Origin of the sequence: Pauljensenia sp. 20925_1_34 (genome assembly GCF_041432775.1) — a bacterium.
In the GTDB taxonomy this organism is placed as follows: domain Bacteria; phylum Actinomycetota; class Actinomycetes; order Actinomycetales; family Actinomycetaceae; genus Pauljensenia.
Map to the genome: position 1 here is coordinate 57,672 of NZ_JAPWAG010000007.1, position 54,596 is coordinate 112,267.

Genomic DNA, 54,596 nt, shown 5'->3' on the forward strand with positions numbered 1-54,596 from the left:
TTCGAGCTGGAGACCCTGGACGGCAAGAAGACCGTCACGATTAACGCCGGTACCCAGCCCAACGACGACATCGTCCTGGAGGGCCTGGGCGTGGGGCACCTGCAGCGCTCGGGCCGCGGCTCCATGCACGTGCACGTCGACGTGGAGATCCCCAAGAAGCTGGACGAGACGTCGCGCGAGTTGCTCGAGCAGCTGGCAAAGGCGCGTGGCGAGGTCCGCGTGGAGCCCCACCGTCAGCAGCCGACGTTCTTCGACAAGCTGCGCGACACCTTCATGGGCTGACACGCAATGACCCGGCCCGTTTTTCTCGGTGAAGACCTGCGCCCCGATCCCGCCTCGGTGGGAGTGGGGGACCGCGCGACCCTGGCTGGTGCGGAGGGACGTCACGCCGCCTCCGTGCGCCGCATCGGCGCGGGCGAGTGGGTGGACGTCGTCGACGGGGTGGGCCTGCGCCTGACCTGCGAGGTTGCCGGTGCCGACAAGTCATCGCTGTCCCTCGTCGTGCGTGAGGTACTCCAGGAGGAGCGCCCCGTGCCCGAGATCGTCCTCGTCCAGGCCTTGGCCAAGGGCGGGCGCGACGAGGCCGCCGTCGAGATCTGCACGGAGATCGGCATCGATCGGGTGATCCCGTGGGCCTCCCAGCGCGCGATCGTGCAATGGAAGGGACCCAAGGCCGACAAGGGCCGTGCCAAGTGGGAGGGTGTCGCACGCGCCGCCGCCAAGCAGTCCCGCCGCGCTTTCGTCCCCACCGTTGAGGGCGTGATGGACAGCCGCGAGCTGACCTCGTGGGTCGCGTCCCTGACGGACGAGGCCGGGGTTGCCTTCGTCTGTCACGAGGAGGCCAGCGAATCGCTGGGGGCGGCGTTGGCGAGCCTCCAGGAAGCAGGCGCGGACGCCTCCCTGCCCCCGCGCGTCGCACTGATCGTCGGGCCCGAGGGCGGTATCGGCCCGGAGGAGACGGGCGCACTGGTGGACGCCGGCGCCAGAATGATCGGGCTGGGAGACAACGTCCTGCGTTCCTCCACGGCCGGCGCGGTCGCTCTGACGCTGATCCGCGCCGCCGCGGGAGCCTACTAAGCAGTGACGGTGCCCGCGATCCGCGCGCTCAGTGTGTGGGTCGCGCCAGGTTCCAGCGCCACCACGTCCGTGCCCGAATTGAAGGCGTCGGGCGGGCACGTCATGGGCTCGACGGCCACGCCCACACGGTCAATGTCGTCGGCCGAGTAGACCTGAAGCCACCTCACGTCCGAGGATAGGGACACTCCCACGCCGCTAGCGGGGGAGCGCAGCGTCACGGTCCACGTACCGACGGGGAGCTCCGTGAAACAGTGATCGATACTGGTCGAGCCGATCAGGCGGGGAGAACGAAAATCCAGCCCGAGGTCGCCCGCGGGGTGGGCGGTGGCCGGGCTCATGTGCTCGTCGGCTTCGTACGCGAGACCAGCGGGACTCGTCAGTTCCATCTCATCGGCGCGCGCTCCGCCCGCCGTGAGGTAGGGGTGGAAACCCATCCCGAAGGGGGCGGTACCTGAGCCGATATTCGTGGCCGACAACTCCACGTCCAGCCCGGTGCCGGCGTCCAGGCTGTAGCGTGCGGTGGCCACAAGCGTCCACGGATAGGAATAGCGCGCTGGGATAAGAGTGCGCAGGAGGACCCAGGAGGCGTCGGCCTCGACAATGTCCCACTCCTGGAAGGCCACGAAACCGTGCAGGGCCGTGCCAAACGCGGGTTCGTCGACCGGCAGGTGATAGGACGTGCCACCCCACGAATAGGCGCCGCCGGCGACTCGATTCGGCCAGGGGATCAGGACCTTCCCGAGGTATCCCGGGGGTAACTCGTCCACGCGGTGCGGGACGACCAGGTCGTGTCCTCGATGCGTGAGGCCAGCCAGACCCGCGCCGACCGTGACGATGCGTGCCTCGTAGTCCCCGGCCGAGACAGTCACCTCGCGCCCCGATGCACCAAGCGTGACCATGAATGCTCCTTCGCGTTCACTGAACATGAAACACGCTCATTTTAAACGGAGTCGAGTAGTTTGCGTCATGGCTTGAGCGTATCCTTATAGAGAATGACTCTCGATAGAAAGGAAGTCTAGGCAGATGGCCCACGAGATCACCGATGAGCTGATTGATCGCCTCCACGAATACTCCGACACCGCCCGCACGGTTGCGCGCAACGCGGTTGCCCACGCCGGCGTCGAGCCGGTCGCCTTCGACCGCGCGAAGGTCGTCGCCACTCCCACCGTTGTCTCCCACAAGATCGACGACTGGAAGGTCACTTCCCAGAAGAAGTCCGGCCGCTGCTGGCTCTTCTCCTCCCTGAACCTGCTGCGCTCGACAACGCGCACGCACCTGGGCGTCAAGGACTTCGAGTTCTCCCAGAACTACGTGCTCTTCTGGGACAAATTCGAGCGCGCCAACTTCTTCCTCTCCGACGTCATCGCAACGGCCGCCACCGAAGAGCTGGATGGACGACTCCTCCAGTTCCTCCTCGGCGACCTCCTGTCCGATGGCGGCCAGTGGGACATGGCCGTCTCCCTCTACCTCAAGCACGGCCTGGTCCCCAAGACCGCGATGCCCGAAACCGAGTCCTCCGGCCACACCGCCCCCATGAACGACCGCCTCAAGGTCGTCCTGCGCCGCACGGCCCTGGAGCTGCGCGCGCTGGTCGCCGACGGTGCCTCCGAGGAACAGATCAACGAGGTCAAGGAAGCGGCCCTGGCTGACGTGTGGCGCATCCTCGTCATCTGCCTGGGCGAGCCCCCGGCCTCCTTCGAGTGGGAGTGGCGCGACGATAAGGGAGAGTTCCACCGCGACGGCGTCCTCACCCCGCGCGAGTTCTACGACCGCTACGTGGACGTGGACCTGACGCAGTACGTGTGCCTCGTGGACGACCCGCGCGCAGAGCACCCCAAGGGCCACACGCTGACCGTGGATCACATGGGCAACGTCGTGGGCGGGCGCCCGATCCTCTACGTCAACGCCCCCGTCGAGCAGATCCGCTCCATCACCACCTCGATCCTGGCCTCGGGCCGCGCCGTCTGGTTCGGTGCCGACTGCGGCCAGCAGTCCGACCGCGCCTCCGGCTTGTTCGTCGATGGCCTCTATGACTTCGACTCCCTGTTCGGCGTGGACTTCTCCACCTCGAAGGAGCAGCGCGTCAACACCTGCGAGTCCGCAATGAACCACGCGATGCTCTTCACGGGCGTGGACATCGACGAGGCCGGTGCGGGCCGCCGCTTCCGCGTGGAGAACTCCTGGGGCGAGGACCGCGGCGACAAGGGCTTCTTCACGATGGACGCTGCATGGTTCGACGCCAACGTGTTTGAGGTGGCCGTCCACGTGGACGACCTGCCCGCCGAGCTACGCGCCGCCGTCACCGAGGAGCCCCTCCACCTGCCCGCGTGGGATCCGATGGGGGCGCTCGCCTGAGTGTTCATGGCCTGGGACGAGGCCGGGGCGTGGATGCGTGATCGCGTGACCTACCCCGGCCTCGTCCGTTGGTTTCTCAGGAAAAAGGCCCGATCAGGGGAGTGCCCGCGACGTGGACGCGCGCTGTCACATTTGGCCATCCCGTGAACGTTGCGCGCGCAGACGGCCCGCACCTGCCAAGATAGGCCCTATGACGAACCACACGAAGCCGACGTTGTTGATCTCCAACGTCCTTCCGGCGCGCCCGGGGGACGAGGCATACAACAACATCTGCATGCGCCTGTGGGATCGTCTTCTCCAGGCCGCGCTGCCCACCTGGAACGTTATCCGCGAATACGCGCAGGAAGACGGGGCCGAGGGGGCCGCGCTGCGCGCCCAGGGGGCCGACGCCATCGTCATCATGGGCGGCGAGGACGTTCACCCCGCCCACTACGGAGCCTCCCAGGGATACAACCACGAGGGACGCCACTGGTACCGCGCCGATCTGGGCCAGCTTGCCCTCGTCGACTACGCTGCCCGCACCGGTACGCCGCTGCTGGGCATCTGTCGCGGCATGCAGATCATCAACACTGCGTTTGGCGGTACCCTCGAGCAGGACATCGCAGACGGCACACACACCAATCGCGCGATTCTGTCCGACCACCGATTCGTGCGCCACAGCGTGCGCGTCGAGGCCGGTTCCCATCTCGAGCGAGCCCTGGCCCCCGTCCTCGTCGACTCCGAGATCACCATTTCCTCGGCCCACCACCAGCGCGTCGCCCGTCTCGGCGACACCCTGCGCGTGAGCGCCTACGCGCCCGACGGCACCGTCGAGGCCATCGAATCTCCCGACGCCCCCATCGTCGGCGTCCAGTGGCACCCCGAGGACCCCGCCGACGACATCGCCCAGCTGCAATCCCTGCTGGCTCACCTGGACGCGCGCCGTGCGCCGCGACTCGAGAGGGCATCGACTACCCTGGTCGCATGACCCTCGCACCGGGAACCACCTTCGACGATCCTCGTTTTCGCGACGACGAGCGCACACCCTCCCAGCGCATGGCGGACGGCGACTTCTACGTGGCCGATGATGTGCTTGCCGCCCACACCAAGCGTGCCGTGCGGCTCCTGTCCCTGTACGAGCAGGCGCACCCGACCGACCCCGACATCGCGCGTTACCTGCTCGCCCAGGTCATCGGATCGGTGGGCGAGGGCGTCGATATTCGCCCGCCCCTGCGCGTCGACTACGGTCACAACATCACTATCGGCGACGGCTCCTGGGTCAACTTTGGGCTCACCGCCCTCGACGTCGCCCCCATCGTCATCGGCCAGGACGTCCTCATCGGTCCCAACTGCTCGCTCTATACCGCAATCCACCCGACCGAGCCCGGGCCTCGTCGAGCCAAGTGGGAATCATCCGCGCCCATCACCCTCGAAGATAACGTGTGGCTGGGCGGCTCCGTCGTCGTCTGCCCGGGCGTCACCATCGGTGAAAACTCGATCATTGGAGCCGGTGCCGTCGTCACCCGCTCCGTGCCCGCCAACTCCATCGCCGTGGGCAACCCCGCCCGCGTCATCCGGGCGCTGGACCCAACGCTCCCACGCCCGATTCAAGCCGCTGGCGTCGGAGTCATCCGATAGGAGAGCGTGTCTCGGCGCGTCGAGACACGCCATAGGGAGCACACATGACGATACTGCCGATCTGCATCACGGGCGAGCCGGTACTGCACCGCTTGGCCGACCCCGTCGAATCCTTCGATTCGGCCCTGGCCGACCTGGTCGCCGACATGACCGAGACGATGCACGCGGCGCCCGGCGTCGGACTCGCCGCCCCGCAGGTCGGTGTCGGCCTGCAAGTCTTCGTCTGGTCGTATCGCGGCGGAGGAACCTTCGACCGGCGTTACGCGCACGAGCTCCAGCTCGATCGCGGGCCCGAACGAGGCTTTAACGACGCGCTGAGCGGCGTCGTCATCAACCCGACGCTCGACCTCGTGTGGGACGACGCAGGAGCTGGCGCGATCCTGGAGGCGCAGCCGGATATGGTCTGCGAATCCGAAGGCTGCCTGTCCGTCCCCGGCGTCCAATACCCGCTGCGCCGCGCGCTCGGGGCGGTCCTGCGCGGCTACGACGTCGCCGGATCTGCCATCACCGTCGCGGCGCGCGGATGGCTTGCGCGGATCTTCCAGCACGAATACGACCACCTGCGCGGGACGCTGTACGTCGACCGCCTTGACGCCCCCTATGATGAGGCGGCGCGCGCTCACGTCGCCGAGCGCGGCTGGGGCGCCCCCGGATACACGTGGACCCCGGGGGAGTGAGCCTCGCTCACCCCTCCCGGGGCCACATTCCACGCTCTGTCAGTGGACCTCGAAGCCCAGCGAGCGGAAGTAGTTGCGCACGTCCTCGGTAGCTTCGGGCGTCGGTGCCTTCGCGTCCTCGAGATGGTACTCCAGTCCCAGGGAGTGCCACTTGTCCTTGCCCAGCTGGTGGAAGGGCAGGACCTCGATACGGTCGATGACGTCCTTCCAGCGGGTGACGATCTCACCGACCTTGCGGATGTTCTCGGGGTCGTCCGTCAGGCCCGGAACCAGGACAAAACGAATCCAGATGCGTGTGTCCCCGCCTCGAGCCGCGATGCGGTCGCCGAACGCAATTGTGGGTGCCAGCTCACGGCCGGTCGCCTTCTTGTAGGTCTCGGGATCGCCGCTCTTGACATCGAGGAGCACCAGGTCGATCGCGTCGAGCATCTCGTCGTCGCAGTTCGCACCCAGGTAGCCGGAGGTATCGATGCAGGTGTGCACGCCCATCTCCTTGGCACCCAGCAGGATGCGCTTGGCGAAGTGGGGCTGCATGAGTACCTCGCCGCCGGACAGCGTGATGCCGCCCTTCGTCGTGCGGAAAATCCGGCGGTAGCGGGCGATGCGGGAGAGCAGCTCCGTGTCGGACACCGGAGCGCCGTCCTTCATGAGGAACGTGTCGGGGTTGTGGCAGTACAGGCAGCGCAGCGGGCAGCCGTTGAGGAAGACCGTCATGCGCGTGCCGGGGCCGTCGACGGCGGTCACCAGCTCCCAGGAGTGAATGGAACCGAGCGTGCCCTCTCGCATGCGTCGCAAGCGTTCGGAACGCTCCAGGTCCGTGATCTCCTCAAGGCCCTCGACGCCCGCGCCGACGGTACGGGATTGGGGAGCCTGGAAGTCCTGCTCGCGGAACGTGGGAATGGCGAGGGGCTGCGTCATGATTCCTTCTTCGAAGTAGTACGGGCGCGGCGATGGCGCGAACGAGGTCGGGGCCTCAGTGATTGCGGGCGGAACCGGCGGGCATAGTAGTGGGGCGCCGGGCGTGCGCCCAACGCCCCACTACCGTCGACCGATCAGGCCGAGTGGTGGAAGGTGCGGGACAGGACGTCCAGCTGCTGCTCACGGGTGAGCTTGACGAAGTTGACGGCGTAGCCGGAAACGCGAACGGTCAGGTTCGGGTACTTCTCGGGGTGCTCCATGGCGTCCTTCAGCGTGGACTCCTCGAGCACGTTGATGTTCGCGTGGTACAGGCCATCCTTGTCGCCGCGCTCCTCGCGGGCGGCCTTCATGTCAGCGAGACGCTCTTCGTAGGTCTTGGTTGCCATAACATTTCTCCTTAATCGTGAGACGCCGGCGGTGCCGGCTTGGGCGGGCCGGTTTGCGGCCGCACCCACGGGGGTGGGTGGCGGGGATCAACAAGGGATACGAGTTGATCCCCGCCAATGGTGGATCAGTAGCCCTTGGTGCCGTCGTAGGCGCAGGAATCGTCGGGGACGAAGCCGGCGTCGAGGATGCCGACCAGGTTCTGGATCTGCTCTTCCTTGGAGCGGCCGAGGCCCTGGGGGGTGATCGTGTTCGTCAGCGAGATGCCGTCGAGCGCGTCGTTGTAGTCCAGCTTGCCGACCGACAGCATGGAGGCGACCATGCCGTGCGTGTCGATACCGTTCTCGGGGTTCGCGCCGGGGGCGAAGGGGGTGCCCTTCTCGTGGCCCGACGGGAAGGAGCCGGTGGCCTTGCCGTAGACGACGTTCGAGGTGATCGTCAGGACGGACTGGGTCGGGATCGCGTCGCGGTACATGGGGATCGCGCGGATCTTGTCCATGACGGTGTGAACGACGGTCGCGGCGATGTCGTCGGCGCGGTCATCGTCGTTGCCGTAGGTCGGGAAGTCGCCCTCGGTGCGGTAGTCGACGACCAGGCCGGTCTCGTCGCGGATCGGGTAGACCTTCGCGTACTTGATGGCGGCCAGCGAGTCGGCAACGATGGACAGACCGGCGATGCCGCAGCCCATGGTGCGGATGATCTCGGCGTCGTGCAGAGCCATCTCAATGGCCTCGTAAGCGTAGCGATCGTGGCAGTAGTGGATGATGTTGAGGGCCTCAACGTAGGTGCCAACCACCCAGTCGAGCATCTCCTCGTAGCGCTTCCACACGTCGTCGAAGTCGAGGGGGCCGTCGCCCTGGACGGGTTCGTAGCCTTCCATGACCTGCTTGCCGCTCATTTCGTCGCGGCCGCCGTTGATGGCGTAGAGCAGGGCCTTGGCGGCGTTCACGCGGGCGCCGAAGAACTGCATCTGCTTGCCGACGCGCATGGGGGACACGCAGCACGCGATGGCGGCGTCGTCGCCCCAGTGGGCGCGGATCTGCGGATCGGACTCGTACTGAATCGACGAGGTGTCGATCGAGATGCGGGCGCAGAACTCCTTGTAGCCGCGGGGCAGGTTCTCGTCCCAGAAGATGGTGATGTTCGGCTCGGGGGCCGGGCCGAGGTTCACCAGGGTCTGGAGCAGACGGAACGAGGTCTTGGTGACCAGCGTGCGGCCGTCGTCGCCGAAGCCGGCGTCGGACCAGGTGGCCCAGTAGGGGTCGCCCGAGAAGATCTGGTCGTAGGCGATGGTGCGCAGGAAGCGGGTGATGCGCAGCTTGATGACCAGGGCGTCGATGATCTCCTGCGCGCCGGACTCGTCCAGCGTGCCGTTGGCCAGATCGCGCTCGAAGTAGACATCGAAGAAGCCGGAGAGGCGGCCGATCGACATGGCGGCGCCGTCCTGAGACTTCACGGAGGCCAGGTAGCCGAAGTAGGTCCACTGCACGGCCTCGTGCGCGTTGGTGGCCGGGCCGGAGATGTCGTAGCCGTAGGAGGCGGCCAGGTTCTTCAGCTTCTTGAGGGCCTTGATCTGCTCGGAGTGCTCCTCGCGGTAGCGCGCCCAGTGCTCGGAGAAGGGCTGGTCGGCGTAGCGATCCTTGTCCTTCTGCTTCTCGGCGATGAGGTGATCAACACCGTAGAGGGCCACGCGGCGGTAGTCACCGATGATGCGGCCACGGCCGTAGGCATCCGGCAGGCCGGTGATGATGTGGGAGGAACGAGCGGCGCGAATACGCGGCGTGTAGATGTCGAAGACCGCGTCGTTGTGGGTCTTGCGGTACTGGGTGAAGATCTTCTTCACCTCGGGGTTGTATTCCTTGCCAGCCTCGTGGATGGCCGTCTCGACCATGCGCCAGCCGCCGTTGGGCATCATTGCACGCTTGAGCGGGGCATCGGTCTGCAGGCCGACGATCACGTCGTCGTCCTCGCAGATGTAACCGGGCTTGAAGGCGTCGATGTCGGCCGGGGTGTCAGTGTCAACGTCGAGGATGCGCACCTTGCGCTCTTCGGAGAGGTACTTTTCCTCGAGGGTGTTCCAGACCCGCATGGTCTTTTCAGTGGGGCCAGCCAGGAACGAGGCGTCGCCCTCATACGGGGTGTAGTTCAGCTGGATGAAGTCGCGGACGTCGATCTCATCGCACCAGTTACCCTTGACAAAACCTTCCCAGGCTTTCTGGTCTGCTGTCGTCATTCTTCCTCTTCTCGGATTATTTCCGTGATCCCTGTGGGGGACGGTCGTTGGGAGCCAAGCTCCGTTCGTGCACCGGATTCCGGCGCTTGGGTCCATTGTCCTACGACCGGCGGGGGCCGGACAACCTGTTTCGCCGATCGATCTATGTTCTGTGTCTCAGGGCCAGGGTCCAAAGTCTCGATTGCTTCAATTATAGGACGAAGGTCCCCATAAGGGAAGGGTGGGCTTTGACCACTTACACTGGTATCAGTGCCCCCGTACGAAGGAGAAATATCCCATGTCTGCACCCCGTCCGGTCCTCGGAGTTGGCGTTCTTGGAGCTGGAACCGTCGGTAGCCAGGTCATTCGTATCCTGCAGTCGAGTCGCGAGGATTTCGCCGCACGCTCCGGCGCGGAAATGGAGGTCCGTCGAGTTCTCGTCCGCAATGTGGATGCTCCGCGTGACTCGCCGATCGATCGGGAGCTGCTCACGACCGATCCCGCCGAGGCTATCGATGGGATGGACTTGGTTGTCGAGCTGATCGGTGGCATCGAGCCGGCGCGCACGTTCGTGTTGCGCGCCCTCAACCAGGGCGTTTCGGTCGTGACGGGCAATAAGGCTCTGCTCGCCGCGCACGGTCCGGAGCTGTACGAGGCCGCCGCCTCCAACGACGCTGACCTCTACTATGAGGCTGCCGTCGCCGGCGCCGTGCCCGTCGTGTACGGCCTGCGCGAATCGCTGGCGGGGGACCGCGTCACCACTGTCATGGGTATTGTCAACGGCACGACGAACTTCATTCTCGACGCGATGAGCTCCAAGGGCCTGAGCTACGAGGACGCCCTCAAGCAGGCGCAGGACCTCGGTTTCGCCGAGGCCGATCCGACGGCCGACGTCGAAGGCCTCGACGCCGCCGCGAAGTGTTCCATTCTGGCCTCGCTCGCGTTCCACACCCGCGTGGGAATCGATGACGTGGCCGTCGAGGGCATCTCGAACATCACCAAGGAAGACATGGAAGAGGCCGCTCGCGTCGGCCACACCATCAAGCTCCTGGCCATTGCCGAGCGCCGCATCGGAGAGGACGGCCGCGAGGGCGTCGCGATGCGCGTCCACCCCGCCCAGGTGCCCTCGGATCACCCCCTCGCTTCCGTCGACGGCGCCTTCAACGCCATCCTCGTCGAGGGTGAGAACGCCGGACGCCTCATGTTCTACGGTCAGGGTGCGGGCGGAGCCCCCACGGCCTCGGCCGTCCTGTCCGACCTCGTTGCGGCCGCGCACCACCGTGCCTTCGGTGGTCATGCCCCGCGCGAGTCCGTCTACGCCCACCTGCCGATCCTCGACCCGGGCTCGACGCTGACGCGCTACCAGATCCGCCTCCAGGTGGAGGACCGCCTGGGCGTCCTGTCCGACGTCGCCGGCATCTTTGCTCGCCATGGCGTCTCGATTCAGTCGGTGCACCAGCGCAACGACGAGGTTCCGGGCGCCTGCGTCATCGTCGTGACCAGCCACCAGGCCCGCGAGGCCGACCTGCGTGCCGTCGCACGCGCGCTGGCCGTGTCCGACGCGGTGCGTGAGGTGACCTCCACGATCCGCGTTGAGGGTGAGTGACGTGCGCGTGCATGATGACTTCGTGGCGGTGAAGGTTCCCGCAACAAGCGCGAACCTCGGCCCCGGCTTTGACTGCATGGGTCTGGCACTGGACCTGTGGGATGAGGTCTCGATTCACGCGACGACGGGGCCGACCTCGGTCGTCGTCGAGGGCGAGGGCGCGGGCAACGTGGAGCTCGGCGAGGATAACCTCGTTGTGCGTGCCCTGCGCCTGGCCCTGGATAGCGCCGGCGCCCCCCAGGTGGGTGTGCGCATGCGCTGCTTGAACCGCATTCCCCATTCACGAGGCCTGGGTTCGTCTGCGAGCGCGATCGTCGCGGGCGTGACGCTCGCCCGCGCGCTCATCGGCGACCCCGACGTCCTGGGTCGCCAAGAGATCCTGGAGATGGGCTCCGAGATGGAGGGCCACCCCGACAACGTTGCGCCCGCCGTCTTCGGTGGCGCCACGGTCGCCTGGATGAACGAGGAAACAAGCGAGGTGGGCGCGTTGCGCCTGAGTCCTCCGGAGGCCATCGCCCCGGTGGTCTTCGTACCCGACTTTGAGCTGCGCACGGCCACCGCCCGTGCAGCCCTACCCGACACGGTGGCGCACGTGGATGCCCGCTTCAACGTCGCCCGAGCGTGCGCGCTCACCGCGATCCTCTCGGGCCACGCCAGCGGGGGAGCGGACCTGCACACCCAGCTCATGGAGGCCACCTGTGACCGGCTTCACCAGGAGCCCAGGCGAGCCGCCATGAAGCCCTCCCTGGCCCTCGTGGACTGGCTGCGCGGCGCCGGATACGCTGCCGTGGTCTCGGGAGCTGGCCCCACCGTCATGTCCCTCGAGCCCGTGGGCGCCGATATTCGCCGCGACGCCGCCGCCTCGGGCTGGCGGGTCCTGCCCCTGGGGGTAGCCGCCTCGGGCGTGACGATCACCCGCGGATCCCTGTCCAAGGTGGAGTTCTAACTAGCCTCTCATCTGTGAGTTTCTGCGCAAGCACCGCCAGTCATGCTGTTTAATCGACAGCTGGCTGGCGGTCTTGCTATATTTTTTCCAGGTCCGAGTCGACTGTTCGAATCCGGCCATTGCGGTGCGCCCGTTATGCGCATCTCCCTCTTCAAGCTTTGTCGTGTGCTTGAGCAATTCACCTCGCCCGCCAAGGGCGCATTCCAGTAAGGATCACTTCGTGAGCAACGAAACCCCCGCCGAGATGACGACCGCGTCGCTGTCGGCGATGAAGCTGCCCGAGCTCAAGGCTCTGGCCGCATCCCGCGGTCTCAAGGGCATTTCTCAGCTTCGCAAGCCCCAGCTGATCGAGCTGCTGAGCAAGGATGCCAGCGCTGCGACCACGCAGGAAGCCGCTCCCCGCGAGGAGGCTCCTGCCTCGTCCACGGAAACCCCTGCCGCGCCCGAGGCCGCGCCTGCTGCCGAAGCCCCTGCTGCTGACGCCCCCGCCGCTGAGGCGCCGCGCCGTTCGCGCCGCCGCCGCGCGGTCAGCCAGGGCGCCGTCGAGCCCGCGCACGTGACGCTCGACCTGCCCCTGCCCGCCGCCGAGCGCACCGAGCCCGCCCCCGAACCCGAGGTCGGCGTCGTCGAGACCGTCCTGAACATCGAACTTCCCGACGGCGACGACACCGAGGGACGTCGCGGCCGCCGCGAACGCGGACGCCGCTCGCGTCGCGAACGCGAGAACCGCGGAGAAAACCGCGATGGTCGCGAGAACCGCGACAACCGCGAGAACCGCGCCGAGGCCCGCGAGGGACGCCCCGCGCGCGGCGCCGAGGATAACCTGGCTCCGATCGCCGGCATCCTCGATATTCAGGAAAACCACGCCTTCGTGCGCACCTCGGGCTACCTGCCCGGCCCCAACGACGTCTACGTGACGCTCGGCAACGTCCGCCGCTGGGGCCTGCGCGCCGGTGACGCGGTCGCCGGTGCCGTGCGCCTGCCCCGCGAGGGCGAGCGTCAGCGCCAGAAGTACAACGCCCTCGTGCGCGTCGACTCCGTGAACGGCATGACGATTGAGCAGGCGCAGGCGCGCCGCGAATTCGGCAAGCTGACCCCCGTCTACCCCTCCGAGCAGCTGCGCATGGAGACCTCCCCGAAGGCCTACACGCCGCGCGTCATCGACCTGGTCGCCCCCGTGGGCAAGGGCCAGCGTGGCCTCATCGTCTCGCCTCCCAAGGCCGGTAAGACCATGGTCATCCAGCAGATGGCCAAGGCCATCGAGCTGAACAACCCCGAGGTGCACCTCATGGTCGTCCTGGTGGACGAGCGCCCCGAAGAGGTCACCGACATGCGTTCGATCGTTAAGGGCGAGGTCATCGCCTCCACCTTCGACCGTCCCGCATCGGACCACACGACGGTCGCCGAGCTCGCGATCGAGCGCGCCAAGCGCCTCGTCGAGCTGGGCCAGGACGTCGTCGTCCTCCTCGACTCGCTGACCCGCCTGTCGCGTGCCTACAACCTGGCCGCGCCCGCCTCGGGCCGCATCCTGTCGGGCGGCGTCGACGCCTCTGCGCTGTACCCGCCCAAGAAGTTCTTCGGCGCCGCCCGCAACATCTCCGAGGGCGGCTCTCTGACGATCATCGCTTCCGCGCTGGTGGAGACGGGCTCGAAGATGGACGAGGTCATCTTCGAGGAGTTCAAGGGCACCGGCAACATGGAGCTGCGTCTGTCGCGTCAGCTCGCCGAGCGCCGCATCTTCCCCGCGATCGACCTCAACGCGTCGGGCACCCGTCGCGAGGAGCTGCTCTTCAAGCCCGAGGAGCTGCGCATTATGTGGAGGCTGCGCCGCGTCCTGGGGACCCTCGATCAGCAGCAGGGCCTCGAGCTGGTCCTCGACAAGCTCAAGGAAACCCAGTCCAACGCTGAGTTCCTCATGCTTATCCAGAAGACGACGCCCTCCGAGTGATCGGCGGGTGAGAACGGGGCGAGTGGCGAGAGTCGCTCGCCCCGCTTTCTTTTCGGTGCGCGCCTACATACCGGACAACTGATGAGGGCCTGTGTCAGACTTGGGGCATGGTGAATGCGACACCGAATATGGTCAATGCGCAGGCGACACAGGAAGCCTCGCGCCGGTCCTGGAGTACCGTGCGCGGATGTGCGCGCCTCGTTCTTGGTCTCCTTCTCGTACTGCCGGCCCCCCTTCAGCTGGGAATCGCCTTCTATGATGGGGCCCTTCATGGGGTCGGGGATGGGCTGAGCTGGCCGAATTGGACCGGCTGGGTCATGGCGCTGTGCGGAATCGGTGTGCTGTGGCGCGGCGCCGGTCTACGGCGCTCGGGGCGTCAGAAAATGGCGGAGATCACCGAGAAATGGGCGGCCTTGGAGGGCCAGCGGGCAGAGGTTGAGCGCGTGTTTTCCACGCTCGTCGGTGCCGGGCACTACGAGATTGGACTGACGGCACGTCACAAGTGTGCCCGAGCCGAACGCGACAGGGTTGGTGCACGGATCGCCGAGCATAGGTCGCCGGGTTTCTTCGCGTCGCTGAGCGAGGCGTCGGGAGGAGCGGAGGATAAGATCCTTGCGCAGATGGAACGCCTGGCGGACGCGGATGCGGCGATCATGGCTGCCCGCGACTTTTTCGCCTGTGTGCCCGGCTGGCGCGACGTGTGGAAGACCGAGATCGGCCCGATCATCGAAGACCTGGACATACTCGACGACGTCGCAGACACCCTCGAAAGTGTCAACACGGAGCCGGGTATTCTGGCGGAGATTGAGGCCTTCAGGGAGCAGGTGGGAGACCGCAAGGACGCGGTGAGAGACCTCGGGACACGCCTTGAGGGCGGGCAGATCGCTCCCGATCAGGCCCTTGAAGAACTCGACCGTATGACCAACGAGGCGCGAGCGCGCACCGCCGAGCTCATCGAAGCGACTCTCGCAACCGATGCCTCGTCGCGCGGACGGCAACGCTACACGCGATGGAAGGACGCGGGCATCAGGCTCACCGCGGCGAATGGGGCGTACGACAGCGAATACTGGAACGAGGCAGCGGACACTGACATCGAATACAACCCGCAAGCCACGATCCGACTGATCGCAAACTCGGCAGGGGTCCACCTGCACGGGCAACCAGCGCCGACGACTGGAATCCTGACGACCGCCCGCTGGCGCGTCTATCTGCTGCCGATGTATCTCGATCGATACCTGAGAGACGATGTGGACGCTGCAGTCGATGGCTGTTCGTTGACCTGAGTGGCGTAGGGGTCGGGCGCGTCGCCCGTCAGTCTTCTTGTCACTATCCGTGGACAATACCGAGCAACCGCTCGTCATTCGTGCCAGAGTGAAGCCATGACATCTATGACACTCAACGGGGCTGATAAGGAAAGAGAGCATCCGCCCGCATCGCTGCGCGTCCTACGCTTCGTGGTGGGTCTCCTCCTGTTCCTCGTGGCGCCCGCGTGGTGTGGCATTGCCTACTGGGCGAATACCCACGCGGTGCAGAAGCACAGTGACTCGGTCACGCCCGTCGTGGAGATCTACGACGAAACGGGGACCATTCGTGACATCGGCGGTCGTCCCCTGAGCGCCGTCCTCGAGGATGTTCGATTCTCGCGCGCAGTTCACCTCGTGGTCCTGTCGTCCAATAGCCTCAGCGGCGGCGGCATGGATCAGGCGGTGGTCACCTACGCGCGCGCCAATCATCCGGAGTGGCTGAGCGCGGGCGGCTCAACGTGGGCGGACGGCTATGTGATCCTGGTTGTGTCGCCCGCCGATCACATGGTAGGTACCTACGTCGGCGAGGATGTCGCTCTTACCCGGTCTGCACAGAAGGACGTCCAGGATGCGGCGAAGGATGACTTCCGCAATGGGCGCTGGAGCGAGGGCATCGTCGCCGCGGTGAACAAGGCTGCGGCGCTGATCCCGGGCGAGAACACTCAGCGTCAGGGGAATATCGTTCCGTGGCCTCCCCTTTACGCGTGGACTGCGACGGTCGCCGGAATCGTCGTCTGGTTGATCGGTGGGAAAGCCCGCCGTCGGCCAGGTGAGGTCGCGAGGCCGCTCGCCGAACAGTGGAATGACATGGAGAAGCGTCACATCGGGGTCGAGAGTTCCTTTGCCGCACTCCTCGCCGAAGGGAACTACGAGCGTGGCCTGAGCGCACGCTATCAAGCTGCGCGGGCGGAGCGCGAGAAGGTGCGTGCCCACATCACCTCGCCTCGCGGGAAACAAGCACGGATGCGCTCGCTCACCCAGTCCTTGCAGGACCTGTCGGATGCGGACACGGCGATGGAGGCGGCGTGCGAGTTCTTCTCGCTCTCCCCGAACTGGCACATTGTGTGGGATAACGAGGTGGGGCCGGTCTTCGAGGACCTGGACATCGTGGATCTTGTCGCGCGCACGGCTGCTGACCGAACGGACTATCAGCACGTCATTACCTTGTATGCCACGCTCGTCGCCTGGACAAACGAGCAGCGAGTGGCCGTGAAGAACCTGCACGCCAGCCTCGAGCGTACAGAGGTGACTCCCGCCGAGGCCTTGGAGTGCCTTGACTCGATTGCGAACGAGGCCAGGCTCCGTCTGACGGTGTTTGTCGAAAACGCGCTGGCAGCCGACACCTCGTGGATGGGGCGCAGGCGCTACTCGCGTTGGCAGGCGGGCAAGGGGGAAAAGCTCAAGGACTACGATCTGCGCTACCTCGGCACGTACACTGTCGATGGCTGGGCGTACTCCTACAATCCCGCCGTCACGATTCGACTGACAGCACACTGCGCGGGGATCGACCTGAGCGGAAGCGGGGCCATCCCATCGGGGCGTTTCACGGCCTTCAATGCACCGGTCTACGTGCCGCCCGCGTACTTCAATAGGTACATCGTCTTCGACGGAACCTCAAGATATGCCTTCTCACGCGAGACCTACCTGACGTCGCCCGCGAACCTAGGTCCCGCAAGTGATTATCGCCACCGCTCCGGTGTTTCTTCCTCCCATTCACGCGGCAGTTCGAGTTCGGGGGGCTTCCGTGGGTCGGGCTCGTCTTCGTCATTCTGATCGGGGGGAAGGTCGGCTCATAGCCGATCTCACGCTCGTGCGGCCACTTCCATCGTTGAAGAGGCTGGGAGCGTGTGCCATAATGTCGTGTCGGCTTACCGGTTCACCGGCATGCCCCAGGCGCGTACGCGTGCTGGAGGGCGAGCCCCCGTCAGACGCGGGGGACGCTGCATGTCCGGACCCGGGGCACCAAACGATCCAGGAGAATTCCATGCGTAAGGGCATTCACCCCGAATACGTGGACACCGTCGTGACCTGCACGTGCGGCAACACGTTCCACACCCGTTCCACGATCACCTCCGGCGAGATGCGCGTGGACGTGTGCTCGGCCTGCCACCCGTTCTACACGGGCAAGCAGAAGATCCTCGACACCGGCGGCCGCGTCGCCAAGTTCGAGGCTCGCTACGGCAAGCGCGTGCGCCCCTCCAAGTGAGGGTGAGCGGATAGCTCGACGGCGGTGTCGTCGGCCTGACGGCTGGCGACGCCGCCGCTTTTTACAAATGTCACTGAAATGAGGATGTGGTGAATCGTGGCTGCGACCGATGAGCTTGGGGCGCTTGGCCCGCTGCTGGAGGAGTACGCGCAGGTGGAGGCCCAGATGTCGGACCCTCAGACCCTGACGAACCAGCAGCTGATGCGCCGCGTCGGGCGCCGCTACGCCGAGCTCGGCCGCGTCAAGGCTGCCGCCGATCGACTCAGCGCGGCGTCGGGGGACCTGGAGGCTGCCCGCGAGCTGGCCGCCGAGGACCGCTCCTTCGCCGAGGAGATCCCCGCACTTGAAGAAGAAGAGGCCGCGGCGCACGCGGCGCTCGTGAAGATTCTCGCCCCGCGCGACCCCGAGGACGCCATGGACGTCATCCTCGAAATCAAGGCTGGCGAGGGCGGCGAGGAATCCGCCCTGTTCGCCTCCGACCTGGCCCGCATGTACGGGCGCTACGCCGAGGCACACGGCTGGAGCGTCACCGAGATGAGCGCGACGCACACGGAGCTCGGCGGCTTCAAGGACATCACGCTCGCGATCCGCGCGAAGGGCACTCCCGCCCCCGACGAGGGCGTGTGGGCGCACCTGAAGTACGAGGGCGGTGTGCACCGCGTGCAGCGCGTGCCCGTCACTGAGTCCCAGGGCCGCATCCACACGAGCGCGGCCGGCGTCTTCGTCATGCCTGAGATCGAGGACGACGAGGAGATCGTCATCGACCCGAACGATCTGCGCATCGACGTCTACCGTTCGAGTGGCCCGGGCGGCCAGTCGGTGAACACGACGGACTCCGCCGTGCGCATCACGCATATTCCGTCCGGCATCGTTGTCTCGATGCAGAACGAAAAGTCGCAGCTGCAGAACAAGGAGGCCGCGCTGCGCGTGCTGGCCTCACGTCTGGCGGCCGAAGCCCGAGCGAAGAGGGAGGCCGAGGCCTCGGCCCAGCGCCTCTCGCAGGTGCGCACCGTCGACCGCTCCGAGCGCATCCGCACCTACAACTTCCCGGAGAACCGCATCGCGGATCACCGCACGGGCTTCAAGGCACACAACCTGGACGCGGTCCTGTCGGGCGCGCTCGACGCCGTCATCGCTTCGTTGCAGGAAGCCGATGAGGCCGAGCGCCTGGCCGCCGCCGCGCAGTCATGATGGGAGGGGCTATGGGAACCTGGTCTGTGACGGAGGCGCGCTCTTGGGCTCGTGAGCGCCTGGCGAACGCTGGCATCGACTCAGTTGATGCGGATGTGCGTGAGCTGCTCGAGTGGGCGTGCGACGTCACATCACAGTTGGACCTGCCAGCTGCCCTTGACCCCGAACAGGCCGATAAGCTGCGCGCCGGCGTGAGCGAGCGTGCCCTGCGCATCCCCCTCCAGCACGTCACCGGCCGGATGTATTTCCGGTCTCTCACCCTCCGGTCGGTCCCCGGCGTCTTCGTCGTGCGCCCCGAAACGGAGGTTCTTGCCGGGCTCGCCATCGACGAGGCCGCGGCGGCTGTGGCTGCCAGGGGCGAGGCCCGCGTCGTCGACCTGTGCACCGGCTCGGGAGCCATCGCCCTCGCAGTCGCCACCGAGTCCGCCCGCACCGAGGTCTGGGCCGTGGAAAAGGAACCCGATCCTTTCGCGCTTGCCTGCCTCAACCGCGACCGCGTCGGCGCCTGCGGCGTCCACCTCGTGCGCGGCGACGCCACGCACCCCGCGACGCTGGGCTTCCTCGATGGCCTCATCGACGTTGTCGTCACCAACCCTCCCTACGTCCCCACCGACGAGATGCCCACCCAGCCCGAGGCCAGCGCCGACCCCCATTCCGCCCTCTACGGCGGCAGCGCGGATGGCCTAGACATTCCCTGCCAGATCATCCGCCGGTCCCTGACCCTTCTGCGCCCGGGAGGGACGCTGCTCATGGAACATTCGCCCAGCCAGGACGAGGCCCTGCGCACCTACGCGGCCTCGCTCGGCATGGTGGAGGTGTCAACGAGTACCGATCTGGCTGGACGTATGCGCTTCCTGCGCGCCTGCGCGCCCCGATGACGCCCCGCCTGCAATCCGTGACACAATGAGGCGTGATGAGTACTGAGACGATTCTGAGCGCGATGCCGAGCTTGAGTGCCTCCGATCTGGCGCGCGCCGGCAGCTACGTGCGCGACGGCCGCATCCTCGTCGTTCCCACCGATACCGTCTACGGCATCGGATGCGCCGCCGACAACCCCGAGGCCGTCGCCGCAGTCTTGGCCGCCAAGGGACGCGGGCGCCAGATGCCCCCTCCCGTCCTCGTTGCCTCAGCCGACGCGATCGACTCCCTGTGCGTCGATGTCCCCGACTACGCGCGGCGCCTCGCCCGCGCCTTCTGGCCCGGCGGACTCACGTTGATCCTGAAAGCCCGCCCCGACCTCGGCTGGGACCTGGGCGAAACGGGCGGAACGGTCGGCGTCCGCATGCCCGCCCAGGAAGCCCTCCTCGCGCTGCTCACCGACGTCGGCCCGATGGCCGTCACCTCCGCAAACCTGACCGGCCAGCCCCCCGCAACCTCCGTCGACCAGGCCCTGGGCTACTTCGGAACCCGCGTGGGCGCCTATCTCGACGCCGGACCCACGAAGGGATCCACGGCCTCGTCCATTGTTGACTGCGCGCACGGCACCCCGCGCGTCATCCGCCTGGGCACCATCAGCCTCGACGACCTGAGCCAGGCGGCCGGCGTGTCCATCGACGCCCCGCAGGGAGGCAATGCGTGAAGGTCTACCTGCTGCTCGCAGCCATCGCCATGGCGCTGACGATCCTGCTCACACCCGCCGTGCGCTGGGCCTGCCTGCGTTTTGGCATCGTGCCCGCCCTGCGCGGCCGCGACCTCCAAAAGACTCCGATCCCGCGCCTGGGCGGCATTGCCATGACGATCTCCTTGATCGTGACGATGCTCGTCGCCTCGCGCATCCCCTACATGGCGCCACTGTTCGCCGGCACTATTCCATGGGCCGTCATGGCCGGCGCGGGCGGCATGTGCATCCTCGGCATTATCGACGACATCATCGAATTAGACTGGATGGCCAAACTCGGCGGGCAAGTCCTCATCGCCGGCGGCATGGCCTTCGGCGGCGTGCAGCTCGCGTCCTTCCCGATTTTCGGGATCACGCTAGGGTCCTCGCGCCTGTCCCTGTTCATCTCGGTGCTCTTCATCGTCGGCATCATGAACGCCGTCAACTTCATCGACGGACTCGACGGCCTGGCCTCCGGCATGATCGCGATCGGCGCCGGCTCCTTCTTCATTTACTCCTACATCATCACGCGCCTCATGGGCGCCGTCTCCTACGCGACCACCGCGAGTCTCATCGTCATCGCGCTCCTGGGCGTGTGCGCGGGGTTCCTGTGGTTCAACTTCCACCCCTCGTCCATCATGATGGGCGGGGGAGCGGAAACCATGGGCCTCGTCCTGGGAGCCGCCGGCATCATCGTCACCGGGAAGATCGACCCGTCGCTGCTTGAACGCCAGCAGATGATCGTCTCCGCCCTGCCGCTCATCCTGCCCCTCGCCGTCATCTTCATGCCGGTCGCCGACCTGGTCGTGACCTCCGTGCGCCGCATGCGTCGGGGCAAGAGCCCCTTCGTTGCCGACCGCTCCCACTTCCACGATCGTCTTCTCGTCGCTGGGCACTCTCACCGTGGGGTCGTCGCGATCCTGTGGATGTGGACCGCCATCGTCTGCGTCCCCGCAGTGGGGCTCCTCGTCTTCGAGTGGTGGAGCGTCGCCCTCGTCGCAGTCATCGCTGCGGCTATCGGGGTGGCCGTCACGACCCGAGAATTTCCCAAGGAAGAGACCGCCCCGGAGGAGGTTTCCGCATGAGCTACCTGCTCGCCGTCCTCATGATCGTCATTATCTGTGCCGCGCAGTGGTTTTTCACCTCCCGCGCGCTGCGCTCACCCTCCCATTTCATTGGATGGGTCAGTGGCGGGTACGCGGCGAAAATCGGATTTCTCGCCCTCGGTCTGTACGTCCCACGCGCGCTTGGGATCGACGTGCGCATCGCCGCAATCGCGACAATCATCGCGGTTATCGTGTCCTCCAGCGTCGAGATGGTCGTCATGATGCGCAAGCGGACCATGAACGTCGACGCGCCGGGAGACACTGAGTAACCCTTGCGCGCGCCTGAGACTCCCATCTCTGTGTAGAATGGGTAAAGTTGCTATGACAGCAGAGACAAACCAATGGAGTTGAGATGAAGGAGGCACATTCAGTGTCCGATCACGCGCCTGCTCGCCGCACCGCGCCTAAGCCGCGCTGGTATTGGGTGAGCCTCGCGATCCTCCTCATCGTCATTGCCCTGACCGCCTACCCGGCGTTCACGCAGCACCCTCACCAGCCGGCTCTTGAGGACTTCTTCCCGACCGTGATCTTCGGTGAGGGAACATTCTTTGAATTCAACCGCCTGACGCTTGCCCGCGTCATTATGGGTCTGCTCGTGTGCGTGGTTCTCGTCCTCGTCGCGCGCAATTCCAAGCTGGTTCCGACCCGCGGACAGATGGCCGTCGAGGCCATCGCCGGCTACATCCGCGACAACGTCGCCCTCGACATGCTGGGTCCGAAGACGGGCCGCAAGTTCTCCGGCTTCATCGCTTTCCTCTTCTTCGGTGTCCTGTCCATGAACATCGCGGGCATCATCCCGGGCATCAACATCGCCGCCTCGTCGGTGGTCGCCGTTCCGATGTTCTTCGCTCTCATCACGTACGTCACCTTCATCGGTGCGGGCATCGGCAAGCAGGGAGTGGGCGGCTTCTTCGCATCCCAGCTCTTCCCGCCTGGGCTGCCCGTTCCGATGTACCTCCTGATCACGCCGATCGAGTTCCTGTCGAACTTCATTGTTCGCCCCGTCACGCTGACGCTGCGACTCCTGTGCAACATGATCTCCGGACATCTGCTGCTCGGCATGACCTACTTCGGGACGGCAATTCTGCTCCACGAACTCTCCGTCCTGTCTGCCGCCTCCGCGCTGACCGGTGCCGCCATGTTCGTGATGACCGGCTTCGAGGTCTTCGTGGCCTTCCTGCAGGCATACATCTTCACGATCCTGTCGACCGTGTACATCAAGCTTTCCGTCGAACATCACTGACCCCCAACGCCACCCGGCGTTACTAACAGAAGGAAACCACTATGGGAACCGCAGCATTCGCCTACATCGGCTACGGCCTCGCCACCCTGGGCCCCGGCCTCGGTATCGGCCTCATGGTCGGCAAGAACCAGGAAGCGACCGCCCGTCAGCCCGAGGTTGCTGGCCGTCTCTTCACCAACATGATTATCGGCGCCGGCATGGTTGAGGCCCTCGGCCTCATCGGCTTCGTTATGCCGCTCATCGTTAAGTGATCGCCATGCACCAGATTGTCGCCGCTGCGGACCAGGAGGTCGGCGGCCTCGCCGTCATCCTGCCGCCGCTGTATGAGATTTTCTGGTCGGCTCTGGTTCTGCTTATCGTCCTGCTCCTCGTCGGACGCTACGCTCTTCCTCGCATCTACAAGACGATGGACGAGCGAGCCGCCGCGATTGAGGAGGGCCTCGGCGCTGCCGAGCAAGCGAAGGCCGACCAGGCCGCCGCTGCACGTGAGCGCGAAGAGATCATCCGCCAGGCACACGCCGAGGCGCACACGATTCGTGAGCGCGCCAACGACGAGGCGAAGGCTATCGTGGCCGCCGCCCGCCAGGAGGCCACCGGCGAAGCGAACCGCATCCTGGAAGGTGCGCAGCGTCAGATACTCGCCGAGAAGCAGGCTGCGGAAATCTCCCTGCGTTCCGAGGTTGGCCTGCTTGCCTCCGAGCTGGCTGAGAAGATCATCGGTGAGCAGCTCACCGACACGGCTCTGACCTCCCGCGTCGTCGACCGTTTCCTCGATGAGCTCGAGGCCGACAGCGCGCTGGTCGAGGAGAAGCGATGACACAGATGCGCACGATCGAGTCAGTCCCCTTCGCGACCGACCTGGCCGCGGCCCTTGCCGCGCCGGGCACCGACGCCATGCGGGTCGCCGAGGACTTCTTCGGCCTCGCCGACCTGTTTAAGGAGGATACTCGTCTCGCTCGCGCGCTGACTGACCCGGCGCGCTCCGTCGAGGATAAGCAGGGACTCGTTTCGAGTGCCTTCGGTGCGCACGTTACGCCGGCGACGCGCAGCGTCGTCAACCTCGTCGTTGCCGATCACTGGCGTCGCCCCACTGACGTCGATGACGCACTCGAAGTGCTGGGCATCCTCAGCGTCTTGAATGCCGCAGGTGCGAAGGGGGCGCTCGACCAGGTCCGTGAGGAACTGTTCCAGGTCCGTTACTTCCTGGACCATAACCGAGAGGTGCGCGTGCGCCTCTCCGACATCTCCACAGGCGACTCGCATGAGCGAGGTGACCTGGCCACGTCCCTGTTCAGCAAGCACGTGAGCGTGTGGACCATGCGTCTGGTGCGTCGCGCCGTCGGACGGTCGAACCACGGACGACTCCTGCACAACATCCGCAGGTACGCCCAGTGGGCAGCCACCATGCAGGATCGCCTCTTCGTCACGGTCGCTACGGCCTCGCCGATGACCGAGGCTCAGGTTGACCGTCTGCGAGCCATTCTCGAAAAGCGCTACGGCGTCACCGTTGACCTGGCAATCTCGGTGGATCCCACGCTTATCGGAGGCTTCCGCCTGCGCGCGGGCCTGACCGCCATTGACGCGTCGCTGGCCACCAGGATCAGCGCCGCCCGGGACGCCATCGCTAGCTAGCGCCCCTCGTCCATCATTTACTTCACTTTTTCTTAGTTAGGAATCCTCATGGCTGACCTCAGCATCTCCCCGGAGGAAATCCGCGGAGCATTGGACTCCTTCATGGAGTCCTACCGTCCGGCGGACGTGGCCACCGAAGAGGTGGGTCACGTCATCGAAACGGCCGATGGTATTGCCCACGTCGAGGGCCTGCCTGGCACCATGGCAAACGAGCTGCTGCGTTTCGAGGACGGGACGCTGGGCCTGGCCATGAACCTCGACCGGCGTGAAATCGGTGCCGTCGTCCTCGGCGACTTTGGCGGCATCGAAGAAGGACAGCTCGTGCACCGCACGGGCGAGGTCCTCTCCGTCCCGGTTGGCGATGGCTACCTGGGCCGTACGGTTGACCCGCTCGGCCGCCCGATTGACGGCCTCGGCGATATCACGGACCTGGATGGGCGCCGCGCGCTCGAGCTCCAGGCCCCCGGCGTTATGATGCGTAAGAGCGTCCACGAGCCTCTGGCAACCGGCCTGAAGGCCATCGACTCGATGATTCCCGTTGGCCGCGGCCAGCGTCAGCTCATCATTGGCGACCGCAAGACCGGTAAGACCGCCATCGCCCTGGACACGATCCTGAACCAGCGAGAGAACTGGAAGAGCGGCGACCCCAACAAGCAGGTGCGCTGCATCTACGTCGCCATCGGCCAGAAGGGCTCGACGATTGCCTCCGTGCGCTCGACCCTCGAGGACGCCGGCGCCATGGAATACACGACCATCGTCGCCTCCCCGGCCTCGGACCCCGCCGGCTACAAGTACATGGCCCCCTACACGGGTTCGGCCATCGGCCAGCACTGGATGTACCAGGGCAAGCACGTCCTCATCGTGTTCGATGACCTGTCCAAGCAGGCCGAGGCCTACCGTGCTGTCTCGCTGCTGCTGCGCCGCCCGCCGGGCCGTGAAGCCTACCCCGGCGACGTCTTCTACTTGCACTCCCGCCTGCTGGAGCGCTGCGCGAAGCTCTCGGACGAGCTCGGCGGCGGCTCGATGACCGGCCTGCCGATCATCGAGACCAAGGCGAACGACGTGTCGGCGTACATCCCGACGAACGTCATTTCGATCACCGACGGCCAGATCTTCCTGCAGTCCGACCTGTTCAACTCGAACCAGCGTCCCGCCGTCGACGTGGGCATCTCGGTGTCGCGTGTTGGTGGTGCTGCTCAGCCCAAGGCCATGAAGAAGGTCGCCGGTACGCTCAAGCTGACGCTCGCGCAGTACCGCTCGATGGCTGCCTTCGCGATGTTCGCCTCCGACCTGGATGCCGCGACCCGCCGTCAGCTGACCCGCGGCGAGCGCCTCATGGAGCTCCTCAAGCAGCCCCAGTCCACGCCCTACGCGATGGAAGACCAGGTTGCCTCGATCTGGATGGGCACCAAGGGCTACCTCGATGACATAGAGGTCGAGGACGTCCTGCGCTTCGAGCGCGGCCTGCTTGACCACCTCCACGCGAACTCGACCGTGCTCGACACGATCGCGGCGACCGGCGACCTTTCCTCCGAGACGGAGGAAGCACTGAAGAACGCCGTCGAGGAGTTCCACCACCAGTGGATCAGCGCCGGACGTGGCGCCGCCGGACTTGAGGACGGCGAGGTCGTGGCTGAGCGCACCCGCGAGGAGATCTCGCGCGGTCGCACGAGCGAGAAGGCCTAACCGATGGGCGGACAGCAGAGGATCTACAAGCAGCGCATCGCCTCGACGACGACGCTCGCGAAGGTCTTCCGCGCCATGGAGATGATCGCTGCGTCTCGCATTGGCGCGGCGCGGCGCGCTGCCACCGAGGCAGGGCCTTACGAAAAGGCCCTGACCCAGGCGGTCGCGGCGGTCGCGGTCCACACGGACCTCGACCACCCGCTGACCGAGGAACGCGAAGACACCAAGCGCGTCGCCATCCTGGTCGTGGCATCGGATCGCGGCATGGCCGGAGCCTACTCGGCGACCATCCTGCGCGAATCGGAAAAGCTGATTGCCGACCTTAAGGCGGACGGGTACGAGCCCGTGCTCTACACCTTCGGGCGCAGGGCCGCAGGCTACTTCCGCTTCCGTGGAGTCGCGGTCGAACGCGAGTGGGAGGGCGAGTCGGATTCGCCGACCCCCGAGACCGCTCGGGAAATCGCCCGCGTCCTGCTCGAACGTTTTATGGACCCGGACCCGACGACCGGCGTTGGACAGCTTCACCTCGTCTACACGCGCTTCAAGACCGTCATGAGCCAGGTGCCCGAGGTGCGTCAGATGCTTCCGCTGACGGTCGTGGACGCCCCCGAGTCCGACGAGGAGCGCACCACCGAACGCGGCTTTGCGGACGACCCGGCCTCGGCTCTGCCCGAGTACGAGTTCATCCCCTCGCCCGAGGCCGTTTTGGACACGCTGCTGCCCCTCTACGTCGAGGCACGCATCCATAACGTCCTGCTGCAGTCGGCGGCGTCCGAGCTCGCATCGCGCCAACGCGCCATGCACACGGCGACGGACAACGCTCAGGAACTCATTACGAAGTACACGCGTCTGGCGAACTCGGCCCGCCAGGCGGAAATCACCCAGGAAATTACCGAAATCGTGGGCGGGGCCGACGCTCTGAGCGCGAGCTGAGCCCTTCGAGACACGGAGTAAAACAATGACTGATACACCTGCAATCGCCGAGGGGCGCGTCGCCCGCGTCGTCGGCCCTGTCGTCGATGTCGAGTTTCCCCCGGACCGCATCCCGCCCCTGTACAACGCGTTGACCGTTGACGTGAACCTGGCTGGCCAGGGCGAGGGCGAGTCGTCCTTCACGATGACCCTCGAGGTCGCCCAGCACCTGGGTGACAACCTCGTGCGTACCATCGCCCTCAAGCCCACCGACGGCCTCGTTCGTGGCGCCCCCGTCACCGACACCGGCGCCCCGATCACCGTCCCCGTCGGCGACGTCACCAAGGGCCACGTCTTCAACGTGACCGGCGACGTCCTCAACCTGCCCGAAGGCGAGACCCTTGAGGTCACCGAACGCTGGCCCATCCACCGTCAGCCCCCGGCCTTCGACCAGCTCGAGGCCCGCACCAAGATGTTCGAAACCGGCATCAAGGTCATCGACCTGCTCACCCCCTACGTCCAGGGCGGCAAGATCGGCCTGTTCGGCGGCGCGGGCGTCGGCAAGACCGTCCTCATCCAGGAGATGATCCAGCGCGTGGCTCAGGACCACGGCGGCGTGTCCGTGTTCGCCGGCGTCGGCGAGCGTACCCGTGAGGGTAACGACCTGATCGGCGAAATGGAAGAGGCGGGTGTTTTCGACAAGACTGCCCTCGTCTTCGGCCAGATGGACGAGCCACCGGGCACGCGTCTGCGCATCGCCCTGACCGGCCTGACCATGGCGGAGTACTTCCGCGATGTTCAGCACCAGGACGTGCTGCTCTTCATCGACAACATCTTCCGCTTCACCCAGGCGGGCTCTGAGGTTTCTACGCTGCTGGGCCGCATGCCCTCGGCCGTGGGCTACCAGCCCAACCTGGCTGACGAGATGGGCCAGCTCCAGGAGCGCATCACCTCGGCCGGCGGCCACTCGATTACCTCCCTGCAGGCGATTTACGTTCCCGCCGACGACTACACCGACCCCGCCCCGGCGACGACCTTCGCTCACCTTGACGCGACGACCGAGCTCTCCCGTGAGATCGCGGCCAAGGGTATTTACCCCGCCGTGGATCCGCTGGCCTCGACCTCTCGTATCCTCGACCCGGCCCTGGTTGGCCGCGAGCACTACGATGTCGCCACGCACGTCAAGGCCATCCTGCAGAAGAACAAGGAGCTGCAGGACATCATCGCCATCCTCGGCGTCGACGAGCTGAGCGAAGACGATAAGGTCACCGTCGCACGCGCCCGCCGCATCGAGCAGTTCCTCTCGCAGAACATGTACATGGCCGAGAAGTTTACGGGCGTGCCCGGCTCGACCGTGCCGCTGTCGGAGACCATCGAGGCGTTCAAGCGCATCGCCGAGGGCCACTACGACGATGTTCCCGAGCAGGCCTTCTACAACTGCGGTGGCATCGACGACCTGGAGCGCAACGCTCACGAGCTGGCCAAGGAAGCCTGATGGCATCGGGCAAGTCCTTGCAGATCGAGGTCGTCTCTCACGAGGCGCGCCTGTGGCACGGCGCTGCGCTCGCCGTCCAGATCCCCAGTGTCGACGGCAGCCTGGGCATTCTTCCCGGGCGCCAGCCGCTGCTCGCCCAGCTGGGCGACGGGATTGTGACGGTGACGTGCGCCGACGAGACCGTGTCCTTCGACGTCAGTGGGGGATTTGCCTCAGTTGACTCCGATTTCGTTACGGTTGTTGCCGACCGCGCTACAGTGGCAGCACAGTAGGTAGACGCAGCGAGGAGGACCTCATGAGCCTGATGATGAACGTTCTGATCTGGGTACTGGTTCTCCTCGCGTGCGTCGCGTTGATCCTGTGGGCGTACATGAATGTGCGCGCCCGCAGGATCGCTGCGCGTTTAGGGGCCTTCCGCTGCTGGTCGCGCCCCGATCATCACGCCGGCTGGACGGCTGGCATTGGTGTGTACGGCGTCGAGGAGCTGTCCTGGTATCGGCTCGTTGGCATGTCTCTCAAACCCGTCTATTCGGTGCCTCGGCGCGGGATGGAGGTGTCTGCCCCGATCTCGCGTTCCGACGACGGTTCCATGGTCGAGGTGCGCCTGGCCTACGGTGAGCATCGTTACGAGGTTGCTGTGGAACGCCTGACGTACAACGGGTTGGTGTCGTGGGTGGAGTCGGGTCCTCCTCGCCGCCCGTGAGCGGGATTGGTAAGCTCACGGGGTGCGTATTGTTATTGCTACCTGCACAGTCGATTACTCCGGTCGCCTGAGCGCTCACCTGGACCCCGCTAAGCGCGTCATCATGCTCAAGGGTGACGGCTCTGTTCTCATTCACTCCGAGGGCGGTTCCTACAAGCCGCTGAACTGGATGACTGCGCCCTGTTCGGTCTCCTTCGGCGAGCCTGACGAGGACGAGGAGGGCGTGGAGGCCGTGTGGACCGTCCAGGCCGACAAGACTGACGACAAGCTGATCATCCGCATCCACGACGTGATCGCGGACGTCACGGAAGACCTGGGCGTTGACCCCGGCCTCGTGAAGGACGGCGTGGAGGCTCACTTGCAGGAGCTGTTGGCCGAGCAGGTTCCCCAGATCCTCGGGCAGGGCTGGGAGCTGGTGCGCCGCGAGTACCCCACGCCGGTGGGACCCGTGGACCTGATGGTGCGCGATGCCGAGGGCAACCACGTGGCGATCGAAGTCAAGAGACGCGGCGGAATCGACGGCGTCGAGCAGCTGACTCGTTACCTCTCTCTGTTGGGCCGCGACGCGCTCCTGGGCGACGTGACCGGTATTTTCGCGGCCCAGGAGATCACGAAGCAGGCGCGCACCCTCGCGGAGGATCGCGGGATTCGCTGCGTCGTGCTGGACTACGACGCGATGCGCGGGGTGGATGACCCCGAGTCTCGACTGTTCTGATGGACGCATCGCTGAGGGTGAGCCTGGGGAGAATTATCGCCCAAGGACTCGTACCTGCGACCGCAGCGCGCTCACCACTGGATGCCGTGATGAATCTGGCTGCACTGCAAGGTCAGCAGGCGAGCGCGATCCCGTGGGCGATTGGCGTACGCTGCACGGGAGTGTCGCGTGCTCGCGTCGAGGAGTCGTTCGCGCGAGGTGAGCTGGTTCGTTCCTGGCCGATGCGCGGTACCGTTCACGTCACGAGCGCCCGTGACCACCATTGGCTGCGCCGCTTGCTGCGTCACCGGCGTGCGGCCTGGGAACGCCAGGCGCTTTCTCTGGGCCTCACCGATGCTCTCGTCGAACGTGCGGCGCAGGTTGCGTGTGACCTGCTGGAGACCTCGCCCCTGGGAGTGAGCCGCGTCGAGCTTGTCGAGGCGTGGGGCAGGAATGGGATCGACACGGTGACGGCTTCTTCCTCGCAGGAAGGGCTACGGCGTCGCCACCTCATCATGCGCCTCCATCTGGATGGTGTGCTGACCGCGGGGCCCGTGCGCGCGGGCGAACACCTGATTGTCGACGCGCGCTCACTTCCGGCCGCTCCCGGGGTCGCGAAGGGAGAGCCTGGGCATGAAGAAGCCCTCGCGGTCCTCGCAGCGCGTTACGCCTGGGGGCACGGTCCTATCGACGCGGCCGACCTGGCTCGATGGACCGGGCTGACTCTCACCGAAGCGCGTCGAGCGTTGGCCGGAGCGCGCGTGGCGGGGGAGAGCGTAGGCCTTCCTCTTGCAGAATGTGGAGGCGGTCTGGCTCGCGCAGATCTCGCAGATCTTGTGGAAGACTACCGCGTCGAGGCGGAGGCGATGCACGCTCTTCCTTCATTTGATGAGTTACATGTCGGCTACAAGGACCGATCCTGCCTGACGGACGAGGCCGGGGAGGCGTTGATCTGTCCGGCGAAGAACGGCATGTTCCGTCCGATCGTCGTCGAGGGTGGTCGAGTGGTGGCCGTGAGAGCACCGGGGCGCGAGATTGTGATGGTGAAGGGATACGAGTCGCGGCAACGACCTGCTGCGCGTGCATTTGACGACTGGGAGAAATGGTTGTCTGAGACACAGCAGTGAAGTGTCAGATGTGCCACAATGAAAGTCATGACTGATTCTGTGTTGCGCGGTCGCCTTGTTCTGGAAGACTCCATCATCGAGGATGGAATTATCGAGATCGACGGCTCGACCATTACCCGAGTGTGCCCTGTCTCCGACTACGACGGTGAGGCGCCCGAGGCCAGCGATTCGACCTACCTGCCCGGCCTCGTCGATGTCCACTGCCACGGTGGCGGCGGCGAGTCCTTCCCCAACGCCGAGACCGCCGAGGAAGCCCTCGTTGCGGTCCTCGAGCATCGCCGTCACGGCACGACCTCCCTGGTCGCATCCTGCGTGACCGCCTCCGCCGAGGTGCTGCGCGCCCGCGCCAAGACTCTCGCCGAGCTGGCCGTCGCGGGTGAGATCGCGGGCATCCACTTCGAGGGGCCCTTCGTCTCCCACGAGCGCTGCGGTGCCCAGGACCCCACCTACATCGTCGATCCCGACGCCGACCTGACCCGTACCCTCCTGGAGGACTGCCAGGGATACGCGCTGTCGATGACGCTGGCCCCCGAGAAGCCGGGCGCTTACGGCCCCGGTTCCGTGGCCGAGGCTCTCATCGATGGGGGAGCGCTGCCCTCGTGGGGGCACACGGACTCCAATTCGACGAAGGCACGCGAGGCGCTGTCCTACTCGCGCGAACGTTTTGCCGAGGTGGAGACGAAGCGCGGCCCCCGTGCCACGATTACGCACCTCTTTAACGGCATGCGTCCCCTGCATCACCGAGACACTGGCCCGATCGCCGAATTCCTCTCCGATGCGGCGCGCGGCGGAGCGGTGGCCGAGCTCATCTGCGACTCCATCCACGTCGATCCCACGCTCGTACGTGATGTCTACGAGATGGTGGGCCGTGACCACGTCGTCTTTATTACCGACGCGATGGCGGCGGCCGGCATGGCCGACGGCGCGTACACGCTGGGTCCGCAGGACGTCATCGTCAAGGATGGCGTCGCCCGCCTGGCGCAGGGCAACGCGATTGCAGGCGGCACCGCGCACCTCCTGGACTGCGTCCGCGTGGCCGTGACGAAGGGCGGTATCCCGCTCGTGGACGCGGTCTACATGGCGTCGGTGCAGGGAGCAACCATCCTGGGCGACGACACGGTTGGTTCACTCGCACCCGGTAAGAAAGCCGACATCGTTGAGGTTGATGCCCAGCTGAACGTGCGCCGCGTGTTGCGCCGTGGCACTGTGGTTGCGTGAGAGGTAAACGTAGCAAGAAGCGACCGTGGGGCGAGGCGCGTCCCCTCCAGATGGACCGCCTCGCCTCCGTGCCGCGCACGGAGCGTGGGCCCGATGGTGGGGACTACCAGGTTCGCCGCCTTCCCAGTGCAGCCAAGGAATACACGTGCCCGGCATGCCTGCGGCCCATTCCGAGGGGCACAGCACATGTTGTTGCGTGGCCCGAGGAGGCGCCTTTCGGCCTGCCCCAGGGCGTGGACGCGCGGCGCCACTGGCACTCCGAGTGCTGGCGGCGGGGGCTTCGACCCCTGTGACATCGCATGTGATGTATCACTGCCTTGTCGGCAAATGAGCCTGTCTGGCGGGTTTGCACGTAAAGTGGAGCATGAAGAATGCCCGCAGTTGGGCGTTGGATCTGAGGAGCAACCGTGGAACTCTTGAAGCGATACGTTGCGGCATCGTCGATGGGCGTTGTCGCACTCGTATGCGTCCTTGTTGGGCTGCTCGGCGTGACCGTGCTGCGGCCGCCGACGCAGCAGGCCTCGACGGTGGAATCCGCGACGGACCTGATCATGACGCGTGACAACGTGCTATCGATCGTCAAGGATGACGTCACGGTGACCGCTACGTCGAAGTCGGGTGCCCCGGTCACACTGGTGATCGGCACGTCGCAGGACGCGAAGGGCTGGATTGGCAACGCTGCCTACACCGAGGTGATCGGCGTCGAGGCCGACCGCACCAAGCTGAAGGCGGAATCGCACGCCGCCAATGGAACGGGAATGGTCAATCCCGGCGCGACCTCGCAGGCTGATAACCAGTCTGGCGCGCAGGCAAACGCGCAGAACGCCGTACAGTCGGGCGCGCAGCCCATCGATGATCCGACATCCGCGCAGCTGACGGATCAGCTGGCAAAGTCCCCGATGTGGTTCAAGCAGGAGAGCGGCACGGGCAGCGTGTCTCTCGACCTTGAGAACGTCCCGAGCGGCCGTTCCGCTGTCGCCGCCTCCGCCGGTGGCCCCGGAGACCTAACCCTGACCCTGACGTGGAAGATCGAGCAGGTCAACCTGCTGGCCATCGTCGCATTCCTGGCCGCCGCTTTCTTCGCGCTTCTGGCCTTCGCCCTCTTCCTGACGCGCTGGCAGCTGCTGCGCCTGCGCAAGATTCGCGAGCAGCGCATCGAGGAGCGCCGTAAGGCTGACTCCCTGGACACCTCCACCATCGACGCTTCCGAGGTCGCCGAGCTGGTTGCCGCCGCGCGCGAGTCCGGTACTGGGCCTGCCCCCGCCTCGCCCGAGCCCGTCGCGGACGACGCGGTCGAGGCCGTGGCGCAGGAAGCGGCCACCGAAGAGCCTGAGCCGATCGAGGAGCCTGCGCCCGAGCCCATGTGGGGCGCCGCTGCGTTCGCCTCCTCGACCGAGGATTCCGCGGCCGACAAGCGTGCCGCCGACGAATCCGCCGCCGACGAACCCGTCGCCGAGGAGCCTTCGGTTGAGGACACCGCGATCCGCGAGCCTCTCCCGCCCGCGCCCAGCGAGGCCCCCATCGTGCGCGCATCCATCGTCGGCGTGCCCGCCCCGGACATTTCGGCCCTGTCCGCGCCGGACTACGTCCCGGACCCGATGACCGACACCTTCGAGCGCCGTGGCCGCCACGGCCTCGACAATGGCCCCTTCGACGTGGACCCGCCCGAGCGCGCAACGACGGATACCGGCGTCATCGACCTGAGCGGTATTCGCGGAGGCCGCACCCTGCCGTCGCGTCGCGCCCTGCGCGAGGCACGCAACAACGGTGAGGAAGTCGTGGTCGTTGACGGCCAGGAGTTCAACACCGGCCTGATCCCGATCACCCGCCCGCGCGACGCTGAGGAACAAAAGCCCGCCCCTGCGCCCACGTCCGCTCCTGACGATGACGCGTCGGCGACCGGAGGCTGGACCTCGATCATGTCCGGCTGGCTCAAGGACCGTCAGGGAGGAAAGTGATGAAACGACGGACCCTCGCGGCTGCAACCGCCGCTCTGCTGATGACCTCTGCGCTCGGTGTGAGCGCCTGCTCCAGCGAGATTGTCGCTCAGTCCGGCTCGGCACAAAGCGCCGCCAACCTCGACCTTGAGCGCATCTCCACCGTGCTCGAGAGTGTTGGAACGGTGATGGCCACGGCGGACGCCTCTCTGAACGCCGCCGACCTCGGCGATCAGGTGACGCAGGGCGCGCTGGAGACCCGCACCGCTCAGTACGCGCTGACGACGGCGACCGGTCAGACGCTGCCTGCCCTGGACTTCACGCCGACGTCGCTGGCGATCACGAACTCGGATTCGTGGCCGCGCGCGATCTTCAACATTTCGGACACCTCTTCCACGGCACTGCCAGTGCTCGAGGTCTACGTTCAGGACTCGGCCCGCTCCGACTACAAGCTGACGAACTTCGCCCGCCTGCTCGGCGGTACCCAGCTGACCCTGCCGCCCGTCGGCACCGGCTCTGCGTACGTGACCGGCGACTCTCAGGGCTTCACGGTGACCCCCGATACCGCGCTCGCGCAGTACATCACGATGCTGAACTCCGGCACGCAGGACACCACGCAGTTCGTCTCCGACGACTTCACGAAGCAGACCCTCCAGCAGGTCACCGACCTGAACTCCTCGGTGAGCGCGGCCGGCTCCGTGACCATGGCCGCGACTGCAACCGACTACCCGATTTCGGGTCTGGTTCTGCAGGACGGCTCGGCCCTGGTGGCTGCGAACTTCAAGTACACCTTCACCTACCAGCGCACGGTCGCCGGTTCCACCATGAACCTGGCTGCAAACACCGCCGCGCTGAGCCCCGACGGCACGAAGGTCGAAGGCACTGCGACCGCGGACTACCTCGCGACGATCATCATGCGCATCCCCTCGCAGAAGGCTGGCGGCAACGTGCAGATCGTCGGCGGCGACCGCTCGATCACCAAGGTGGCGCTCGATCCTTCCACGTCGCCGGGCTGATTTTCACCCGTAGCGCACACCTCGTCCCCGTGGCTTAGAGTCGCGGGGACGACGCATATCATCGTTCCTAGCACCAACTGTTTTGACGAAGAGGACACCATGACCACGCCTGACCCCCGCCCCGCATCTGAGGCGACGCCTATGCCCGCAGACTCGCATGGAGCCGTCGATCTGTCGGCACGTTCGAGCGCGCCCACCGCCCCGGAAGCTTCCGCGTCCGCAGCGGGGGAGGGCCTGCACATCCCGCTCATCACCTCCACGGACGAGGAGAACTTCCAGGACGTTATGTCCACCTCGCAGGCCGTGCCGGTCATCATGGTGATGTGGTCGCCGCGTTCGCTGGAGTCCAAGCCCGCGCTGGCCATGCTCGAGGAGATCACGCGCGAACACGCGGGTGCCTTCCAGCTCGTCGAGGTTGATATCGACAAGGCCCCGGCCATCGCCCAAGCGTTCCAGATTCAGACCGTGCCGACGGTCGTCGCGCTCGTCGGCGGTCGCCCGGTGCCGCTCTTCCAGGGCGGCGCTTCCAAGGAGCAGGTGCTCCCCGTCGTCTCCCAGGTGCTCGAGGCCGCCGCCCAGATGGGCATTAACGCGCGCATCGCCGTCGCCGCCGAAGACACCGCGCCGCCGATTCCCCCCGAGCACGAGGCTCCGCTGGCTGCCGAAGAAGAGGGACGCCTGGACGAGGCGATCGCCCTGTGGGAGCGCGTCGTCGAGCTGAACCCGCGCGACGAGGCAGCGAAGTCTCATCTGTCCCGCGTGCGCTTCGCCCAGCGGGCCTACGGGGAGCAGAGCAGCGACGACCCGGCCGCGCGCGCCGACGCCCTCTTTGCGGCCGGAGATGCCGCTGGAGCCTTCGACGTGCTTCTTGAGCTGCTGGCTGCCTCGAGCGACGAGGAAGAACGCGACGCGCTACGCCTGCGTCTCCTGGACCTCTTCAGGGTCGCCGGCTCGACCCCCGAGGTCTCCAAGGCCCGCACGCGCCTGGCTATGCTCCTCATGTGAGCGTGACGTCGCGTCGTCTTGTGCGTCGCGACAAACGACGAGGCCGGAGCAGGAATCCCTGCTCCGGCCTCACCCGTATCAGCCTACGGCGTCAGCGAGCCTGAGAAGCGGGTACCAGCCACACGGCGCCCAGCGGCGGGACGCGCAGCTGCACGGAGACCGGTCGGCCGTTCCACGGGGTGTCCTCGGCGATGATCGGACCGACGTTGACCACGCCCGACCCGCCGAACTCCTCGGCGTCCGTGTTGAGGATCTCGACCCACTCGCCGCCAAAGGGCAGGCCCACGCGGTAGCCCTCGTGCGGGTTGCCAGCGAAGTTCGAGACACACACGACGACCTCGCGGTTGCCATCGGCATCGGCGCCCTTACGCAGGTAGGAGATCAGGTTGTGATCGCCGTCCGAGGCATCGATCCACTCGAAGCCCGTGTAGTCGTCGTCCCACATGGCGGGGGAGGAGGCGTAGATCTTGTTGAGGCGCTCCACCAGGGCCGCGACGCCAGCGTGACCCTCCTGGTCCAGCAGCCACCAGTCGAGGGAGTAGGACTCGTTCCACTCCTGCTCCTGGCCGATCTCCTGGCCCATGAAGAGGAGCTGCTTGCCCGGGTGGCTCCACTGGTAGGCGTACAGGGAACGCAGGCCCGCCAGGCGCTGCCACTTGTCGCCGGGCATCTTGGAGATGATGGAACCCTTGCCGTGAACGACCTCGTCGTGCGACAGCGGCAGCACGTAGTTCTCGGAGAAGGCGTACACGAGCGAGAAGGTGAGCTCGCCGTGGTGCCAGCGGCGGTTGACCGGATCCTCGCTCAGGTAGCGCAGGGTGTCGTTCATCCAGCCCATGTTCCACTTCATGCCGTAGCCGAGGCCGCCGCCCGAGGTCGGTGCGGTCACGCCCGGCCACGCCGTGGATTCCTCGGCGATCATGACGATGCCGGGGTGACGACGGTACGCGGTCGCGTTGGCTTCCTGGATGAAGTCGATGGCTTCCAGGTTCTCGCGGCCACCGTACTGGTTGGGACGCCACTGGCCGTCCTTACGCGAGTAATCCAGGTAGAGCATCGAGGCCACGGCGTCGACGCGCAGGCCGTCAATGTGGAAGTCCTCCAGCCAGTACAGGGCGTTGGCGACCAGGAAGTTGCGCACCTCGCGGCGGCCGAAGTTGAAGACGTAGGTGCCCCAGTCGGGGTGCTCGCCGCGCAGCGGGTCCGGATCCTCGTACAGCGGGGTGCCGTCGAAGCGGGCCAGGGCGAAGTCATCCTTGGGGAAGTGGGCGGGGACCCAGTCCAGGATGACGCCGATGCCCTCGCGGTGGAAGGCGTCCACCAGGTAGCGGAAGTCGTCCGGGGTTCCGTAGCGCGAGGAGGGAGCGTAGTAGGAGGTCACCTGGTAGCCCCACGAGCCGCCGAAGGGATGCTCAGCCAGCGGCATGAACTCCACGTGCGTGAAGCCCATCTGCTTGACGTAGGGGACCAGCTCGTCGGCCAGTTCGCGGTAGCCCAGGCCCTGACGCCAGGAGCCCGCGTGGACCTCGTAGATGGACATGGGGCCGGAGTGGGGGTTGCGGTCCTTGCGGGTAGACATCCACTCGTCGTCGGTCCACTCGTGGAAGTAGTCGGTGACGACCGAGGCCGTAGCCGGGGGGATCTCCGTGGCACGAGCCAGCGGGTCGGCCTTCTCGAACCAGTTGCCGCCGGGACCCTGGATCTCGAACTTGTAGCGCATGCCGACGCCGACGCCGGGGACGAAAATCTCCCAGATGCCGGAGGAGCCCAGCGAACGCATGGAGGTAGCCACGCCATCCCAGAAGTTGAACTCGCCGACGACGCGCACAGCGCGGGCGTTGGGGGCCCACACGGCGAAGGCGGTACCGGTGGTCTCACCCAGTTCGTCGGTGTAGGTCTTCACGTGGGCACCCAGGACGTTCCACAGGTTCTCGTGGCGGCCCTCAGAGATGAGGTAGGTGTCCATCTCGCCCAGGGTGGGCAGGTAGCGGTAGGGGTCGTCGCGCAGGTTCGTGTCCTCGCCGTAGGTCACCGAGACGCGGTAGGCGGGGATCTCCTTGTCGGGCAGCACCGTGACCCAGATACCGCCGCGCTCGTGGGTGGCGGCGTAGGCACCTGAGGGGGTGATGATGTCGACCGCGTCAGCCAGGCGAGCCATGGTGCGGATCGTGACACCGGCGTCGCTCAGGTGGGCACCGAGAACCGAGTGCGGCGAGTAGTAGGAGCCGGAGGCGACGGCGTCGAGAATGTCGTCATTGACCTGGATCGGCGTTGGTTCGCAGCTCATGGATTATCCTTACTCCAGTTGGTGTGAACTGCTCAGTTCACTGTCGTGTTTGTAGTCTATCGTTTTCCCGGAAAAATTGGGAGCCGGGTCCCATTTGTTCGGTCGATTTTGAGGGGGACGGTGCTCGGCGCGACCCGCGAGTCACGCCGAGCGGGCCTATGGTCTCAGGCCTGCGACCAGGGCGAGGAGTGGGCGGGCTCGACCTTGAAGACGTGGCCGAGGCGCGTCACGGGGGACAGCGACACCCAGTTGGACGAACCCCACACGTAGGAGTGTCCGTCGAGCTCGTCGACGACCGTGATGTTGCCGCCCGGCGTGGCCAGGCCCATCTCGGCCAGGTCCAGGTAGACCGAACCGTCCACGCCATCGTGAGGATCCAGCGAAATCACGCAGATGACGGTGTCCGGGCTGCCGTCTTCGGTGAACTTGCCGGGCAGCTGACGCGAGAAGGCGAGCAGGCGATCCGAGGACGTGGGGTGGATGCGGATCTGGTGGAGCTGGCGCAGTGCCGGGTGCTTGGCGCGAGCGGCGTTGAGCAGCGTGAACAGGCGCGAGATGCCGATCTCGTCCGCATCCTCCCAGCGGCGCGGACGGTACTCGTACTTCTCGTTGTTGTTGGGCTCCTGGAACGTGCCACGCGGTTCGTTTTCGACGAACTCGTAACCCGAGTAAATGCCCCACGTGGGGGCACCCAGCGCCGCGAGCATCGCACGGATCGCGAAGATCGCGGTGCCGCCGTCCCACATCTGCGGGGTGAGGATGTCGTGCGTGGTCGGCCAGAAGGCCGGGCGCATGAGGTGGGCGGTCTCCTGCGACACCTCAACGAGGTACTCCTCGATCTCCTGCTTGAACGTCCTCCACGCGAAGTAGGTGTAGGACTGGTCGAAGCCGATAGCGCCCAGGGTGCGCATCATGGCGGGGCGCGTGAAGGCCTCGGCCAGGAAGAGCGTGCCCGGGTACTGCGCCTTGATGTCGGCGAGCAGACGCTCCCAGAAGGGGATGGGCTTCGTGTGCGGGTTGTCCACGCGGAAGATCGTCACGCCGTGGTTGATCCACAGCTCGATGACGTCGCGCACGGCCTGGTAGATGCCCTCGGGGTCGTTGTCGAAGTTCAGGGGGTAGATGTCCTGGTACTTCTTGGGCGGGTTCTCGGCGTAGGCGATCGTGCCGTCGGCGCGCGTGGTGAACCACTCGGGGTGCTCGGTGACCCACGGGTGGTCAGGGGAGCACTGGAGGGCGAGGTCGAGTGCGACCTCCATGCCGAGGCCTCGGGCGCGCTCGACGAAACGGTCGAAGTCGGCGAAGTCGCCCAGATCCGGGTGGATGGCGTCGTGGCCGCCCTCGGGGGAGCCGATGCCGTAGGGGGAACCCGGGTCGCCGGGCGCGGCGATCAGGGAGTTGTTCTTGCCCTTGCGGAACGTCGTGCCGATCGGGTGGATGGGGGTCAAGTAGACGACGTCGAAGCCCATGCCCGCGATGCGCGGCAGGTCCTCAGCGGCTCCAGCGAGCGTGCCGGAGACCCAGGAGCCGTCCGGGTTCTGGAAGGCTCCCGCGGAGCGCGGGAAGATCTCGTACCATGCGCCGGCCAGCGCCTTGGTGCGCGCCACATCCAGCGGGTAGACGCGCGAGGAATCGAGGAGGTCGCGCAGCGGGTGATCGCGGAAGACCAGGCGGATACGCGAGGAGATGCCGGCGGAGAGGCGCTGCTGGGGGGAATGGGAGCCATCACGCAGGCGACGCGCCGCATCGTGCAGTGCCTCGATGTCGGCGTCCGAAGGCGGACGCTGGGTCGGGTTGTGGAAGGCCTTACCGGCGGCCGCGCGCTCCATGAGGCGGGCGCCCTCCTCAAGCATCAGCTCGACGTCGATGCCAGCGCTGACCTTGACGGCAGCATCGTGACGCCATGTGGCGTAGGGGTCGGACCAGGAATCCACGCGGAACGACCAGGCTCCGGGAACGTCCGCGGCAACCCAGGCCTCATAGCGGTCGAGGCCAGGCGCGATGTCGACCATGCGGGTACGAGAGTATTCACCTCCGTCCGGGCGTAGCAGGACGGCCTCGGCGGCGAATGCGTCGTGTCCTTCGCGGAACACGGTCGCACGAATGGGGAAAGGCTCGCCTTCGGTCGCCTTAGCGGGAAGTGTGCCGTCCTCGATGACGGGGAACACTTCGATGATCGGGATACGGGGCAACAGTTTCTCGCTCACATGTCCAACACTAACCTATGGACCGACCAGGGCATAGGCGAAGATCACACCCCGGGATGTGACCGATCTCCCAAGCGTGTTGTGTGTGCTCAGAGTGTCGTGCGAGTCGCCAATAAAGTGGGGGCGGCACCCGAGTGATTCGGATGCCGCCCCGCCTGATGTGCGTGTGTCGAGCTCTTATAAGTCCGACATGGATGCGTACAAGGCCGCACCAAAAATGACCCAGAAGATGATCACCAACACGAAAATGATGATCTGCCAGAGGAACGCTGCGCGCGCGAAGTTCCGCTTCGCCGGGGAGCCGCCGGAGCCGAGCGCAAGAACGAGCAGATAGACAAAGCCGACCAGAGGGATGCCCATCAGGAAGAAGGTGAGCATCCAGCCGCCGACGGAATCGTCGGGGTGCTCAGGGAACTGGTTGTATGCCATGGTGCCTCCTAAGGAGAGTTGTGCGTGGGATTAATAGTTCATCTGCATCGCGGTGCGGACCTCGGACAGGGTCTGGTCCGCCTGCTCATTGGCACGTTCGTTGCCAGCGTGCAGGATGCTCAGCAGATAGTCTTCGTTGGCGATCAGCTCGGCGCGGCGCTCACGCAGGGGAGCGAGCATCTCATTGAGGGACTCGATGACGAGCGCCTTGAGGGTGCCCGCGCCGGCGTCGCCGATGCGGTCCGCGATTGCCTCGGGTGCATCGCCCGTGGCCAGCGAGGCCAGCATCAGCAGGTTGGAAACCTCGGGTCGGCCGACCGGATCGAAGGTGATGCGACGCTGCGCGTCCGTCTTCGCCTTCTTCAGGATCTTCGCGGTTTCATCGGCGCTCATGCGCAGCTCGATCGTGTTACCGCGCGACTTCGACATCTTCTGTCCGTCCGTGCCCAGCAGCAACGGGACTTCGGACAGGAGGGCCTCGGGGCGGGGGAACACGGGACGCTCGGGGGTCGCGCGGCCGTAGCGCTTGTCGAAGCGCTGGGCGATCAGGCGTGCCTGCTCAAGGTGAGGGAGCTGGTCCTGACCCACGGGCACGATGTTCGCCTTGCAGAAGAGGATGTCGGCGGCCTGGTGGACCGGGTAGGTCAGCATGAGGCCCGTCATTGCGCGGCCCTCGGTGGCCTCCAGCTCGGCCTTCACCGTCGGGTTGCGGTGCAGCTCCGACTCGGTGACCAGCGAGAGGAAGGGCAGCATCAGCTGGTTGAGGGCCGGGACCGCCGAGTGGTTGAAGATCGTGGAACGCTCGGGGTCGATGCCCGCGGCCAGGTAGTCGGCGACGAGGCCGAGGACGCGCTCACGGATCGGGCCCACGCCGTCGCGGTCGGTGATCACCTGGTAGTCGGCGACCAGAATCCAGGTCTCAACCCCGCGGTTCTGCAGCAGTACGCGGTTACGCAGCGTGCCGAAGTAGTGGCCCAGGTGCAGGTGACCGGTGGGGCGGTCACCCGTGAGGATGCGGAAACGCGAGGGGTCCTGGTCGATCGCCAGGTCAATTTCGGCGCTGCGGGCCTTGGAGCGGGCCAGCGAGGCGTCGGAGGTTGCGGTTTCCAGGGCATCTTCACTGCGAGTCATGCGTTGATCCTAACGAGTGGGGGAGGGAAATGTAAAAAAGGGGCTCAGTTTTCCGGCTGGAACGCGATGTCGGAGAGCAGGATCGTCACGGACAGGGCATCGATCGTCAGCGTGGAGTGAGGGGCGACGTGCTCGACCTCAAGGGAGAGCTCATCGGGGTCGAGCGAGGAGCCGACGCCGCCGTCCGCCGGGGTCTCCCACACGGTGGAGTACGCGATCAGCCAGTCCAGGTCGTGGCCTTCGGGCAGTGTAACCTCGGCGTCGTTGAGGTTCGCATTGATGATGACGAGGGCATCACGGTCGCCCCACTTCACGCCCGAGCGCAGCATCTGGAAGGTGCGGTGACGCGAGTCCGTCCAGCCGTAGTCCGGCATCGGCGTGCCCTGGGCGGTGTACCACGACAGGTCGGCGATGGAGTCCCCGCCGAAGGGTCGCCCGGTCGCGAAGGAGTCGGGGCGCAGCACCGGGTGCGCCTTGCGCAGGGCGATCAGCCAGGAGACGGCGTCGATCTGGGCCTGCTGGCCCTCGGCCAGGTCCCAGTCGACCCAGGAGATCGGGCCGTCTTGGCAGTAGGCGTTGTTGTTGCCGTACTGGGTGCGTCCGAACTCGTCGCCGCCCGTGAGCATGGGCGTTCCCGAGGAGACGAACATGGTGGCCAGGATGTTGCGCTGCGAGCGCGCGCGCAGCTGCGCGATCGGCATGTTGGCCAGGATTCGGTAGGGCGTCGCGGAATCAGGGTGGGTCGCGCCCGACGCGAGCGTTCCCTCGAGGCCGTGGTTCCACGAGCGGTTATCGTCTGAGCCGTCGCGGTTGTTCTCGAGATTGTCCTTGTTGTGCTTGTGGTCGTAGGCGGTCATGTCCGCCAGGGTGAAGCCATCGTGCGCGGTCACGAAGTTAATGGAGGCGCGCGGTCCGCGCAGCCGACCCAGCCCATGATCAAAGACGTCCCGGGATCCGGACAAGCGGGTCGCCAGGTCGTTGGGGCCGAACACGATGTGGCCCGAGGCCTGGGCGCGCACATCCGCCAGCCAGAAGTTACGCAAGGCACCACGGTAGTGGTCGTTCCACTCGGAGAATGGAACGGGAAAGTTGCCGGTTTGCCAGCCGCCGGGGCCGACGTCCCAAGGCTCGGCAATGAGCTTGGTGCGGGCCAGGATGCCGTCCGTGGCCATCGCGATGAGGAGCGGGTGCATCGGGCTAAAGCCGGTGGCAAAACGCCCCAGCGTCGCAGCCAGGTCGAAGCGGAAGCCGTCCACTCCCATGTCGCGCACCCAGTAGCGCAGCGAGTCGAGGACCATCTGGATAGTCCGGGGATTGTCCATGTTCATCGTGTTGCCGGTGCCGGTCACGTCGATGCTCTGAACCGGGCGTGAGTTCGTGTGACGGTAGTACATGTCGGAGTCCAGGCCGCGCCACGACAGGGAGGGGCCTGCGTCTCCGCCTTCGCAGGTGTGGTTGTAGACGACGTCGAGGATGACCTCAATGCCTGCCTTGTGCAGGAGGGAGACCATTCCGCGGAACTCGTCGACGACGGCCTGGGCACCGCGGGCCCGCGAGTCGGCGGTCGCGTAGGAGGGTTCGGGCGCGAAGAAGGACAGCGTCGAGTAGCCCCAGTAGTTCGTCAGGCCACGCTCGGTGAGGAAAGGCTCATCGCACTTGGCGTGGATCGGCAGCAGCTCCACGGCCGTAACTCCCAGGTCCTTGAGGTAGGACACGGACGCCGGGTGGGCCAGGCCCGCGTAGGTGCCGCGCAGAGGCTCGGGCACGCCGGGCATGTTCTTGGTGAATCCCTTGACGTGGATCTCGTAGATGACCGAGGTCTCCCAGGGGATGTCGGGCTGGGGGATGATCGGGAATGAGGGCTCGACCACGACCGAGCGCGGCATGTAGGGAGCGGAATCGATGGGGGAGCGACGCATCGGGTATTCCGACGGGTACAGATCCTCGTCCACGCTGTGGGCGTACACGGCGGGCTTCATGTCCACGAATCCGTCCACGCCGCGCCCGTAGGGGTCCAGCAGGAGTTTGTGGGAGTTAAAGAACTTGCCGCCGTCCGGGTCCCAGGTGCCGTGCGCGCGGAATCCATAGCGTGTGCCCGCACCGTAGCCCGGAATGTGTCCGTGCCACACGCCGGTCTTCGGACCCAGCAGAGCGAAGCGCGTCTCAGCCCCGGCCTCGTCGAAGATGCACATGTCCACCCCCGAGGCGTTGCGCGCGATCACCGCGACGTCGAGCCCGTCGCCCGACGGGTAGACGCCCAGGCGGGTGGGCTGCGGGTTAGGTTCGGTGACGCGCCGTGTGGGAGCAGGGGACGAGCCGGATCGCTCGGACATAAAAATGCGCCTCTTCCTGGTGAACCCCTGATGGAGTCATTGCCTCATAAATATAGTTGCCCCCCATCATACGTGACCGACAACAAGGCGGTCGGATCGTCGGGAAAAAGACCTATGGGAAGGCGCATAGAACGTGCGCACACACAGGAGGGTGCCCCGCGCGCGGACTGTGGTGTGCGCCGGTGAGGTGACCCTCATATGGGCGAGGGGCCAGGAATGTGGCACGCTAGAAGCCATGAGAATTGTCGTGTGTGTGAAGCATGTCCCAGACATGCAGTCCGAACGCCGTTTTGAGGGCGGCCGCCTGGTGCGCGGTGAGGACGATGTGCTCAACGAACTGGATGAGAACGCCATCGAGGCTGCGGTCCAGCTCAAGGAAAGCGAAGAGGACGCTGGCCGCGAGGCCGAGGTCATCGCCCTGACCATGGGCCCCGAGGACGCCGAGGACGCGCTCATGCGCGCCCTGCAAATGGGCGCGGACCGCGCCTTCCTGGTTTCTGACGAGTTCCTTGAGGGCTCCGACGTTATTACGACGGCCTCCGTGCTCTCCGTCGCGATCGCGAAGATCTCCGACGAGTGCGGCCCCGTCGACCTGGTTGTCACCGGCATGGCGTCCCTCGACGCGATGACCTCCATGCTGCCCGGCGCCCTGGCCGCCAAGGCCCACATGCCGTTGCTCGGCCTGGCCCGCACGCTGAGCGTTGAGGACGGCGTCGCCACGATCGAACGCTCCGTTGACGGCTTCACCGAGACGCTGCGCGCGGCCCTGCCCGCCGTCGTCTCCGTGACCGACCAGATCAACGAGCCGCGCTACCCGGCCTTCGCGGCGATGAAGGCCGCGCGCAAGAAGCCCCTGGACCAGTGGGGCATCGACGACCTCGTCGAGGTTCCCGGCGGCGAAGCCCTTGTGATGCGCCGCGCGCTGACCTCCGTGACCTTCAGCGAGGAGAACGTGCGCGACGGTTCGGGCACGATCATCCAGGACGCCGGCGAGGGCGGGCGTGCGCTGGCCGACTACATTCTTTCGGTGGTGAAGTGACATGACGCAGCAGATGAGTTCCCCGATCCTTGTCCTGGCCGACCAGTCCGGGACGCACCTGACGTCCCTGGCCCGCCAGGCGGTCACGCTGGCCGCCTCCCTGACCTCCGCCGACGTCGTCGCCCTGTCCGTGGCCCCCACGCCGGACGTGACAGCCCTGTCCGAGCTGGGCGCGACCCGCGTGCTGCACGCCGACCTGGGTCCGGCCGGTCACGCCTCCGTGGCCGCCTCCGACGCGGTTATCGCCGCGCTGGGCACCGACTCCTACGGCCTCGTTCTGCTGTGCTCGGACTACCGTGGCCGCGAGATTGCCGGTCGCGTCGCCGCCCTGACCGAGGCCGGCGTCATCTCCGGTGCCTCCTCCGTGTCCTTCGACGGTGGCGTCCTCCAGGTCGGCAAGACCGCCCTCGGTGGCTCCTGGTCGATGGGCATCGTCCTGGAGGGCCAGACCCCCATCGTGGGTATTTCCTCCGGCGTCATTGACGAGGCCCCGGTGGCCTCGCCCGCCTCCCTGACCCCCGAGCCGTTGGCCGTCGAGCTGAGCGCGGAAGCAGCGGCGGTTGAGGTCGTGTCCTTTGTGGCAGACGAGGAGGACGGCGTGTCCCTGACCGACGCCTCCACCGTCGTGTGCGGCGGCCGTGGCGTCGACGGCGACTTTGAGCTGGTCCGCTCCCTGGCTGACGCCCTGGGTGGCGCCGTGGGCGCGACCCGCGTGGCCTGCGACGAGGGCTGGGCCCCGCGATCCGAGCAGATCGGCCAGACCGGTCTGACCGTCACCCCGAACCTGTACATCGGCCTGGGCGTCTCCGGCGCGATCCACCACACGGTGGGCATGCAGTCCGCCGCCCACATCGTCGCCGTGTGTGATGACCCGGACGCCCCGATCTTCGAGATCGCGGACTTCGGCGTGGTCGGCGACGTCACCGAGGTGGTCCCGGCCGCCCTGGCGATCATCGAGGAGGCGCGCTCCCAGGCGTGAGCGTCTACCTCGACCACGCGGCCACGACGCCGCTGCGCGAGTGTGCGCTTGACGCGTGGACGCGCGCCCAGCGTGACCTGGCTGCAACTCCCGGCAATCCCGCCGCCCTCCACTTCGGAGGGCGGCGGGCCCGTCGCATGCTCGACGACGCGCGCGAACAGGTCGCTCGCGCCCTGGGCGCGGACATCCACGAGGTCATCTTCACCTCGGGGGCAACGGAATCCGACGCGCTCGGCGTCATGGCGGCGGCCCGGGGAATGCGCGGCCGTGACGGTGAGCGCGACCTGATCGTCGTCTCCGGCCTCGAGCACGACGCGGTCGCCCATCAGCGAGAGGTAGCCTCACGCGAGGGCTTCTCCTGGGAGGTTCTGCCCGTGGATGCGGGCGGCGTGTCCATCCTGCCCGGTGAATCCGGTGACGATGCGCCCGCCTCGTGGGACGCTCGCCTCGCGCTCGGGTCCATGACCCTCGTGTCCTCCGAGATTGGCACGATTCAGCCGGTCGCAGACTTCGCTGAGCTCATGCACGCCAGCGGAGGCCTCGTCCATTCCGATGCCGCCCAAGCCATCCCCACACTGGACGTGTCCTTTGCGGAACTCGGCCTGGATCTCATGAGCGTGGGCGGACACAAGGTCGGCGCCCCCGCTGGTATCGGCGTTCTCCTCGCCCGGCGTGGCATCCCCATGACGACTGACCGGCCCGGCGGTGGCCACGAGCGATCGATTCGCTCGGGCACCCCGGACGTGGCGGGCGCCTGCGCGCTCGCAGCCGCACTCACCGAGGTCGTCGCCGAGCGCTCAGCTTTCGCCGCCCGCGCGGCCGACCTGCGCGCGCACCTGCTGTCTCACCTGCCGGAGGGAACGTATCCGACCGTGGGGGAGTCGGCCTCGTCGAGCGCGATCATCCACCTGTCCCTGCCCACCGCCCGCCCCGAGGCTGTGCTCATGGCCTTCGACATGGCCGGGATCGCCGTGTCCGCCGGGTCCGCCTGTCACGCGGGGGTCACGCGCCCCTCCGAGATCGTCATGGCGATGGGACGCAGCGAGGAGCAGGCGCTCGGCGTCCTTCGTGTCTCGCTCGGCCATGAGACGAGCCGCGACGATATCGACGCCTTCCTGGCCGCCCTGCCCGTGGCTATCCGTGCGGGTGCCGCCCTGGACGGCGTCGCCCACGTGCGCAACGAACGAAACGAGGGACGCTAGATGCGAGTTCTGGCAGCACTGTCCGGCGGCGTGGACTCCGCCGTCGCCGCCGCGAAGGCCGTGGAAGCCGGGCACGACGTCGTCGGCGTCCACATGGCCCTGTCCTCTCAGCCCCAGGAGTGTCGCATCGGATCGCGCGGATGCTGCTCGATCGAGGACGCCGGGGACGCTGCGCGCGCCGCCGAGGTCATCGGCATCCCGTTCTACGTGTGGGACCTCGCGAGCGAATTCGAGCAGACCGTCATCACCGACTTCGTCGCCCAGTACAAGGCCGGGCGCACCCCCAACCCCTGCGTGCGCTGCAACGAGTTCGTGAAGTTCCGCGAGCTCGCCAGCCGCGCCCGCGCGCTCGGCTTCGACGCCGTGTGCACCGGCCACTACGCCGCCATCGTCGATGGCGAAGCTGGGCCCGAGCTGCACCGCGGCGCCGACAACCTCAAGGACCAGTCCTACGTGCTGGCCGTCATGGGCTCCGAGGAACTGACCCGCGTCGTCCTGCCGCTGGGGGATGCCCCCAACAAGGCGTGGGTGCGCTCCGAGGCCGAGCGCCTGGGCCTGGGCGTGTCCAACAAGCCTGACTCCTACGACATCTGCTTTATCCCCGACGGGGACACCCAGGGCTTCCTGCGCGCCCACCTGGGCAGCGCGCAGGGGGACATCGTGACCCCCGAGGGGGACGTGCTGGGCCAGCATGAGGGCTACTGGAACTACACGGTCGGCCAACGCAAGGGCCTGGGGATCGGCGCGCCCGCACCAGACGGGCGGCCCCGCTACGTCCTCGAAACGAGGCCGGAGACCAACCAGGTCGTTGTTGGGGCGTCTGAGCTCCTGTCCATCTCCCGCATCACGGCCACGGACGCCGTCTGGCTCGCCTCCGACGACGACGGAGCCGACGCCACCGACCTCTTCGTACAGCTGCGCGCTCACGGCGCGCCCGTTCCCGTGGCCCGGCTGCGGCGCGACGGGGAGCGGATCGAGGTTGAGCTCGAGGAGAGCGCGCGTGGCGTGGCCCGCGGCCAGTCCATGGTCGTCTACCGGGGCACCCGAGTCCTGGGCGAAGGCACCATCAACGCGACCGCGCGCTGAGGCTCGCTGTGCGCACGGCTTCGCCGGGTCCTGCCGCCGCTCTTGACAGGTGTGCCTCCCAGCTTGCCGTTCGCGAGAGTGAACGTGCTACCCGAGCCGGCGCCGGCCTCGTCCCCGCGGTGTTCGGACGGGGCCGCGACCATCGGCTAGACTGGGGTGCGCGCGCGAGTGGCGGAATTGGCAGACGCGCTGGATTTAGGTTCCAGTGTCCTTGACGTGTGGGTTCGAGTCCCATCTCGCGCACAGGGTGGCCCCCTCGCAGCGGGGGAGAGCTCCCCATAGACTGAGGGGCATGAGCACTTTGGATATCGGCCAGCAGGCCCCCGATTTCACCGTCGAAACCACCCAGGGAACCCTCACCCTGTCCGACCTCCTCGCCGCCTCCTCGCGCGGCGTCGTCGTCTACTTCTACCCGAAGGCCTCCACGCCCGGCTGCACGAAGGAGGCCTGTGACTTTCGCGATTCCCTGGCCTCGCTCCAGGGTGCGGGCTACTCGGTGATCGGTGTGTCCGCCGACTCGATGGCTGCGCTTGAGCGCTTCACGGAGAAGCAGTCCCTCACCTTCCCGCTGGCCTCCGACCCGGATCACGAGATTCTCGAGGCGTACGGCGCGTGGGGTGAGAAGAAGAACTACGGGCGCACCTACGTGGGCATCATTCGCTCGACCGTGGTTGTCGCTCCTGATGGCACCGTGGCGCTGGCGCAGTACAACGTCAAGGCGACCGGGCACGTCGCGCGGCTGCGCAAGGCTCTGGGTATCGACTAACCTCTTGCTTCCTGAGTAATCAACGCTTATGCTTGTTCGACAAGTACAAGTGTCGTGTTGATGGAGGACTCATGGGGGCTGCAACGCCGGACGCATATCGGGTCGGCGCGGGATCGGCGACGCCGGACTATCCGGGCGGCGTGCCCGCGCTCTCGCCCGAGCAACCCGTCATGCCCGGCACCCCCTCAGCCACCGCGCCAGTAGCAAAGGAAACCTTCGCTCCCGCGGCCTCGTCCGTGCTCAAGGATGGGCACCCGCAGATCGCTGCGCTGTCTCCCGACGTCGAACGCACCATCATCGCGCGCGTTCCGCCTCGCGACAGGTACCCGTCGATCTCCAAGTCCTCACCGATTACCAAGCCCACCCCTGTCGTCAGGTCTGCGCCCAAGGATGAGTACACCTCGGCGGTCGTGACCCCCTCCGCCTCCACCTACCCTCAGCGAAGCGCGGAGCCCTCCGCCCCGGTGCGCCCGCCCGCGCTTCCCACCCCTCCGCTCAGCCGGTTCACGCCCCAGGATGCAGCCTCCGAGGCGCGCGAGGAGGTCGCCTCCGACCGGGAATACGCGCATCACGACGAGGCCAATGCCCCCTTCTTTGGGGACGGCGGCGAAGACGACTGGAACGCGGAGCGTGACCTGCCCTCGCGGGCCGACGTCGCCCTGAGCAGGCGCCTGGGCCCCACCCGCGCCGTTCCCGGAGACCAGGTCGTCGCACGCCTGTCCGAGGCAGAGAAAGAACGACGCCGTGAGGCGCGCGCCTACCGTTACGAAGAACTGGACCAGCGCCCGCCGCTGCGTCGCGAACGCCCCAAGCGCCACAAGCGCATCAAACGAGGCCTGGGCATGTTCGCCTTCGGATTCGTTCTCGCCCTGGTCCTGGCCGTGGGTGGCGTGATGGGCCTGTCCTATCTGCGCACCGTCGCCTCGGACAAGCTGGCGCACTCCCTGGACGCATGCTCGGTCAACAGTCCCTACGCGCGCCTGGCAAGCGACAACACAACGCTGACGCTCGTGGCGTACGGCGAGGGGGCAAACGGCCTGTCGCAGACGGACTTCCGCTGCATCCTCGACCAGATCGATACTCCGTCCTCGGTGCGCGAACGCATGCTCATCACGCGGGCCGTCGACGGCACGCAGGATGATGTGTGGGGTACCTACCGTGCGACCTGGACGTATCACCCGGAGGACGGACTCAACGTCGTCCTCGCCATCCGCTAGGCTCGACTCTTGCCCTGCGAGCGGGGTCATGTCCTGAGATATCTTCCCGGCATGTGACATGCGCGTCATAGCATTGACGGGTATGTCAATGCGCGAAGGAGACTCTCATGTCCGATGCATCCCCGGCTGCGCCGATCGGCGACGATACCGCCCTGGCGATCCGAGGCCTCGTCAAGATCTACGGCAACCTCATCGCGGTCGCCGACCTGTCCCTCGATATCCCGACCGGATCCTTTTACGGCATCGTCGGGCCCAACGGCGCGGGTAAGACGACGACGCTCACGATGGCCACCGGCCTGCTCACTCCCGACAAGGGCACCGCCTACGTGCACGGTGTCGACGTGTGGGGCGACACGCAGCGAGCGCGCGGCCTGCTTGGCGTCATGCCCGACGGGATGCGGCTGCTTGACCGCCTCTCCGGCCCGGACTTCCTCGTCCACGTGGGCATGCTCCACGGCCTGGACGCCTCCGTCGCCCGCGAGCGCGCCCACGAGCTCCTGGCCGCTCTCGACCTGGCCGAGGCGGGCAAGAAGCTGATCAGCGACTACTCGGCCGGCATGACGAAGAAGATCGCGCTTGCCGCGGCCCTCATCCACTCTCCGCGAGTCCTGGTTCTCGACGAGCCCTTCGAGGCCGTCGACCCCGTGTCCGCGACCAACATTCGTCAGATCCTCACCGACTATACGAAGCGTGGCGGCACCGTCATCCTGTCCTCGCACGTGATGGCGACCGTCCAGCAGCTGTGCACGCACGTGGCCATCATCGACAAGGGGCGCGTGCTCGTCGCCGGAACCACCGACGAGGTCGCCCAGGGCGGCGACCTGGGGGAGCGCTTCACCTCCCTGGTCGGAGGAGTCCACTCCGAGGAAGGCCTGTCGTGGTTGGGCAACTGATTCGCCTCAAGCTCCGCATCATCTGGAACACGGTTCGCCGCCAGACTGCCGTGCTGGTGCTGGCCGCCCTCGGCGTCCTGTACTTCGGTGGGATCTATGCGTCCGTGCTCGTGGGCACAGCATTCCTTGCTCAATCCGAGGGAGCAGCGACCTTTGCGGCGGTGCTGCCCATCGTGGGTCCCGTTGTCGTCGTCCTGTGGCTGATCCTGCCCATTGCGTTTGCCTCGATGGACAACTCACTCGATCCCGTGCGTCTGTCGCCCTACGTGGGGCCGAGCAAGCGGCTGGGGGCGGCACTGGTCGCCGCGACCGCTGTGGGGCCCGGCGGCGTCATGTCCGCCATGGCGCTTCTCGTTCCCGTGTGGTTTGCGTTGTGGCGGGCCCAATGGGTGGCTGCCCTCGGCTGGCTGGTCGCGGGCATCGTCACCCTTCCTCTTGCGGTGCTGTGGGCGCGCGCGGTCGGGACCTGGTTCGCGGTGCGCCTTGATAGCTCGGGCAAGAAGGACGCCGTCACGATGGTCGGCTTAATCGCCTTTTTCGTGGTGCTGACCCCGCTGGGTTACTGGATGAAGCTCCTGTCGGATAACTTCTCGCTGGAGCTGTTCCAAGCCGGGCTGAACGTCGCGCTGTGGTCGCCCGTTGGTGCTCCCTTCGGCGTTGTTGTCTCCCTGCTCGAGGGGGCGTGGGGTGCCGCCTGCATCCGCGCCCTCGTCACGCTGGCCACGGCTGTTGTCGGCTGGCGTGTCTGGCTGGCCGTCCTACGTCCCGTCATGAGCGGCTACGCGGGTGAGATCGGTGCCGACGCGCAGCGGGCCATCAACGAGGGACGTTATCTCATCGACGAGTCCGCCGAGCAGGAAGCGCGAGGCCAACGGACCGCGGCGTCGCGTTCGGCTGGCCTGCGCAGCGTCGATACCTTCACTCGCCTCGGTATCGGCGTGCGCTCGGCGTCTTTGGCGGCGCGCACGCTGCGCTACTGGATCGTGGATCCGCGCCTCAACATGAACATGGTGTTCGCTATTCTCTTCCCGATCATCGGGGTGCTCTTGGGGCGCGTGGCGGTCGATGGGCAGCAGGTGCTCTTCACGGGGATCTTCCTCTACCTCGTGCCCGTGACCATGGGCCTGAGCGTGGGAGCGCTCATGCAATTCGACTCGACGGGTGCCTGGATCGTCATCTCCTCGGGGATGAGCGGCCGGGAGGAACGCCGCGGACGCCTCGTCGGTTCCCTCGTCGTCCTCGTGCCCCAGGCGCTCGGATACCTCATCCACGACGCCATCACGAGGGCTGGTGCGTCCGACTTCGTCTTCCATCAAGTGATGGGCATCGTCCTCTTCTCGGGCGCGGCCGCCACGACCCTCGTCGTGAATGCGCGCTGGGTGTATCCGGTTCAGCCGCCGGGTGTCTCGCCGTTGGCGACGAAGGGGACCGGTTCGTTCCTGTTGACGATGCTGATGCAACTCGCGGGATTCGCGGGCACCGCAGTCTTGCAGATCCCATCCTACGTGCTGATCGCGCTGGCCTCCTTCGGCCTGGTTCCGTTCTGGGTTGCTTACGTGGTCGCACTGCCCTGGTCGGTGATCATCCTGGAGGGGGCAGTGCGTGTCGGCGGGCGCGTGTGGGACCGGTACTCGGTTGCCGCGCTGACGACGATTCGCAGCTGGCCGGGGCACTGACCGTCGTTGTCTCCGCTTCGCACGAGGCCGGGGCTTGCTCGCGTGGGCACCCCGGCCTCGTCGTTATCCCTGGTGGGGAATCTATGTCGACAATGCAGACGCATAACGGCAGCGGAAACTACGGATACCCGGTAATGTGGTGGTTGTAACCGATTGAAAGATCGACTAGGAATTCTTCATGCAGTCATTTTTGCTCCCGCGCACAGCAGCCCTCACCGCTTGTCTCTGTATCGGCGCCGCACCCCTCATTGTCGCAGCGCCCGCCCATGCTGCGGACACGCCGGGACCGGCCACCTGCTACGTTGCGGATGAGAATGAGAACATTCTGGAACCGCGACGCGAGTACGTGCCCAACGATGGGACCGGCGAGGTCCCCGTCCGTCCCAGCCCCGTCGTTCCCGGCCAGTACACACTGGAAATCAGTGCACCGGCGCTCAACTTCGATCCCGACCAACCCGATGTTCATTTCGTGTGCGAGGTCTTCTACTCTCCCCTCGGATCCGTTCGCCTCGTGGACGCCAACGGCACGGTGCTGGCCGCGCAGCGCTACAACAACGACCAGCACAACCCGTCGCGAGCCGCCGCGACGCCGCTTCCTGCGCTGCCCGCAGGCTACGAGATCGTCCCCGGGCAGACCGTGTTCGGATACGATCCAGTCGCTGGCATCGTTGACCCGAACAATCCCGCGAACGCGCGCGCCGTGGGTGCGAACACCGACATCGCGATCCGCAAGGTGACGAATAATCCGGCGCCGACGCCATCGGCTTCGACGCCTACCCCCACTCCCTCTACGCCCGCGACACCTACCCCCACTCCCTCGGTGACTGCGACGCCTACCCCCACTCCCTCGGTGACTGCGACGCCCGTGCCTTCCACGCCCGCGACACCCGCGAAGCAGACGCCTGCTCCGAAGCTCGCACGCACGGGCACGGTCGCGGGAGGCTTCGCCGGTGCGGCGGCCCTCCTAGGCCTCATCGGCGCTGGGGTGATCGCCCTGCACAGGCGTCGTGGCTGACACTTGCGTCTGTAGACGCATCGGCGCCCCGCAGTTCAAATGAACTGCCTCCTGTTTCTTGGACATCGAAATTGAAGTCCAGGGAATGGGAGGCTTTTCGTGTCTGTGGATCTGCGGTTGAGGCATGATCGTTTGCTTCGTGAGCAGGCGGTGGAGATGTTTGAGAGGGGATTTGGCTATCGTTTGACCGCCAAGAGGCTGGGTGTGCCTGCTGAGGCCGTGCGACACTGGCAGAAGACGTACCGCGTGATCGGGAGGGACGGTTTTCTTGCCATGGGAGCGAAGCAGGCCAAATACGACTATGCGACCAAGGTCGCCGCAGCGAGCGCCGTGGTTGATGGCGGGATGAGTAAACCTGAGGCGATGGTGCGCTTCGGTATTGCGAGCGCGACACCGCTGAAGAATTGGTGCAGGCTGTACCGTGAGGGCGGCGCGCAGGCCCTCATGCCTAAGCCTAAGGGCAGGCCAAAGGGATCAGTACGGGCGGTGCCCCCAACGCGTGAGGAGGAACTTGCCGAGCGTGT

At 66.4% G+C, this 54,596-nt stretch carries 52 protein-coding genes and 1 tRNA gene (1 of these 53 only partly in view); 44 read left to right on the forward strand and 9 right to left on the reverse strand.

The annotated features are described in order from the left end of the window. On the forward strand, positions 1-282 hold the 3' end of the coding sequence (gene dnaJ, locus O3669_RS04400; protein ID WP_295966701.1) for a molecular chaperone DnaJ. The gene continues 834 nt to the left of window position 1, outside the view; only the last 282 of its 1,116 coding nucleotides appear in the window; its start codon lies beyond the left edge, outside the window; the stop codon is at positions 280-282. 6 nt (positions 283-288) lie between these two features. Continuing rightward, a complete protein-coding gene (locus O3669_RS04405) occupies positions 289-1,077 on the forward strand; it encodes a 16S rRNA (uracil(1498)-N(3))-methyltransferase (protein WP_371523804.1) in 789 nt (262 codons plus the stop codon). Here O3669_RS04405 and O3669_RS04410 read toward each other — a convergent pair. After that, positions 1,074-1,976: an aldose-1-epimerase gene (locus tag O3669_RS04410; protein WP_371523806.1), complete on the reverse strand. Its 903-nt coding sequence runs from the start codon at positions 1,974-1,976 to the stop codon at positions 1,074-1,076. The two genes, O3669_RS04405 and O3669_RS04410, sit on opposite strands and share 4 nt — an antisense overlap. Before the next feature lie 124 nt (positions 1,977-2,100). On the opposite strand from O3669_RS04410, the gene O3669_RS04415 reads away from it, so the two are divergent. From O3669_RS04415 to O3669_RS04430, 4 genes are all read left to right on the forward strand, one after another. After that, positions 2,101-3,432, forward strand: a complete 1,332-nt coding sequence (locus tag O3669_RS04415; protein ID WP_371523807.1) for an aminopeptidase C — start codon at positions 2,101-2,103, stop codon at positions 3,430-3,432. 190 nt (positions 3,433-3,622) lie between these two features. Then, entirely contained in the window at positions 3,623-4,399 is a 777-nt protein-coding gene (locus O3669_RS04420) for a gamma-glutamyl-gamma-aminobutyrate hydrolase family protein (RefSeq protein ID WP_315282387.1), read from the forward strand. After that, the gene (locus tag O3669_RS04425; protein ID WP_295917936.1) at positions 4,396-5,049 is read left to right on the forward strand and encodes a sugar O-acetyltransferase; all 654 of its coding nucleotides are present in this window, start codon (positions 4,396-4,398) and stop codon (positions 5,047-5,049) included. The genes O3669_RS04420 and O3669_RS04425 overlap by 4 nt, the downstream gene beginning before the upstream one ends. Positions 5,050-5,093: 44 nt before the next feature. After that, positions 5,094-5,726 (forward strand): peptide deformylase, encoded by a 633-nt coding sequence (locus O3669_RS04430; protein ID WP_295917937.1) that lies wholly within the window; start codon positions 5,094-5,096, stop codon positions 5,724-5,726. Positions 5,727-5,765: 39 nt separating this feature from the next. Here O3669_RS04430 and pflA read toward each other — a convergent pair whose 3' ends face one another. From pflA to pflB, 3 genes are all read right to left on the reverse strand, one after another. Further along, on the reverse strand, positions 5,766-6,644 hold the full coding sequence (gene pflA, locus O3669_RS04435; protein WP_295917940.1) for a pyruvate formate-lyase-activating protein: 879 nt from the start codon (positions 6,642-6,644) through the stop codon (positions 5,766-5,768). A 134-nt stretch (positions 6,645-6,778) separates the two neighbouring features. Then, the gene (gene grcA2 / locus O3669_RS04440; RefSeq protein WP_009056454.1) at positions 6,779-7,030 is read right to left on the reverse strand and encodes an autonomous glycyl radical cofactor GrcA2; all 252 of its coding nucleotides are present in this window, start codon (positions 7,028-7,030) and stop codon (positions 6,779-6,781) included. A gap of 125 nt (positions 7,031-7,155) precedes the next feature. Continuing rightward, positions 7,156-9,261 (reverse strand): formate C-acetyltransferase, encoded by a 2,106-nt coding sequence (gene pflB / locus O3669_RS04445; protein ID WP_314768400.1) that lies wholly within the window; start codon positions 9,259-9,261, stop codon positions 7,156-7,158. A 277-nt stretch (positions 9,262-9,538) separates the two neighbouring features. On the opposite strand from pflB, the gene O3669_RS04450 reads away from it, so the two are divergent. The 27 genes from O3669_RS04450 (at position 9,539) to O3669_RS04580 (ending at position 35,812) form a co-directional block, all read left to right on the forward strand. Continuing rightward, entirely contained in the window at positions 9,539-10,846 is a 1,308-nt protein-coding gene (locus O3669_RS04450) for a homoserine dehydrogenase (RefSeq protein WP_371523810.1), read from the forward strand. Position 10,847: 1 nt separating this feature from the next. Continuing rightward, positions 10,848-11,792: a homoserine kinase gene (gene thrB / locus O3669_RS04455; RefSeq protein ID WP_371523811.1), complete on the forward strand. Its 945-nt coding sequence runs from the start codon at positions 10,848-10,850 to the stop codon at positions 11,790-11,792. A gap of 220 nt (positions 11,793-12,012) precedes the next feature. Next, entirely contained in the window at positions 12,013-13,740 is a 1,728-nt protein-coding gene (gene rho / locus O3669_RS04460; RefSeq protein ID WP_371523813.1) for a transcription termination factor Rho, read from the forward strand. A gap of 179 nt (positions 13,741-13,919) precedes the next feature. Next, on the forward strand, positions 13,920-15,023 hold the full coding sequence (locus O3669_RS04465) for a DUF5129 domain-containing protein (protein WP_371523841.1): 1,104 nt from the start codon (positions 13,920-13,922) through the stop codon (positions 15,021-15,023). A 96-nt stretch (positions 15,024-15,119) separates the two neighbouring features. Beyond that, positions 15,120-16,817: a DUF5129 domain-containing protein gene (locus O3669_RS04470; RefSeq protein ID WP_371523814.1), complete on the forward strand. Its 1,698-nt coding sequence runs from the start codon at positions 15,120-15,122 to the stop codon at positions 16,815-16,817. 211 nt (positions 16,818-17,028) lie between these two features. Then, entirely contained in the window at positions 17,029-17,250 is a 222-nt protein-coding gene (rpmE, locus tag O3669_RS04475; protein ID WP_295967878.1) for a 50S ribosomal protein L31, read from the forward strand. A 96-nt stretch (positions 17,251-17,346) separates the two neighbouring features. Beyond that, positions 17,347-18,441 carry a peptide chain release factor 1 gene (gene prfA / locus O3669_RS04480; protein WP_295917962.1) on the forward strand — a complete coding sequence of 365 codons (1,095 nt, stop codon included), beginning with the start codon at positions 17,347-17,349 and terminating at the stop codon, positions 18,439-18,441. 11 nt (positions 18,442-18,452) lie between these two features. Continuing rightward, a complete protein-coding gene (locus tag O3669_RS04485) occupies positions 18,453-19,319 on the forward strand; it encodes a class I SAM-dependent methyltransferase (RefSeq protein ID WP_371523815.1) in 867 nt (288 codons plus the stop codon). A 35-nt stretch (positions 19,320-19,354) separates the two neighbouring features. After that, positions 19,355-20,020, forward strand: a complete 666-nt coding sequence (locus O3669_RS04490; RefSeq protein WP_371523817.1) for an L-threonylcarbamoyladenylate synthase — start codon at positions 19,355-19,357, stop codon at positions 20,018-20,020. Further along, positions 20,017-21,123, forward strand: coding sequence for an MraY family glycosyltransferase (locus tag O3669_RS04495; protein ID WP_371523818.1), 1,107 nt, complete (start codon positions 20,017-20,019; stop codon positions 21,121-21,123). The genes O3669_RS04490 and O3669_RS04495 overlap by 4 nt, the downstream gene beginning before the upstream one ends. Then, positions 21,120-21,413 (forward strand): hypothetical protein, encoded by a 294-nt coding sequence (locus O3669_RS04500; RefSeq protein ID WP_371523819.1) that lies wholly within the window; start codon positions 21,120-21,122, stop codon positions 21,411-21,413. Before O3669_RS04495 ends, O3669_RS04500 begins: the two co-directional genes overlap by 4 nt. An 83-nt stretch (positions 21,414-21,496) precedes the next feature. Then, complete coding sequence (gene atpB, locus O3669_RS04505; protein ID WP_193389154.1) at positions 21,497-22,387, forward strand: F0F1 ATP synthase subunit A; 891 nt, start codon at positions 21,497-21,499, stop codon at positions 22,385-22,387. 41 nt (positions 22,388-22,428) lie between these two features. Further along, on the forward strand, positions 22,429-22,638 hold the full coding sequence (atpE, locus tag O3669_RS04510; RefSeq protein ID WP_009648812.1) for an ATP synthase F0 subunit C: 210 nt from the start codon (positions 22,429-22,431) through the stop codon (positions 22,636-22,638). Positions 22,639-22,643: 5 nt separating this feature from the next. After that, the gene (gene atpF, locus O3669_RS04515) at positions 22,644-23,204 is read left to right on the forward strand and encodes a F0F1 ATP synthase subunit B (RefSeq protein ID WP_295967882.1); all 561 of its coding nucleotides are present in this window, start codon (positions 22,644-22,646) and stop codon (positions 23,202-23,204) included. Then, a complete protein-coding gene (locus tag O3669_RS04520) occupies positions 23,201-24,019 on the forward strand; it encodes a F0F1 ATP synthase subunit delta (protein WP_371523820.1) in 819 nt (272 codons plus the stop codon). The genes atpF and O3669_RS04520 overlap by 4 nt, the downstream gene beginning before the upstream one ends. A 48-nt stretch (positions 24,020-24,067) precedes the next feature. Further along, positions 24,068-25,705 carry a F0F1 ATP synthase subunit alpha gene (atpA, locus tag O3669_RS04525; RefSeq protein WP_295917978.1) on the forward strand — a complete coding sequence of 546 codons (1,638 nt, stop codon included), beginning with the start codon at positions 24,068-24,070 and terminating at the stop codon, positions 25,703-25,705. A 3-nt stretch (positions 25,706-25,708) separates the two neighbouring features. Next, positions 25,709-26,638 carry a F0F1 ATP synthase subunit gamma gene (locus O3669_RS04530; RefSeq protein WP_314768417.1) on the forward strand — a complete coding sequence of 310 codons (930 nt, stop codon included), beginning with the start codon at positions 25,709-25,711 and terminating at the stop codon, positions 26,636-26,638. 25 nt (positions 26,639-26,663) lie between these two features. Then, a complete protein-coding gene (atpD, locus tag O3669_RS04535; protein WP_315283652.1) occupies positions 26,664-28,112 on the forward strand; it encodes a F0F1 ATP synthase subunit beta in 1,449 nt (482 codons plus the stop codon). Further along, positions 28,112-28,384 (forward strand): F0F1 ATP synthase subunit epsilon, encoded by a 273-nt coding sequence (locus tag O3669_RS04540; RefSeq protein ID WP_295917982.1) that lies wholly within the window; start codon positions 28,112-28,114, stop codon positions 28,382-28,384. Before atpD ends, O3669_RS04540 begins: the two co-directional genes overlap by 1 nt. A gap of 23 nt (positions 28,385-28,407) precedes the next feature. Continuing rightward, the gene (locus tag O3669_RS04545; protein ID WP_295917984.1) at positions 28,408-28,815 is read left to right on the forward strand and encodes a DUF2550 family protein; all 408 of its coding nucleotides are present in this window, start codon (positions 28,408-28,410) and stop codon (positions 28,813-28,815) included. A 22-nt stretch (positions 28,816-28,837) separates the two neighbouring features. Further along, positions 28,838-29,530: an endonuclease NucS gene (nucS, locus tag O3669_RS04550; RefSeq protein WP_371523821.1), complete on the forward strand. Its 693-nt coding sequence runs from the start codon at positions 28,838-28,840 to the stop codon at positions 29,528-29,530. Further along, positions 29,530-30,636: a DNA glycosylase AlkZ-like family protein gene (locus O3669_RS04555; RefSeq protein ID WP_371523822.1), complete on the forward strand. Its 1,107-nt coding sequence runs from the start codon at positions 29,530-29,532 to the stop codon at positions 30,634-30,636. Before nucS ends, O3669_RS04555 begins: the two co-directional genes overlap by 1 nt. Before the next feature lie 27 nt (positions 30,637-30,663). After that, the gene (locus tag O3669_RS04560) at positions 30,664-31,854 is read left to right on the forward strand and encodes an N-acetylglucosamine-6-phosphate deacetylase (RefSeq protein WP_371523823.1); all 1,191 of its coding nucleotides are present in this window, start codon (positions 30,664-30,666) and stop codon (positions 31,852-31,854) included. A gap of 50 nt (positions 31,855-31,904) precedes the next feature. Beyond that, the gene (locus O3669_RS04565) at positions 31,905-32,147 is read left to right on the forward strand and encodes a hypothetical protein (RefSeq protein ID WP_295918033.1); all 243 of its coding nucleotides are present in this window, start codon (positions 31,905-31,907) and stop codon (positions 32,145-32,147) included. A gap of 150 nt (positions 32,148-32,297) precedes the next feature. Continuing rightward, on the forward strand, positions 32,298-33,812 hold the full coding sequence (locus O3669_RS04570) for a hypothetical protein (protein ID WP_371523842.1): 1,515 nt from the start codon (positions 32,298-32,300) through the stop codon (positions 33,810-33,812). Beyond that, positions 33,812-34,807 carry a hypothetical protein gene (locus tag O3669_RS04575; RefSeq protein ID WP_371523825.1) on the forward strand — a complete coding sequence of 332 codons (996 nt, stop codon included), beginning with the start codon at positions 33,812-33,814 and terminating at the stop codon, positions 34,805-34,807. Before O3669_RS04570 ends, O3669_RS04575 begins: the two co-directional genes overlap by 1 nt. Positions 34,808-34,906: 99 nt before the next feature. After that, a complete protein-coding gene (locus tag O3669_RS04580) occupies positions 34,907-35,812 on the forward strand; it encodes a tetratricopeptide repeat protein (protein ID WP_295969349.1) in 906 nt (301 codons plus the stop codon). A gap of 91 nt (positions 35,813-35,903) precedes the next feature. Here the strand turns inward: O3669_RS04580 and glgB are convergent, their stop codons facing one another. From glgB to glgX, 5 genes are all read right to left on the reverse strand, one after another. Further along, complete coding sequence (gene glgB, locus O3669_RS04585; RefSeq protein WP_371523826.1) at positions 35,904-38,099, reverse strand: 1,4-alpha-glucan branching protein GlgB; 2,196 nt, start codon at positions 38,097-38,099, stop codon at positions 35,904-35,906. Positions 38,100-38,263: 164 nt separating this feature from the next. Further along, positions 38,264-40,306: a maltotransferase domain-containing protein gene (locus O3669_RS04590; protein WP_371523827.1), complete on the reverse strand. Its 2,043-nt coding sequence runs from the start codon at positions 40,304-40,306 to the stop codon at positions 38,264-38,266. 177 nt (positions 40,307-40,483) lie between these two features. Then, positions 40,484-40,735: a hypothetical protein gene (locus O3669_RS04595; RefSeq protein ID WP_371523828.1), complete on the reverse strand. Its 252-nt coding sequence runs from the start codon at positions 40,733-40,735 to the stop codon at positions 40,484-40,486. 30 nt (positions 40,736-40,765) lie between these two features. Beyond that, on the reverse strand, positions 40,766-41,866 hold the full coding sequence (trpS, locus tag O3669_RS04600; protein ID WP_295967109.1) for a tryptophan--tRNA ligase: 1,101 nt from the start codon (positions 41,864-41,866) through the stop codon (positions 40,766-40,768). 44 nt (positions 41,867-41,910) lie between these two features. Then, entirely contained in the window at positions 41,911-44,199 is a 2,289-nt protein-coding gene (gene glgX / locus O3669_RS04605) for a glycogen debranching protein GlgX (RefSeq protein WP_371523829.1), read from the reverse strand. 235 nt (positions 44,200-44,434) lie between these two features. Here glgX and O3669_RS04610 point away from each other — a divergent pair, with 235 nt between their 5' ends. From O3669_RS04610 to O3669_RS04660, 11 genes are all read left to right on the forward strand, one after another. Continuing rightward, positions 44,435-45,238, forward strand: coding sequence for an electron transfer flavoprotein beta subunit/FixA family protein (locus tag O3669_RS04610; protein WP_371523830.1), 804 nt, complete (start codon positions 44,435-44,437; stop codon positions 45,236-45,238). Between the two features lies 1 nt (position 45,239). After that, positions 45,240-46,217 (forward strand): electron transfer flavoprotein subunit alpha/FixB family protein, encoded by a 978-nt coding sequence (locus O3669_RS04615; protein ID WP_371523831.1) that lies wholly within the window; start codon positions 45,240-45,242, stop codon positions 46,215-46,217. After that, positions 46,214-47,419: a cysteine desulfurase family protein gene (locus tag O3669_RS04620; RefSeq protein WP_371523832.1), complete on the forward strand. Its 1,206-nt coding sequence runs from the start codon at positions 46,214-46,216 to the stop codon at positions 47,417-47,419. Before O3669_RS04615 ends, O3669_RS04620 begins: the two co-directional genes overlap by 4 nt. Beyond that, entirely contained in the window at positions 47,420-48,505 is a 1,086-nt protein-coding gene (gene mnmA / locus O3669_RS04625) for a tRNA 2-thiouridine(34) synthase MnmA (protein WP_371523833.1), read from the forward strand. 162 nt (positions 48,506-48,667) lie between these two features. Beyond that, positions 48,668-48,748, forward strand: a tRNA-Leu gene (locus O3669_RS04630). A 49-nt stretch (positions 48,749-48,797) separates the two neighbouring features. After that, positions 48,798-49,271, forward strand: coding sequence for a peroxiredoxin (locus O3669_RS04635; RefSeq protein ID WP_295968636.1), 474 nt, complete (start codon positions 48,798-48,800; stop codon positions 49,269-49,271). Positions 49,272-49,342: 71 nt separating this feature from the next. Next, positions 49,343-50,488, forward strand: a complete 1,146-nt coding sequence (locus O3669_RS04640) for a hypothetical protein (protein WP_371523835.1) — start codon at positions 49,343-49,345, stop codon at positions 50,486-50,488. Between the two features lie 107 nt (positions 50,489-50,595). Further along, on the forward strand, positions 50,596-51,381 hold the full coding sequence (locus O3669_RS04645) for an ABC transporter ATP-binding protein (RefSeq protein ID WP_295918023.1): 786 nt from the start codon (positions 50,596-50,598) through the stop codon (positions 51,379-51,381). Continuing rightward, positions 51,366-53,057: a hypothetical protein gene (locus O3669_RS04650; RefSeq protein WP_371523836.1), complete on the forward strand. Its 1,692-nt coding sequence runs from the start codon at positions 51,366-51,368 to the stop codon at positions 53,055-53,057. Before O3669_RS04645 ends, O3669_RS04650 begins: the two co-directional genes overlap by 16 nt. Before the next feature lie 178 nt (positions 53,058-53,235). Next, on the forward strand, positions 53,236-54,072 hold the full coding sequence (locus tag O3669_RS04655) for a hypothetical protein (protein WP_371523837.1): 837 nt from the start codon (positions 53,236-53,238) through the stop codon (positions 54,070-54,072). A gap of 99 nt (positions 54,073-54,171) precedes the next feature. Continuing rightward, on the forward strand, positions 54,172-54,596 hold a 425-nt coding region (locus O3669_RS04660; protein ID WP_371523838.1), incomplete at its 3' end, for a helix-turn-helix domain-containing protein.

Excerpts from the sequence above, each read along its gene's own strand:
- atpA (WP_295917978.1), top strand. The coding sequence starts at position 24,068 with ATGGCTGACCTCAGCATCTCCCCGGAGGAAATCCGCGGAGCATTGGAC.
- O3669_RS04575 (WP_371523825.1), top strand. The coding sequence starts at position 33,812 with ATGAAACGACGGACCCTCGCGGCTGCAACCGCCGCTCTGCTGATGACC.
- O3669_RS04420 (WP_315282387.1), top strand. The coding sequence starts at position 3,623 with ATGACGAACCACACGAAGCCGACGTTGTTGATCTCCAACGTCCTTCCG.
- O3669_RS04565 (WP_295918033.1), top strand. The coding sequence starts at position 31,905 with ATGGACCGCCTCGCCTCCGTGCCGCGCACGGAGCGTGGGCCCGATGGT.
- O3669_RS04520 (WP_371523820.1), top strand. The coding sequence starts at position 23,201 with ATGACACAGATGCGCACGATCGAGTCAGTCCCCTTCGCGACCGACCTG.
- O3669_RS04485 (WP_371523815.1), top strand. The coding sequence starts at position 18,453 with ATGGGAACCTGGTCTGTGACGGAGGCGCGCTCTTGGGCTCGTGAGCGC.
- pflA (WP_295917940.1), bottom strand. The coding sequence starts at position 6,644 with ATGACGCAGCCCCTCGCCATTCCCACGTTCCGCGAGCAGGACTTCCAG.
- O3669_RS04490 (WP_371523817.1), top strand. The coding sequence starts at position 19,355 with ATGAGTACTGAGACGATTCTGAGCGCGATGCCGAGCTTGAGTGCCTCC.
- O3669_RS04580 (WP_295969349.1), top strand. The coding sequence starts at position 34,907 with ATGACCACGCCTGACCCCCGCCCCGCATCTGAGGCGACGCCTATGCCC.
- atpE (WP_009648812.1), top strand. The coding sequence starts at position 22,429 with ATGGGAACCGCAGCATTCGCCTACATCGGCTACGGCCTCGCCACCCTG.
- grcA2 (WP_009056454.1), bottom strand. The coding sequence starts at position 7,030 with ATGGCAACCAAGACCTACGAAGAGCGTCTCGCTGACATGAAGGCCGCC.
- O3669_RS04530 (WP_314768417.1), top strand. The coding sequence starts at position 25,709 with ATGGGCGGACAGCAGAGGATCTACAAGCAGCGCATCGCCTCGACGACG.
- glgB (WP_371523826.1), bottom strand. The coding sequence starts at position 38,099 with ATGAGCTGCGAACCAACGCCGATCCAGGTCAATGACGACATTCTCGAC.
- atpD (WP_315283652.1), top strand. The coding sequence starts at position 26,664 with ATGACTGATACACCTGCAATCGCCGAGGGGCGCGTCGCCCGCGTCGTC.
- O3669_RS04555 (WP_371523822.1), top strand. The coding sequence starts at position 29,530 with ATGGACGCATCGCTGAGGGTGAGCCTGGGGAGAATTATCGCCCAAGGA.
- O3669_RS04640 (WP_371523835.1), top strand. The coding sequence starts at position 49,343 with ATGGGGGCTGCAACGCCGGACGCATATCGGGTCGGCGCGGGATCGGCG.
- O3669_RS04610 (WP_371523830.1), top strand. The coding sequence starts at position 44,435 with ATGAGAATTGTCGTGTGTGTGAAGCATGTCCCAGACATGCAGTCCGAA.
- O3669_RS04540 (WP_295917982.1), top strand. The coding sequence starts at position 28,112 with ATGGCATCGGGCAAGTCCTTGCAGATCGAGGTCGTCTCTCACGAGGCG.
- O3669_RS04645 (WP_295918023.1), top strand. The coding sequence starts at position 50,596 with ATGTCCGATGCATCCCCGGCTGCGCCGATCGGCGACGATACCGCCCTG.
- O3669_RS04655 (WP_371523837.1), top strand. The coding sequence starts at position 53,236 with ATGCAGTCATTTTTGCTCCCGCGCACAGCAGCCCTCACCGCTTGTCTC.
- O3669_RS04615 (WP_371523831.1), top strand. The coding sequence starts at position 45,240 with ATGACGCAGCAGATGAGTTCCCCGATCCTTGTCCTGGCCGACCAGTCC.
- O3669_RS04425 (WP_295917936.1), top strand. The coding sequence starts at position 4,396 with ATGACCCTCGCACCGGGAACCACCTTCGACGATCCTCGTTTTCGCGAC.
- O3669_RS04635 (WP_295968636.1), top strand. The coding sequence starts at position 48,798 with ATGAGCACTTTGGATATCGGCCAGCAGGCCCCCGATTTCACCGTCGAA.
- pflB (WP_314768400.1), bottom strand. The coding sequence starts at position 9,261 with ATGACGACAGCAGACCAGAAAGCCTGGGAAGGTTTTGTCAAGGGTAAC.
- glgX (WP_371523829.1), bottom strand. The coding sequence starts at position 44,199 with ATGTCCGAGCGATCCGGCTCGTCCCCTGCTCCCACACGGCGCGTCACC.
- O3669_RS04545 (WP_295917984.1), top strand. The coding sequence starts at position 28,408 with ATGAGCCTGATGATGAACGTTCTGATCTGGGTACTGGTTCTCCTCGCG.
- O3669_RS04570 (WP_371523842.1), top strand. The coding sequence starts at position 32,298 with ATGGGCGTTGTCGCACTCGTATGCGTCCTTGTTGGGCTGCTCGGCGTG.
- O3669_RS04410 (WP_371523806.1), bottom strand. The coding sequence starts at position 1,976 with ATGGTCACGCTTGGTGCATCGGGGCGCGAGGTGACTGTCTCGGCCGGG.
- O3669_RS04500 (WP_371523819.1), top strand. The coding sequence starts at position 21,120 with ATGAGCTACCTGCTCGCCGTCCTCATGATCGTCATTATCTGTGCCGCG.
- O3669_RS04415 (WP_371523807.1), top strand. The coding sequence starts at position 2,101 with ATGGCCCACGAGATCACCGATGAGCTGATTGATCGCCTCCACGAATAC.
- O3669_RS04560 (WP_371523823.1), top strand. The coding sequence starts at position 30,664 with ATGACTGATTCTGTGTTGCGCGGTCGCCTTGTTCTGGAAGACTCCATC.
- mnmA (WP_371523833.1), top strand. The coding sequence starts at position 47,420 with ATGCGAGTTCTGGCAGCACTGTCCGGCGGCGTGGACTCCGCCGTCGCC.
- O3669_RS04470 (WP_371523814.1), top strand. The coding sequence starts at position 15,120 with ATGACATCTATGACACTCAACGGGGCTGATAAGGAAAGAGAGCATCCG.
- rpmE (WP_295967878.1), top strand. The coding sequence starts at position 17,029 with ATGCGTAAGGGCATTCACCCCGAATACGTGGACACCGTCGTGACCTGC.
- atpB (WP_193389154.1), top strand. The coding sequence starts at position 21,497 with ATGAAGGAGGCACATTCAGTGTCCGATCACGCGCCTGCTCGCCGCACC.
- O3669_RS04430 (WP_295917937.1), top strand. The coding sequence starts at position 5,094 with ATGACGATACTGCCGATCTGCATCACGGGCGAGCCGGTACTGCACCGC.
- trpS (WP_295967109.1), bottom strand. The coding sequence starts at position 41,866 with ATGACTCGCAGTGAAGATGCCCTGGAAACCGCAACCTCCGACGCCTCG.
- O3669_RS04450 (WP_371523810.1), top strand. The coding sequence starts at position 9,539 with ATGTCTGCACCCCGTCCGGTCCTCGGAGTTGGCGTTCTTGGAGCTGGA.
- O3669_RS04405 (WP_371523804.1), top strand. The coding sequence starts at position 289 with ATGACCCGGCCCGTTTTTCTCGGTGAAGACCTGCGCCCCGATCCCGCC.
- atpF (WP_295967882.1), top strand. The coding sequence starts at position 22,644 with ATGCACCAGATTGTCGCCGCTGCGGACCAGGAGGTCGGCGGCCTCGCC.
- O3669_RS04595 (WP_371523828.1), bottom strand. The coding sequence starts at position 40,735 with ATGGCATACAACCAGTTCCCTGAGCACCCCGACGATTCCGTCGGCGGC.